At 68.3% G+C, this 57,671-nt stretch carries 47 protein-coding genes (1 of these 47 running past the window's edge); 13 read left to right on the forward strand and 34 right to left on the reverse strand.

Annotation, left to right across the window (positions count from 1 at the left end):
* From IT361_09470 to IT361_09495, 6 genes are all read right to left on the reverse strand, one after another.
* Positions 1–211: aminotransferase class III-fold pyridoxal phosphate-dependent enzyme (locus IT361_09470; GenBank protein ID MCC6317906.1), on the reverse strand; the 211-nt coding region annotated here is incomplete at its 3' end.
* A gap of 83 nt (positions 212–294) precedes the next feature.
* Entirely contained in the window at positions 295–1,929 is a 1,635-nt protein-coding gene (locus IT361_09475) for an ABC-F family ATP-binding cassette domain-containing protein (protein MCC6317907.1), read from the reverse strand.
* Positions 1,930–2,163: 234 nt separating this feature from the next.
* Positions 2,164–2,817 (reverse strand): hypothetical protein, encoded by a 654-nt coding sequence (locus IT361_09480; GenBank protein ID MCC6317908.1) that lies wholly within the window; start codon positions 2,815–2,817, stop codon positions 2,164–2,166.
* Between the two features lie 60 nt (positions 2,818–2,877).
* Entirely contained in the window at positions 2,878–4,029 is a 1,152-nt protein-coding gene (locus IT361_09485) for a PQQ-binding-like beta-propeller repeat protein (GenBank protein ID MCC6317909.1), read from the reverse strand.
* Positions 4,026–5,135, reverse strand: coding sequence for an alpha/beta fold hydrolase (locus IT361_09490; GenBank protein ID MCC6317910.1), 1,110 nt, complete (start codon positions 5,133–5,135; stop codon positions 4,026–4,028). Before IT361_09490 ends, IT361_09485 begins: the two co-directional genes overlap by 4 nt.
* Positions 5,132–5,953, reverse strand: a complete 822-nt coding sequence (locus IT361_09495; protein MCC6317911.1) for a hypothetical protein — start codon at positions 5,951–5,953, stop codon at positions 5,132–5,134. Before IT361_09495 ends, IT361_09490 begins: the two co-directional genes overlap by 4 nt.
* A 674-nt stretch (positions 5,954–6,627) precedes the next feature.
* Here IT361_09495 and IT361_09500 point away from each other — a divergent pair.
* From IT361_09500 to IT361_09510, 3 genes are all read left to right on the forward strand, one after another.
* Positions 6,628–9,195 (forward strand): zinc-dependent metalloprotease, encoded by a 2,568-nt coding sequence (locus tag IT361_09500; protein ID MCC6317912.1) that lies wholly within the window; start codon positions 6,628–6,630, stop codon positions 9,193–9,195.
* 731 nt (positions 9,196–9,926) lie between these two features.
* Positions 9,927–10,580, forward strand: a complete 654-nt coding sequence (locus IT361_09505) for a thioredoxin domain-containing protein (GenBank protein MCC6317913.1) — start codon at positions 9,927–9,929, stop codon at positions 10,578–10,580.
* 554 nt (positions 10,581–11,134) lie between these two features.
* Positions 11,135–11,716, forward strand: a complete 582-nt coding sequence (locus IT361_09510; GenBank protein ID MCC6317914.1) for a hypothetical protein — start codon at positions 11,135–11,137, stop codon at positions 11,714–11,716.
* 82 nt (positions 11,717–11,798) lie between these two features.
* Here the strand turns inward: IT361_09510 and IT361_09515 are convergent, their stop codons facing one another.
* Together IT361_09515 and IT361_09520 are read right to left on the reverse strand one after the other, a co-directional pair.
* On the reverse strand, positions 11,799–12,608 hold the full coding sequence (locus tag IT361_09515) for a hypothetical protein (GenBank protein MCC6317915.1): 810 nt from the start codon (positions 12,606–12,608) through the stop codon (positions 11,799–11,801).
* Positions 12,609–12,692: 84 nt separating this feature from the next.
* Positions 12,693–13,313 (reverse strand): RNA polymerase sigma-70 factor, encoded by a 621-nt coding sequence (locus IT361_09520; protein ID MCC6317916.1) that lies wholly within the window; start codon positions 13,311–13,313, stop codon positions 12,693–12,695.
* 433 nt (positions 13,314–13,746) lie between these two features.
* On the opposite strand from IT361_09520, the gene IT361_09525 reads away from it, so the two are divergent.
* From IT361_09525 to IT361_09535, 3 genes are all read left to right on the forward strand, one after another.
* Complete coding sequence (locus tag IT361_09525) at positions 13,747–14,520, forward strand: FecR domain-containing protein (GenBank protein MCC6317917.1); 774 nt, start codon at positions 13,747–13,749, stop codon at positions 14,518–14,520.
* Complete coding sequence (locus tag IT361_09530; protein ID MCC6317918.1) at positions 14,520–17,006, forward strand: TonB-dependent receptor; 2,487 nt, start codon at positions 14,520–14,522, stop codon at positions 17,004–17,006. Before IT361_09525 ends, IT361_09530 begins: the two co-directional genes overlap by 1 nt.
* A gap of 161 nt (positions 17,007–17,167) precedes the next feature.
* Complete coding sequence (locus IT361_09535) at positions 17,168–18,382, forward strand: TCR/Tet family MFS transporter (protein MCC6317919.1); 1,215 nt, start codon at positions 17,168–17,170, stop codon at positions 18,380–18,382.
* 119 nt (positions 18,383–18,501) lie between these two features.
* Here the strand turns inward: IT361_09535 and IT361_09540 are convergent, their stop codons facing one another.
* From IT361_09540 to IT361_09555, 4 genes are read right to left on the reverse strand one after another with little or no spacing between them, the layout of a single operon-like run.
* On the reverse strand, positions 18,502–19,026 hold the full coding sequence (locus IT361_09540; protein ID MCC6317920.1) for a hypothetical protein: 525 nt from the start codon (positions 19,024–19,026) through the stop codon (positions 18,502–18,504).
* Positions 19,027–19,059: 33 nt separating this feature from the next.
* The gene (locus IT361_09545; GenBank protein ID MCC6317921.1) at positions 19,060–19,938 is read right to left on the reverse strand and encodes a DUF4097 family beta strand repeat protein; all 879 of its coding nucleotides are present in this window, start codon (positions 19,936–19,938) and stop codon (positions 19,060–19,062) included.
* Between the two features lie 7 nt (positions 19,939–19,945).
* Positions 19,946–20,740, reverse strand: coding sequence for a hypothetical protein (locus IT361_09550; protein MCC6317922.1), 795 nt, complete (start codon positions 20,738–20,740; stop codon positions 19,946–19,948).
* Positions 20,737–21,261 (reverse strand): sigma-70 family RNA polymerase sigma factor, encoded by a 525-nt coding sequence (locus IT361_09555; GenBank protein MCC6317923.1) that lies wholly within the window; start codon positions 21,259–21,261, stop codon positions 20,737–20,739. The genes IT361_09550 and IT361_09555 overlap by 4 nt, the downstream gene beginning before the upstream one ends.
* Positions 21,262–21,524: 263 nt before the next feature.
* Here IT361_09555 and IT361_09560 point away from each other — a divergent pair, with 263 nt between their 5' ends.
* Both IT361_09560 and IT361_09565 read left to right on the forward strand, forming a co-directional pair.
* Positions 21,525–22,562, forward strand: a complete 1,038-nt coding sequence (locus tag IT361_09560; protein ID MCC6317924.1) for a flippase-like domain-containing protein — start codon at positions 21,525–21,527, stop codon at positions 22,560–22,562.
* Positions 22,562–22,942 carry a TfoX/Sxy family protein gene (locus tag IT361_09565; GenBank protein ID MCC6317925.1) on the forward strand — a complete coding sequence of 127 codons (381 nt, stop codon included), beginning with the start codon at positions 22,562–22,564 and terminating at the stop codon, positions 22,940–22,942. Before IT361_09560 ends, IT361_09565 begins: the two co-directional genes overlap by 1 nt.
* 53 nt (positions 22,943–22,995) lie before the next feature.
* On the opposite strand, the gene IT361_09570 is transcribed toward IT361_09565, so the two are convergent.
* The 5 genes from IT361_09570 to IT361_09590 form a co-directional block, all read right to left on the reverse strand.
* Positions 22,996–24,198 (reverse strand): zf-HC2 domain-containing protein, encoded by a 1,203-nt coding sequence (locus IT361_09570; protein ID MCC6317926.1) that lies wholly within the window; start codon positions 24,196–24,198, stop codon positions 22,996–22,998.
* The gene (locus IT361_09575) at positions 24,185–24,712 is read right to left on the reverse strand and encodes a sigma-70 family RNA polymerase sigma factor (protein ID MCC6317927.1); all 528 of its coding nucleotides are present in this window, start codon (positions 24,710–24,712) and stop codon (positions 24,185–24,187) included. The genes IT361_09570 and IT361_09575 overlap by 14 nt, the downstream gene beginning before the upstream one ends.
* Positions 24,713–24,718: 6 nt before the next feature.
* Positions 24,719–27,019: a VWA domain-containing protein gene (locus IT361_09580; GenBank protein MCC6317928.1), complete on the reverse strand. Its 2,301-nt coding sequence runs from the start codon at positions 27,017–27,019 to the stop codon at positions 24,719–24,721.
* A 144-nt stretch (positions 27,020–27,163) separates the two neighbouring features.
* Positions 27,164–27,634: a hypothetical protein gene (locus IT361_09585; protein MCC6317929.1), complete on the reverse strand. Its 471-nt coding sequence runs from the start codon at positions 27,632–27,634 to the stop codon at positions 27,164–27,166.
* A 36-nt stretch (positions 27,635–27,670) separates the two neighbouring features.
* A complete protein-coding gene (locus IT361_09590; GenBank protein ID MCC6317930.1) occupies positions 27,671–29,122 on the reverse strand; it encodes a M20/M25/M40 family metallo-hydrolase in 1,452 nt (483 codons plus the stop codon).
* Between the two features lie 7 nt (positions 29,123–29,129).
* Between IT361_09590 and tkt the strand changes: the two genes are divergently transcribed.
* Entirely contained in the window at positions 29,130–31,280 is a 2,151-nt protein-coding gene (gene tkt, locus IT361_09595; GenBank protein ID MCC6317931.1) for a transketolase, read from the forward strand.
* Between the two features lie 115 nt (positions 31,281–31,395).
* Here tkt and IT361_09600 read toward each other — a convergent pair whose 3' ends face one another.
* Positions 31,396–32,862: an aminotransferase class I/II-fold pyridoxal phosphate-dependent enzyme gene (locus tag IT361_09600; GenBank protein MCC6317932.1), complete on the reverse strand. Its 1,467-nt coding sequence runs from the start codon at positions 32,860–32,862 to the stop codon at positions 31,396–31,398.
* Positions 32,863–33,098: 236 nt separating this feature from the next.
* Between IT361_09600 and IT361_09605 the strand changes: the two genes are divergently transcribed.
* Positions 33,099–34,649, forward strand: coding sequence for a DUF853 family protein (locus IT361_09605; GenBank protein MCC6317933.1), 1,551 nt, complete (start codon positions 33,099–33,101; stop codon positions 34,647–34,649).
* Entirely contained in the window at positions 34,646–35,230 is a 585-nt protein-coding gene (locus IT361_09610; GenBank protein ID MCC6317934.1) for an NUDIX hydrolase, read from the forward strand. The genes IT361_09605 and IT361_09610 overlap by 4 nt, the downstream gene beginning before the upstream one ends.
* Positions 35,231–35,248: 18 nt before the next feature.
* Here IT361_09610 and IT361_09615 read toward each other — a convergent pair whose 3' ends face one another.
* Positions 35,249–36,040 carry a TonB family protein gene (locus tag IT361_09615; GenBank protein ID MCC6317935.1) on the reverse strand — a complete coding sequence of 264 codons (792 nt, stop codon included), beginning with the start codon at positions 36,038–36,040 and terminating at the stop codon, positions 35,249–35,251.
* A 9-nt stretch (positions 36,041–36,049) separates the two neighbouring features.
* Between IT361_09615 and IT361_09620 the strand changes: the two genes are divergently transcribed.
* Positions 36,050–37,753: a carboxypeptidase regulatory-like domain-containing protein gene (locus tag IT361_09620; GenBank protein ID MCC6317936.1), complete on the forward strand. Its 1,704-nt coding sequence runs from the start codon at positions 36,050–36,052 to the stop codon at positions 37,751–37,753.
* Complete coding sequence (locus tag IT361_09625) at positions 37,750–38,841, forward strand: carboxypeptidase regulatory-like domain-containing protein (GenBank protein MCC6317937.1); 1,092 nt, start codon at positions 37,750–37,752, stop codon at positions 38,839–38,841. Before IT361_09620 ends, IT361_09625 begins: the two co-directional genes overlap by 4 nt.
* Positions 38,842–38,890: 49 nt before the next feature.
* Here the strand turns inward: IT361_09625 and IT361_09630 are convergent, their stop codons facing one another.
* The 15 genes from IT361_09630 to glgP form a co-directional block, all read right to left on the reverse strand.
* Positions 38,891–39,658, reverse strand: coding sequence for a hypothetical protein (locus IT361_09630; GenBank protein ID MCC6317938.1), 768 nt, complete (start codon positions 39,656–39,658; stop codon positions 38,891–38,893).
* A gap of 357 nt (positions 39,659–40,015) precedes the next feature.
* Complete coding sequence (locus IT361_09635) at positions 40,016–40,669, reverse strand: response regulator transcription factor (protein ID MCC6317939.1); 654 nt, start codon at positions 40,667–40,669, stop codon at positions 40,016–40,018.
* Positions 40,666–42,324 carry a GAF domain-containing sensor histidine kinase gene (locus IT361_09640; protein MCC6317940.1) on the reverse strand — a complete coding sequence of 553 codons (1,659 nt, stop codon included), beginning with the start codon at positions 42,322–42,324 and terminating at the stop codon, positions 40,666–40,668. The genes IT361_09635 and IT361_09640 overlap by 4 nt, the downstream gene beginning before the upstream one ends.
* A 202-nt stretch (positions 42,325–42,526) precedes the next feature.
* Positions 42,527–43,288: a gamma-glutamyl-gamma-aminobutyrate hydrolase family protein gene (locus tag IT361_09645; GenBank protein ID MCC6317941.1), complete on the reverse strand. Its 762-nt coding sequence runs from the start codon at positions 43,286–43,288 to the stop codon at positions 42,527–42,529.
* Between the two features lie 128 nt (positions 43,289–43,416).
* Positions 43,417–44,526, reverse strand: a complete 1,110-nt coding sequence (locus IT361_09650) for a carboxylate-amine ligase (GenBank protein ID MCC6317942.1) — start codon at positions 44,524–44,526, stop codon at positions 43,417–43,419.
* Between the two features lie 4 nt (positions 44,527–44,530).
* On the reverse strand, positions 44,531–45,877 hold the full coding sequence (locus tag IT361_09655; protein MCC6317943.1) for a hypothetical protein: 1,347 nt from the start codon (positions 45,875–45,877) through the stop codon (positions 44,531–44,533).
* 67 nt (positions 45,878–45,944) lie between these two features.
* A complete protein-coding gene (locus tag IT361_09660; GenBank protein ID MCC6317944.1) occupies positions 45,945–46,853 on the reverse strand; it encodes a hypothetical protein in 909 nt (302 codons plus the stop codon).
* 69 nt (positions 46,854–46,922) lie between these two features.
* Positions 46,923–47,651, reverse strand: a complete 729-nt coding sequence (locus tag IT361_09665) for an esterase (protein ID MCC6317945.1) — start codon at positions 47,649–47,651, stop codon at positions 46,923–46,925.
* On the reverse strand, positions 47,648–48,457 hold the full coding sequence (locus IT361_09670; protein MCC6317946.1) for an alpha/beta hydrolase: 810 nt from the start codon (positions 48,455–48,457) through the stop codon (positions 47,648–47,650). Before IT361_09670 ends, IT361_09665 begins: the two co-directional genes overlap by 4 nt.
* A 105-nt stretch (positions 48,458–48,562) precedes the next feature.
* On the reverse strand, positions 48,563–49,780 hold the full coding sequence (locus IT361_09675; GenBank protein MCC6317947.1) for an ATP-grasp domain-containing protein: 1,218 nt from the start codon (positions 49,778–49,780) through the stop codon (positions 48,563–48,565).
* 61 nt (positions 49,781–49,841) lie between these two features.
* Positions 49,842–51,053, reverse strand: coding sequence for an ATP-grasp domain-containing protein (locus IT361_09680; protein MCC6317948.1), 1,212 nt, complete (start codon positions 51,051–51,053; stop codon positions 49,842–49,844).
* 82 nt (positions 51,054–51,135) lie between these two features.
* The gene (locus IT361_09685; protein MCC6317949.1) at positions 51,136–53,160 is read right to left on the reverse strand and encodes a DUF3536 domain-containing protein; all 2,025 of its coding nucleotides are present in this window, start codon (positions 53,158–53,160) and stop codon (positions 51,136–51,138) included.
* On the reverse strand, positions 53,160–54,821 hold the full coding sequence (locus IT361_09690; GenBank protein MCC6317950.1) for a DUF1957 domain-containing protein: 1,662 nt from the start codon (positions 54,819–54,821) through the stop codon (positions 53,160–53,162). Before IT361_09690 ends, IT361_09685 begins: the two co-directional genes overlap by 1 nt.
* Positions 54,822–54,852: 31 nt before the next feature.
* Entirely contained in the window at positions 54,853–56,511 is a 1,659-nt protein-coding gene (locus IT361_09695; GenBank protein ID MCC6317951.1) for a glycogen synthase, read from the reverse strand.
* Positions 56,512–56,519: 8 nt separating this feature from the next.
* Positions 56,520–57,671: the 3' portion of an alpha-glucan family phosphorylase gene (glgP, locus tag IT361_09700; protein ID MCC6317952.1), read on the reverse strand. The gene runs 1,005 nt beyond the window's last position; 1,152 of the gene's 2,157 nt are visible here — the last part of the coding sequence; its start codon lies off the right edge, out of view; the stop codon is at positions 56,520–56,522.

The following is a 57,671-nucleotide window of genomic DNA, read 5'->3' on the forward strand; positions in this document are numbered from 1 at the left end:
CGTAGCCCGTGGACGCGACGGCGATGCCGGCCATGAAGTCGAGGTAACGGTTGCCGTCCACGTCCTCCACCATCACACCGGCGCCTCGCGCGATGGCGAGCGGGTACTCCTTGATGTAGCAGTGCGAAGTGTACTCCCGGTCGCGATCGACGATGGCGCGCGCGAGCGGCCCGGGTGGCGGCGTCACGATGTGCGGGTAGGGGCGCGTCATGGGGCGAAGGTGCGACGGTTTGCGCTCCCGGGTAAGGTCGGCGAAGGGGCCGGCGACCGGCGCGCCCCCGGATCAGTCCCGACTCACGCGCCTGACCCGACCGTGCGCCGCGCGCGGTGCGCTTCCTGAGGGTCCCACTCGACGAACGGCCCGTCGAAGTCGGTGAGGTGCGTACCGTCGAAGGCCCAGACGCGAGTCGCGACCGCGCGCAGGAACGCGCGATCGTGACTCACCAGCAGCACCGACCCTTCAGACTCGTCGAGCGCGTCCTCGAGGACCTCGATGTTCTCCACGTCGAGATGGTTGGTTGGCTCGTCGAGAATGAGCAGGTTCGCGTGGGAGAGTGTCATGAGCGCGAGCGCCATGCGGGCGCGCTCGCCACCGCTCAGCGTCCGGATCTCGCGAAAGATCTCCTCACCGCTGAACCCGAAGGCGCCGAGGCAGTTCTGCACCTGGCCGCGGTTCCAGAGTGGCCGCTTGTCCTGAATCGCGTCGGAGAGCGACTTGTCGAGCGGAAGGTCGGCCAGGTCCTGGCGGAACCACGCGGCCGTGATCGATCCGCCGATCCGCGCCTCGCCACCAGCGGGTGCCCGGTCTCCGATGATGGTCGAGATGAATGACGATTTACCGGCGCCATTGGGTCCGACGAGCGCGACGAAGTCGTTCCGTCGCAGCACCGCCGAGAAGTCTTTCACGAGCACTCGGCCGGGAACCTCCACCCGCAGATCCCTGATCGCGATCACCTGGTCGCCACCACGTTCGGCGGGCTCGAACTGCAGCGACATCGCTGCGGGGTCGCCGGGTGGAGGCGCGAGCCGCGGCAGGCGCTCCAGTCGCTTGCGCTTGCCCTTGGCCTGGAACGAGTTCACGCCGGCGATGTTGCGACGGATGTACTCCTCCTCCTTCTTCACGTACGCGCGCTGCCGCTCCAGCTCGCGCTCCCTCGTCAGGCGACGCTCGGCACGCTGTGGGACAAACTGGGAGTAGTTCCCCTTGTACCACTCGCTCGTTCGCCCTTCCACGTGCACGATGTGCGTGGCAATCGCGTCGAGGAACGCACGGTCATGCGAGACCACGATGACCGTTTCACTGGCGTCGAGCAGCCATTCCTGGAGCCACGTGGTCGTGTCCAGATCGAGGTGGTTCGTCGGTTCGTCGAGCAGCAGCAGGTCGGCCGGCGCGATGAGCTGGGCCGCGAGCCCGACGCGCCCGCGTTCGCCACCGGAGAGCGAAGCCACCGAGCGCACTTTCGATTCTTCGGCGTCGAAGCCCAGGCCCTGGAGCACCGCATCGACGCGCGCGTGGTAGATGTAGCCACCCAGATCGGCAAAGCGCTCCTGGTCATGGCCGAACCGCTCGAGCAACGCCTCGGTGACGCGATCGCCGAGTTCACCCATCGCGATCGCCTGCTCCGCGATGCGCGCCTCCAGCGCGATGACGTCCCGCCACGCCGCGGCGCCCGCGTCCCAGACCGTCGTCGCCCCCTCGAACGCGCGATGCTGGTCGAGCAACGCGTGCCGAAGGCCAGGCTTGCGCGCGACGCTGCCGGTCGTGGGCTTGAGTTCCCCGGTGATGAGCTTGAAGATCGACGACTTGCCCGCGCCGTTGCGGCCGATGACGCCCCACCGTTCGCCCTGGGCGACGGTGAATGTGACGTTCGTGAAGAGTTCCGTGGCGCCGAAGGAGACGCCGACGCCGGCCAGAGAGAGAAGGGTCACGCGAAATCCGAGGTGATTCAGGAGCCATGCAGGTCACGCACGCTCGAGGCCGAAGGCGCGCGGAAGCGGGAAAGGTAACCGCTCCATGTGCACCCTCTCGACTGTGAACGCCTGGGAGCGCTGGAGGCGGCGGGAGGGGCACGAGGCAGCTTTCCGGTCGAGGTGCGTCAACCGGCCAGGTCGGAGCCGGCACGATGGCGCTGGTCCGTCCCGGCGGCGGCTGGCATTTGACCGTTAGTCCTGGCGACCCCTCTCCTGCCGCCGGGCGATGGAGAGCGACGGCACCACGATGATCCGCCTGGAGTTGATTCCCAGCGCCGACCGATCGTAGAACACTCCCACCTCCGGCATGAAGGCATACGCCTCATTGCCGACCTTCGCCCCGAACGCCACGCCAATCGTCGGCCAGTCGGAGACCGCGCCCCGTCGTATGGGCACCACCTGGCTCATGCGCAGAGCCCCATACGGCGTGATCGGCTTCGGTACGAGCTCCGACGCCGACACGTGCAACATGAACTCCCCATACAGGTGGTCGCCGCCGTTCACGATCCCGCCGCCGAGGGTATAGGCTCGCCAGATGCTGCTTTCGTCGTCGAACTGACGCCGCTTCATGTTCACGATCAGGCCCGTCAGGCTCGGCACGCGGACGCCCACGTCCAGCGCCTCATCGACACCGTATCGGTACTCAAAGTCGACGCCCGCACGCGGAGCGTACTTGCGGCCCGAGTCGCTGCGCAGCTCGAATCCCTGCGGCACCAGGAAGGTGGACTGGGCGAACACCATGCTGCCTGGCTCCACGGTCTGTGCCGTCTGGCCCACGGCATACGGGATGCACGCGGTCAGGGCCAGGAGGCCCAGCATGGCAAGGCGAGGGGACCGTGTTGGCATCGCGCTAGTCGTTAGGCTTGTGGCATGCGACGGGTAGGCGGGACTCTGCACTTCGCCAGACTACTTCTTGATGGCGTAGGCGGCCTCCAGGCCGGCGTAGTACAGGCGGTCCATATCAACGGCGGCCGTGTAGTTGCAGAACCCTACTCTGTCGAGCGGGTTGCAAGCCCGCCACACGATTTCTCCGGTCTCGGCGCGGAGCGCGGCCAACTGCCCTCCCGCATGCGTAACAAATACGAGGCTATCGTCAGCCACGAGTGGTGCATCGGCGGAGCCTCGCTGCGTATCCGTGCGCCACCGTTCCGCACCGGTCGCGAGATCCAGCCCGACGACGGTGCCAGTCGACGACCCGACGACGAGCGTCCCTCCGACGATCACTCCAAAGCGCATGTCGCCTCCAGCTTGCGTTGCCGCAAGATTCGGCGCCGTCCATCGCTCAGCACCTGACTCTCGGTCCACCGCGTGGATGTAGCCATCGGTGAAGGACGTCACCACCACCAGATCGCGGCCAACCGCCGCCCAACCGATACAGCGCGACGACTGCAGCGGGCGCTGTTGCCGCAGCGGCGCCGCCCAGACGGTCCTTCCCGTCGCGCTCTCGAGGGCGACCAGGACGCCGGTCCGTGCGTTCGAGAGGCAGCCGTACAGGCGCCCACGGGCATACACTGGGTCATACGCGACGTTGGTATCGCCGAGGATGGGCTGGACCTTCCAGATGAGGCTCCCGCTCCGCGACTCGATGGCGACAAACTGTCCGTTGCTCGCCCCACCGAAGACTGTGTCCGCGTGGGCCGTCGGAATCGACTGGGCGAGCACGGCCCCTGGAATGCCGACTCGCCACGCCGGTGCGCCGGACCGCCGATCGAACGCGAACAGGTCGACGTCGGCGACGACGACATTGGGCCCGGCCACCACCGAGCCGAAGCCCAAGGTCGCGTCCCCCGGCGCGCCCGTCCGGCTCCGCCAGCGCTCGCGGCCGCTGCGTTTGTCAACCGCGAGCACGCTGTGGTCGCGACCGAGAAAGAACGCGGTCGAGTCATCGAACGACGCGAGGCCGCGACCGGGAAACGGGACGGTCCAGGTCACCTCCCCCGGCCTGAGTGCCGGGGTGCCATCCCCTCCAGTCGCCACACCGTCGTCGCGACAGCCGATGGCGAACATAAGGAACGGCAGCCAGGTCCACCCGATCCCGACGCGGACGCGACGCCTCACGGGATCGCAAGCGGAGCGCCGGCCCTAAAGAGCTCGGCAATGCGCTCGTGCACCTCGAGACTGGCCGTCTCGCCGAAGTGGTTCGGGCCGTTGTTGACCACACGCTGCGGCACGCCTGGATACATCGCCTTCTCCAGCCCCACCACCGAATCCCCGACACACGAGTACGGCACACCCGTGTACAGCCCGCAGTACACCTCGTCCAGGTGCCAGAGCGCCATCGTCCCGTACATCCACTCGAACGCGAAGTAGTGCGCCTGATACTCCATCGCCGCATTCTGCGGATTGCTGTAGAGCAGGTAGTACCAATACGTCGCCTCGTACAGGTCGGCCAGCGCATACTGCGCGTAGGCGCAGCTCGACTGGCTCGCCCACAACCCGCACAGGTACCCACCGATCTGCGGCACGACCGACATGATCCCGAACCGCCCCTGCGGCATCTCGGCGGCCTCGCGCGTCAGCGTCGTATCGTGATTGAGGTTCGCGTTGAAGGCCGACCCCGGAGCCATTTGCGTGCGGAGTTCCCCGCTCATCAGTCCGAGAAATCCATCCACCACAAAGCTCGTCGCCTGCGCCAACAAGCCGGTGTAGGTCAGCGCTTCGATCCACACCAGCGTCGTCTGGTTGTCCGCGCCACCCAGAATGGTATTGAAGTGGCTGATCGGATGGGCCAGCTCCACCCCCGTCTGCATCACGAGCCCGGCCACCGCACCCGCGTTGCCAAACAGCGGTGCCCCACCGTGCGGCGTGCCCACCGTTACGATACCCCGGTGCGTGGCCGGCGCGTACCGACTTGCCATGCGGCTCGCGATCCCGCCGTTGCTGTGCCCCACGAAGATGCCCCCGTTCGGCCACCCGGCGGTATTGTACGCCAGCACCACCCCCTGCGCCTCGTATGTCGAATTGTCCGGCAGGTTCGGCCGATACACCTGGATGCGCGAGCCAAACTCCTGCACCAGGCGCTGCTCGGTGAGTTGCCACGTGCTGCCTGACGAGTTGAACCCATGAATCAGGCCAATGCGCTGCTGCGCAAGGGCCGCCGTCGACGCCAGCATTGCCGTGAGTGCGCTCGTGACGCTGGCGCGCCACACGCTCCGAGTGGTCATTGGTAGTCTCCCGAGACGCGGCGAAGCACCGGGTTGATCAGGCGGATCTCGATGGTGCGTCGACCGGAACCTCCGCCGGGATCCGCGGTCTCGTGGCGGGAATACGTTCGCACGAGATCTCCGCCGCGAATCGTCTGATAGCCGTACTGCGTTCTGGCCACCAGCTTCTGCTGATCGATCAGGTTCTCCTCCACGACCATGCCGCTCCCGGGATCGATGGACACTTCCAGCAGGCGGGATGCCAGCGGCAACACGTAGCGGTCGTAGCCACCGCGCGCCGTGGCGCGCGAGGCGCCAGCAGCCAGCAGCGCCCGCGCCGACTCTCCCGATCCCGCTCGGTACACCAGACTGCCTAACCACGCATTGGGGTCGCCCGCTTTGCCCGACGGCGTGCGTGCGGCTGGCGATGTCCTGAAGACCGGGGGTATGTACTTCGTCGCGGAGGGGCTGGCGGCATCCATCGGCGTCTGCGACGATGCAGAGGGGAGGCTGAGCGCGTCGCCCTTGGCATTGCGCACCACCACGCCTCCGTGGAGATCGCTCAGTTCGATGCTTGCGGGCAACGAGTCCGACGTGGCAGTCACGGCCCACGTGGCCGACGCATGATGGATGACGGTCAGCCACCCGCCGCGAGGGTCGCGACGACGTGTCATCTTCAATCGTCGGGCCGGGCTCGAGTCGCTGCGCGCACCCAGGGTCCGGATCAGTCGCACTTCGTATTCCGTCGCAAACTCGAGGACGGAATCCGCACTCATCAAGACGGTCGCCGGATCAACGGCCAGCGGGCGCTGCTGCGCCACGTCGCCGACGCACGCCATCGCGCCGAGGAGCAGAAGGGGCCAATGGCGCTGCTCGCTGCCCCCCCCCAATGCCGAGTCCGCTCGCACCACTCTCGCGTCTTCATCTCTCCACCCTAACGAAGCGACGCGCCGAGTGTAGGCAGGAGGGCGCGATCTGTCAACGTTGATCTGTGGATGAGGGCGGCATGGATGTCAGGAGTCTTCTGACGGCTGGCTCGGGTCCCCACCGCGAGCCGGGCGCCGCCACACCATGTTCGGCGCGGGCGGCAGGATGCCTTCTCCGTGCAGCCGAGGTACCTGCTGCGCCCGCGCGCTGGTGCGTCCTCGGACGGTGAAGCGCGATCGCAGGGGAGCGTCGTGACCATCGACCCACCCGCGGCTAACGCTCAAGAGAGTCCGCACGCGTCGTGACCGAAGCCGCTGTGGCGGGCCAGCAACGGTACGACCGATGCCAGTGTTCTCTGCCGCGCAGAGAGTCCAACCGGGGATCCCAGGGGTCCGTGAGTCGCGAGGGCGCTACGACGGCCGCCGCTGCAAGTCCGGAACCTGTGCTGTCGCATCGACACGAGGTTCACCTTCCCGTCCTCGTGCGCTGCCTCGGCCAGGAGCGAGGAGCCCGGGATACCGTCCTCATGCACGTGAGGTACATTCTGCGCGATGCGCTCCGATCATTGCCCCGGCCTCAACCCACTATGACGCACCTTCGCACGGCCATCGTCCTCGCCACCTCAGCCCTGCTGATCGGCGGGTGCCGCGGCGCCCAAACACCTCCCACGCCAGCGCCGCGTCCGACAAACAACGCCGCGCCGCAACCCGGTGACAGCGCCGCGCGCGCCCAACAGGCCGGCCAGCCGCCCGCCGGAGCGCAGCAACAGGGAGCGGCACCAGGTGAACCGGCGCCCCGTCCCTACAATCGCGTCGTGACGCCAAATGCGAAGAGCCGCAATGGTCTCTTCCGCACGCACCAGGTCGGGAGCCGTCTTCTGTTCGAGATCCCGCGAGCGGCCCTCGACAAGGAGCTGCTCCTCGTGGTCCGGGGACGGGCGGTGCCTGTCAACGCGGGCTACGGCGGCCAGGAGATCGGCCAGCGTCGCGTGGTGAAGTGGGAGCGTCGCGACAATCGCATTCTCCTCCGTGGAATCTCGTACGCGACCGTGGCCGATTCGGCGCATCCCATGTCGGTCGCCGTACGCAACTCCAACAACAACGTCGTGCTCGCCGCGTTCAACGTCGACGCCTACGGCCCGGACAGCGCCGCCGTGATCGACGTGACGCGCCTCTACACGAACCCGCCCACGGAGATCGGGGGCGGCAACCAGTTCCGCGGGACGCCGGACCCGACGCGTTCGTTCATCGAGAAGGTGCTGTCGTTCCCCGAGAACGTCGAAGTCGAGGCGCTACTCACGCTGCCGCCGCCACCGGGCGCGGCACCGGCCGCGGCCAACCCGTTCCAGCAGGCGGCCACCGGCACGGCGTCGGTTGTGCTGCACTGGTCGATGGTCAAGCTGCCCGAGCGGCCGATGATGCCTCGGCTGGCCGACAAGCGCATCGGCTTCTTCTCGCTCTCACAGCTCGACTACAGCCGACCCGAGCAGCGGGCGCAGGAACGCGAGTACATCGTGCGCTGGCGCCTGGAGAAGAAGGATCCTAACGCCGCAAAGTCGGAGCCGATCAAGCCGATCACGTACTACGTGGACCCGGCCACGCCGGACTGGCTCAAGCCCTACGTGAAGAAGGGCATCGAAGCGTGGCAGCCGGCGTTCGAGGAAGCGGGCTTCATCCGCGGCATCGTGGCGGCCGACGCGCCGCGCAACGATCCGGACTGGGCGCCCGAAGACGCGCGCTACTCCGTCGTCCGCTGGCTCCCGTCCACGGTGGAGAACGCCCAGGGCCCCAACGTGAACGACCCGCGCACGGGCGAGATCCTGGAGTCGGACATCTACATGTACCACAACATCATGACGCTGCAGCGCTGGTGGTACTTCTCGCAGGTCGGACACCTCGACCCACGGGCGCGCATGTGGCCGTTCCCGGACTCGCTCATGGGTCGCCTCGTGGAGTTCGTCGTGGCGCACGAGGTGGGCCACACGCTCGGCTATCAGCACGACCAGAAGGGCAGCGCCACGTATCCGGTCGACTCGGTGCGGTCGCGCACGTGGGTGGCGCGCATGGGCCACTCGCCGTCGATCATGGACTACTCGCGGTTCAACTACACCGCCCAACCGAGCGACAACATCCCGCTCGAGGATCTGATCCCGCGCATCGGGCCATGGGACCGCTACATCACGCGCTGGGGCTACACGCCGATCCCCTCGGCGCGGTCCTCGGACGATGAGTGGGCAACGCTCGACCGGTGGTCGCGCGAGCAGGATGCCTCGCCCTGGCTGCGCTTCAACATGTCGGACTCACGCGGCGCCGATCCCGGTGATCACAGCGAGGCGGTGGGCGACGCCGATGCGGTGAAGGCCACCGGATGGGGTATCCAGAGCATCAAGCAGGTCGTCCCGCTGCTCGTCCCGGCCACCGTGCGCGACGGTCAGAACTACGACGACCTCACCGACGGGTACGGCCGCGTCATCGGACAGTGGGCCACCGAGCTGACGCACGTCGCCGACGTGATCGCGTCCACCGAGGCGCAGGAGAAGTATGCCGGACAGAGCGGGCCGCGGTACCGGCCGCTCTCGCGCACGCGCCAGGCCGACGCGGTGCGGTTCCTCAACGAACACGCGTTCGCCACACCGACGTATTTCCTGCTGCCGGACATCCTCCGGGTCATCGAGGTCGAGGGCGCCATTCGCCGCATCAACCAGGCGCAGAGCCGCGTGCTCAACTCCGTCTTCAACGACCGAAAGCTGGAGCGGCTCATCGAGTTCGAGGCCCTGGCCACCAACAAGGCCGATGCCTACGCGCTCACCGACCTCGTGCGTGACGTGCGGCGCGGCATCTTCTCCGAGCTCTCGCAGGGCAACGTGCAGATCGATGCCTATCGTCGTGAGCTGCAGCGTTCGCTCATCACCGCGATGGGCAACAAGGTGAACCCGCCGCCGGTCACGCTCCCGGCCGGACTGCCGGCGAACCTGGCGGCGAACTTCGGACCGGCGCGCGCCACGAGTGATATTCGTGCGGTCTTTCGCGCAGAGCTCGCCGCGCTCGACGCCGACCTGCGCGCGGCGTTGGGCCGTGCGCGCGACGCGATCACGCGTGCGCACATCGACGATGCGCGCAACCGCATTGCCCTGATCCTCGACCCGAACGGCTGAAATGCAGGTTTTCCCGTGCCGCTCGCCACAGTGAGAGCGAGCGGCGCGCGGGGCGGGCGTCCGTGCACAGGCGAGAACGCACGTTGGCATGTCTCGCAATTCAGGATGCTCCTGAGCGGAGCAACCCGCGCATTGGTGCCGCTCCCAAGCGGCAGGATCCGTGCCTGTTAGGCGATCCATGAGCGCTGCCATTGCCCGAACTGTTGCGGCTGGCGCATGGTCGCTTGCCTATTGACAAGATGATGGGGGGGGGGGGCAGGTTGCGTCCGCATTCGATTCTCTGCGGAGCCTACACATGAAGCGCAAGCGGATCTGGTGGCTGAATTTGCTAAGCGTCGGAGTTGTGCTCTCCCTCGCGTTGGTCGCCCCGGCGGGCGCCTGCTGCGTAGAGGATGACGACACATATTGCCCCGGCCAGGATGGCACGCCGCAATGCGGCGACCTCACGTTGACTGAGGAATGCAATGACATCGCCCCAAAGCCAGACTGCTGTATGAAGAGCGGCTCGCGGATCTGCCCTGGCATTTTCCTGCACTGCAGCTACTTCAGGAACGCTGGCGGGGGCGACTGCCCCGAGCAGCCTCCCCAATGAGAGGCGCCTCGGTGATCGACGATCCCCGCAGGTGTCCCGGCGCTGTTGGCGAGACTCGTCTGGCAGGACGCGCGGTTGGGAGCGTCTGTGCCGAACATGGTCGGTGCTTCCGGGCGAACTATAGCTGAGGAGACCCGCAATGCGGATCGTTGAATGGTCTGCCGCCGTTAGTGCGATCTGTGCCGTCCTTGTTACGGGACTGGTTGTAAGAGAGCGGTTGGCGGATCCGGAACCTCAGCGGCCTGAGACACAGGATCTGGAGATCTTGAGATCATGGGGCCAATACGCCGAAACGGGGCACTCCCGCGGGCCTCGTGCGGCGCCCGCAACACTCGTGGAGTTTTCGGACTTCGAATGTCCGTTCTGTCGCGAGCTCTCCGCGCTGGTGCGCGTGCTGGAGACGAGGGAGCCAGGACGGATCAGACGAGTATTCCGGCATTATCCGCTACGGACGCATCCTTACGCGCGCACCGCTGCGCTCGCATCCGAGTGCGCTGCCGAGGATGGGCGATTCTGGGAGTACCATGACTCCGTGTTCGCGAGCGCCGGCCCGCTTGATTTCGCTGCGCTCACCAGAATTGCGCGCGACATCGGAGTGAGGGATGTGCGCCTGTTCACGCAGTGCCTTCGCACACAGAAGCACGCCGGCCGAATCTCGCAGGACAGTGCGGCAGCGGCTACGCTGGCCATCACCGGGACGCCGCTGGTGATTGTGAATGGCCGAATCGTCCGCGGAGCTCCAAGCCTCCCCGTGCTGGACAGTTTGCTGCGCCTCGGCCCTCCCAGCCGGTGATCAACCGAGCGCCTCTCTTTTGGGGCCGACTCCTCACGCTGGCAGCATTGTGCTGTGTGACCGCTCAAGGCTGCAGCGGAAGAGAGCACGCACCAAGGTCGGCGCATGAACTCCCGGGTCTGTTGCTGGGGCCTGCCGCGTTTGTGTTCGAGACTTCGCCAACGACCGCGGGAAGTGTCGTCGAGATCGGCGAGGATGAGGTCCTGGTGAGTGACTGGGGCGAGAGATCCGTTCGCAGGTTCCGGCGCCGCGGCGCCGCGATCCAGGTGGGACGCATGGGGCGCGGGCCCGCCGAGTATCCCTGCAGGCCGGAGCTGCATGCGATCGCTCGTGACACGGCCCTGGCCGTGTGCTCCTCGGCGCGTCGATGGCTCGTCGTTAGTTCATCCGGGGTGGAACGCACCGTCGACCAACGGGATAGCGCCCTGCGCGCCGCGCGTGGGTTGGTTCACGGAACGGACTTTCGGGGCCACACCCTTGAGTTGCGAAAGCCACCTGGGAGCGCCGCTCACCCGGAGTCCCTCGAAGTACTGCTGACCGATCGTGGTTCAGGTGTGACGCGAGAGATCGCACGTATCAGCACGCGTCGTCAGATGGCCGTGGGTCCTTCGCGCGGGAGCAACGGCGCTGGCGCGGTCGAGCTTTCGAGAATCGTCGATCGCATGGGAGGGCGATCGGAGGCGGCCCGGCTGTTTCCCGACGGATGGGTAGCCGTCGTGAGACTGGACCCGCTGCGCGTCGTGTGGCGACAGCCGAGCGGCGAATGGGCAGGACCGTTCCCCCTACCGGAGGAACGCCGAAAAGTCGATCGGGCCGAGCGACTGTGGTACCTCAGGTTCCAGGGGGAGGATGCGATCGAGGCGGACCGGGGTGGCTGGCCGGACACGTATCCGGAAATGACCGGGACCGTCGCGGCATCCGACGGCCGACTCCTGATCGCACGACCGTACTCAGCGGGTCATCCCGAAGCTCGCTACCTCGTCGTGAGGCGCGACGGGACGGTGGACGGACACCTGTCGCTGGCGCCTGGCGAACGTATTGTCGCTTTCGGGCGCCGCAATGTGTACGTGCTCGCGAAGGATCGAGAAGACGTCGAGACAATTCGGGCGCATCGCTGGAACCCGACGACGCGCTGAGCCTCGATCCCGCAGCCGATTCTCGCTTCGGACGGGAGGATCGACGCAAGAAGCGCCCGTCTTCCGTGATGTACCCTAAGTCTCAGCAGCCGGTCGCCGAGTTCACCACCGCGCAACTGAACGTCAGTTTGTAGCCCGCGACCTTCTGGTCCCCCGGCCACCAGAAGCGACGCACTTCACCCCCGGCAATCACCTCGTAGGGCCGGCGCTGCACGGCCTGCATGGTGACGTCGAAGCGCACGTTGTATTGCGCCTGCTGGCACGTGATCCCCTTGAACGCGGCGGCTGACGAAGGCCGCGGACACGCCGCACCCGTCAGCACCTCGCGAATCATCACCACGCCCCGGGTCGCAAGAAAGAACACGTCCGACGACGCGCCGCTCGCCCCATTGTTGAGCTTGCGCCGCTCCTGGTAGAGCGCGCTGGCGCCAGCGAACGCCGCCGCGAGCGGGCCGGCGGGATTGAGCGACATGGGATTGAGCACGGCCGCCGAGTCGCTGGGCGTGGTCATGCTGAGGATCCGCGTGACCCCGTCGGGCGTCCGACGCCAGGCAGTCACCGACCGATGCGCGGGCACGCGGAGCGCAACGGCGCCGCTCACCTGCCAACTGATCGCGCTCACGAAGGCCTCATACGCCTCGACGCCACTGCCGGTGCGCACCTCGAAGCGCGACGGGGCGATACCGCTCCGCGCGGCAATCGCCGCGTAGGTGAAGCCCTCGGCACGACTGGCGTCGCCCGACGCGGCTGCCTGCTGTGCCAGTTCGTCGAACGTCAACGCGAGCGGGTCGCCGTTGTCAGCGGACGATGCAAAGCTTTCCGGCGAATCGACGCAGGCCGCCAGCGCCATCAGCGCGCAGCCCGCCGCGATCGCCCTCCAGGTAGTTGTCATCACGGTTCTGCCTCCTGCTCACTGGACACGTGCCGACCTCCCCCTACCCCGACAGCAACCCCGACAACGCCGATGTTACTTCGGCTATTCTGACCGGAACTGGCGCAGGGACAACCGGAGCGACTTGAGCGCGCGCCCCATCTGGGTCTCCACCGTCTTGACCGAAATCCCCAGCTCCGCGGCAATCTCCACGTAGGTCAGCCCCCCGTCGCGGCTCATGAGGAAGATCTCACGGCAGCGCGCGGGGAGCCGATCGATCGCCGCCCGAACCGCGTCCGCAAGCTCACCGGTGGTCGCCGAATCGTCCGTCGCATCCGTAGTGGCCGGCTCACCCTTGGCCGCCTCGCGCTCCTCATGCGCCTGCTCGAGCTTGAGCCGCCGGAGATGGTTGAGCGCCGTGTTGCGGGCCGCCCGGTAGAGATAGGTCTTGAGCGCATCGATCTCGGCGAGCTGCTCGCGCTTGGTCCACAGCTTGAAGAACACATCCTGGACCAGTTCCTCGGACACGTCCGGCGCAAACACGATGCGGCGGACCACCGCGACCATGGACGGGTAGTGGGCGCGAAACACCACCTCGAGCGCGCGCTCATCGCCCTGGCGCAGCCGACGGAGCAACTCCGCGTCTGCCGCCCGGTCAGCAGCAGCCGCTCCCTCGGTGAGGGGGGTGTCCGGCAGGCTCGGCGCTCCGTGAACGAGGGAATCCACCGCGCCCGGCTCCCGAACGCGGTGGGGGAGGTTAACATCGGTCGGTTTTGACGAGTAAGGGGGCGCCGCCACGTTGGTGTCTCTCGAATGAACCCCTGAATAGCGAACCGTGCAGTCTCCCGATCAGGACGACACCGCATTCGAGCGCATAGCCCGACACCTCGCAGGTGAGGCGACCGTGGAGGAACGTGCGTCGCTGTCGGGACTCCTGACCACACCCGGTGAGCGCGCCCGATATGAAGCGGCCCAGACCGTATGGGACGCGTCCGGGGCTCCCGCGGTAGACGTGGATGCTGCATGGAATGCGGTCCGAGCCCGACTGGACTCTGCGGCCGTCACACCCTTGACTGTCGGTCACATTGGGCCAGAGCAGGCTCATAAGTGGCGCCTGAGTGGTGGCTTACTGCGCGCTGCTGTTGTGGGCTTCGTGCTGGTGACTGGGTCGGTCATCTGGTCGACCGTTCGCGCGATCCGAGGAGCGGAACCGGCCGCGGGTACCGTCGCAAGCGTCGCTGCCAGGACAGGCATCGCGGAGCGAGCGGTCGTCAAGCTGCCGGACGGCTCCGAAGTTCAGCTCGGGCCAGCCAGTTCGCTCGAGACTCGCTCAGGGTTCGGACAGGGCGCCCGCGACGTCGAGCTCACCGGCGAAGCGGTCTTCACGGTCACGCACGACGCCTCCCGACCGTTCCGGGTGCACTCGGGCGAGGCGGTGATCGAGGACCTCGGAACCCGGTTCGTGGTACGAGCCGTGATGGATGAGCCACTCCGCGTCGCGGTGAGCGAGGGATCGGTTTCGATTGGTCGAGCCGATTCGCCCAGGGCCCGCCACGCGGTGCTGAATCCCCGTGACGTCGCGGTGCTCGGTAGCACGGGCGACGCGGTGGTCACGCGCGGCGTCGACGTCGAGCGATACAGCACATGGGCCGGCGAGCGCGCCGAGTTGGTCTTTGACAACGTGCCGTTGCGCGCGGTGTTCAGGGAGCTGGAGCGGTGGTACGACGTGCGGTTCGACGTCACCGACGCGTCGGTACTCGACCGGACGTTTACTGCACCGGTCACGGGACTCTCGATCGACGCCGTCCTGCAGGTGATGAGCACGGCGCTCGCGCTTCCGTTCGAGCGAGAGGGCAAGGTCGTGCGTCTCTCGCCGCCGGTGCGTACGGGCCTGGCGGTGCAGGAAGGTGCGCAGGTCGGGGGCGGTGCGTGATGACGCGCCCTGGCGCGCTCGCCGCGGCGCGCGCGCTGGCGGGCCGGCTGCTCGTGGCGTGGGTCGCCACGGCGACGACGCTGGGAGCCCAGGAACGCCAGGTCGTTTCCACCGATAGCCTGCCGCGCGCCGCCGCGCACAGCGGCATCCTCTCGCGCGTGATCAGCGTGCGCGTGAGCGACGCCACGGTCGAACAGGCCCTCCGGTTGGTTGCCGCCGCGGGCTCGGCGCGCCTTGCCTACTCCAGTGACATCCTGCCGGGGCACGTGCGTGTGAGTTTCGAGCGCGAACGCGTCGCCATGGGCGAAGCCTTCCACGAGGTGCTCCGCGAGACGGACCTCGATGTGGTGGTGAGTCCCTCGGGGTACGTGATCGTGGTGCGCGCACCCATCCAGCGCTCGCCCGCCGCGTCAGGGCTCGACAGTGTCACCATCCTTCGGCCCCCGCTGCGCACGAGCCGCGCACAGGTGATGGATCGGATCCTCGTCATGGGGACACCGGCGGCTGGCGCCTCCGAGCGTTCGCTCGCCAGTGCCGTGAGCGTGCGCACCCAGGGTCAGCTCACGCAGCTCGGCCTCACGAGCATGAGCCAGGTCTTTCGCACGGGCATTCCGGGCATCGTCGCGTGGGATCTCGGGATCGCGGGCCCGCTGGCGCAGATCGGATCGGTGCGCGGATCGAGTTCCTTCACCTCGAACTATCTCAAGACGTACGTCGACGGAGTGGAGCTCGCGAGTCCGTACCTGTTGTTCGCCATCGATCCGTTCAGCATCGACCGTGTAGAGGTGATTCGCGGGCCGCAGGGCTCGGCCATGTATGGCTCCGATGCGATCAGCGGCGTGGTGCAGGTCGTCACGCGCAAGGGCACGCCGTCCGCCCAGTGGCGCCCACAGGTCGACGCGGTCGCGTCGCTCGGACGCCAGGAGAGCCGTTTCACAGCCAACCCGTCGGCGACGCAGCGGCACTCGGCGATGGGGTTCACGGGTGGCGGCACCACGTCATTTGGGTTTGGGGGCACGTACGAAGACCTGGGCCCCGTAGTGACCGGTGGCTCGTCGGGCACGCGCGGCGCATACGGGGGCGCGCGCACGATGCTGGGTGCGCTTCGGCTCGACGCTACCGCGCGCTACGCCGACATCCGCTTCACCGCGCCGGACAACCCGCTGCTGCGCAACGTCGTCAACACGTCGACCGCCGAAGTGCGGCCGCTGCTCCGGCAGCAGCGCATCGAGAATGAGACGTACGGCGTCACGGCCGATTTCCAGCCGCGGGAATGGTGGCGGCAGACGTTGGTGGTGGGGATCGACCGCCACTCGGGATCGATTCCCGCGCAGCGCGAACCCGCGACCGTCGCCGACGCGTTGCTCGGCGCCACGCAGGAGGCCGCGAGCAAGGCGTCGCTGCGCTACAGCATGGCCGCCCGTGTGATCGCATCGCCGCACGGCTCAGCCACACTCACACTGGGCGCCGAGCGCGCGGACCTCGACCGCGAGCGGCTGGGGAATCGATCCGACCTGGTGGGCAACGGTCCGGGCCTCACGTCACTCTATCGGGAACGCGTCCGCAACACCGGCGTCTTTGGCCAGCTCAAGGTCGACGTCGCGAACACGCTGTTCCTGAGTGCCGGGTTGCGCGGTGAGCGGAACTCGAACTTCGGCCAGAACGTGAGCACGGCATATTCGCCCATGGTGGGTCTCGCGCTCACTCGCGACGTGGGCGAGGCGACGGTCAAGGTGCGCACGGCATACGGCAAGGGCATTCGCCCCCCAGCTCCGTCGATGCGGCGGGCGATTCGCACGTTGGGCTTCCGCCAGCAGGCCAACCCGGAACTCGAGCCCGAAGTCCAGTCGGGGACCGAAGGCGGCATCGAGATCTACGCCGGTGATCGACTCAACCTCTCGCTCACCCTGTATGCGCAGGACGCCGACGGATTGATCCAGCAGGTTGTACCGAATCCGCTGGAGCGCGCACGCACGATCCAGTACCAGAACGTGGGTCGGATCCACAACAGCGGGGTCGAGATCGAAGGCAGCGCGCGCGCGGGCATGGTGCGTGGCGATGTGGTCTACTCGTTCACCAACAGCCGGGTGCGCCGCCTGTCGCCGACGTACACGGGCGACCTGGCCGTCGGTGATCGGGTTCCCGAGGTGCCGAGGGCGTCCGGGCTCGCGTCTCTCACCCTTGAACGCGGTCGTGGCCGGGCGACGCTGGGCGCGAGCTACGTGGGATCGTGGATGGGCTACGACTGGCTGGACTACTACGCCGGCGAGCTGGGGACGGCGCAGAGCAAGCCGCTGCTGCGGAACTACTGGGTGGAATATCCGTCGCTCACCAAGCCGTTCGCGGGGCTCGCGTGGACGTTCGGGCGGAGCGCGGAGTGGTACGTGCGGGTCGACAACCTGTCGAACGTGCAGCGGAACGAGCGCGACGATGTGCAGGTGACGGCGGGTCGCACGGCGATCATGGGGTTCCGCATCGCGCGCTGAGGCGGGAAGGCAGCGACCCACTGCCGGTGGACGAGGCCGTGCGCCTGGTGCAGGAGGTCGCGGCGTTGCGGGCGTTGCGCGCCTCTGGACGCATTGCGCAGGTACGCACTCGGCCGGGTTCGAGGGCGCGCAGTGCGCGGCCGAATTACCTTTCGCCCCCCATGCGCCACCGTGCCCCCGCTCTCGGCTTCATCCTCGTCACGCTCCTGATCGACGTCGCGGGGCTTGGCATCATCATCCCGGTGATGCCACGGCTGATTACCGGCCTCACCGGCCAGCCGATCAGCGACGCAGCCCGCTGGGGCGGGTGGATGACGTTTGCGTATGCGGCAATGCAGTTCCTGTGCGCACCGATCATGGGCGGGCTGAGTGACCGCTTTGGCCGGCGTCCCGTACTCCTCGCATCGCTGTTCGGGTTTGGCATCGACTACCTGTTCATGGCCTTTGCGCCAACGATCTGGTGGCTGTTCCTGAGCCGGGTGATCGCGGGCGCCATGGGTGCGAGCTTCACCACGGCCGCGGCCTACATTGCCGATGTATCACCACCGGAGAAGCGGGCGCAGAACTTCGGGATGATCGGCGCGGTCTTCGGGCTTGGCTTCATCCTCGGGCCCTTGCTTGGCGGCATGCTGGGCGGACTTGGGCCACGCGTTCCCTTCATGGCGTCCGCCGGCCTGACGCTGGTGAACTGGCTGTTCGGTTACTTCGTGCTGCCAGAGTCGCTCAAGCCCGAGCACCGGCGCGCCTTTGACTGGTCGCGCGCCAACCCGCTGGGTTCGCTCATGGGGATCAAGCGGCATCCCGTGGTCGTGGGCCTGGTGGGATCGCTGGTCCTCGTGCAGATCGCCGCACATGCGGTGCAGAGCAACTGGTCGTATTACACCATCGAGAAGTTTCACTGGAGTGAGCGGACCATTGGCGCGTCGCTGGCCGTGGTTGGGCTCGGGATCGGGCTCGTGCAGGGTGGGCTGATTCGCGTGATCATCCCGAGGCTTGGCCAGCGACGCAGCGTGTACGTCGGCCTCGCGCTCTACTCCATCGGCTTCTTCCTGTATGCGGCGGCGACGTCCACCTGGCAGATGTTTGCCTTCACGTTCGTCTACTGCCTCGGTGGCATCGCGGGCCCGGCGATCCAGGGTCTGATCTCCGGCACGGTGCCACCGAGCGAGCAGGGCGAGTTGCAGGGTGCGCTGACGAGCATCATGAGCCTGACGACGATCGCGGGGCCGCTCATCATGGCCAACACGTTTGCCTGGTTCACGCGGCCGGGCGCCCCCGTGTACTTCCCAGGAGCCGCGATGACGTTAGGCGGCGTGCTGGCGCTGGTCAGCGCGGTGCTGGCCCGCAACGGGCTCAAGGCAACGACGACGCACTAGAGCCGTTCACATGGGAGACGGGTCCGCGACGCATGCTTCGCCGCCTGGTACGATGAGACCGGTGCTCCGCACTGCCAGGCGCGCCTGAGCGAGGCGAGTGCGGAGCCCCGGGTGAGCGATCAGCGCGCTGCGTACTTCGCCGCCCGCTGGTGGAGCGATGCCTCGATCTCGCTCATCGAGACTCTGGCCGGGACGGTCCAGCGATCCTGCTGTCGCGTCGGCACGTGGACGCGGGCGACGTCCCCCGCGCCATCGAGGTCGACGACCGCACTCACGGCGTCTTCGGGCCCCTGCGCGACCGTGATCACGAGCGACCACGTGCCCTCCGACGGCCACTGCTTCGTCAGGGCATAGGCTCCGGTGCGGGACGTGGTCCTGAAGTCCAGCTTCAGCGTGCGACGCTGCCCGTTCACCAGGCCCTCGGCCGTGCCGCTCACCGGAAAGGCGGTGAGTGTGCCGTGATGAAAGGCGTGCACCACGAGAAACGCGCCACGGGTGGTCTGGTCGTACGGGTTCACCGGGTGCTCGATGCTGATCCACGGCGGGCCAAGTGGAACGGCGGGGCTGACGACGACAGGAGCGAGTCGGACGGGCGCCGGGGCGGCAAGGGCGGCCGCAAGCGCCCCGAGGATGAATCGGGTCATGGTGTCTCCGGATGGCAATGGGCGAGCACGGACCTAACGATTGAGCCGGATGTTCCCCTTGAAGGAACGCAGCGTGGCGCGGGCGTCGCCAACGCCCAGGGCCAGGGTCAGCTCTTCCCCCCGCCCTTCCCGTCCCGGCGTGGGACGGCGCGCGGACACGCTGTTGATGATGGTCCCGGCGATGGTCGTCGCATCGATGTCGATCGACGGCGTGGCGCCGAGTTGCAGGCTGATGGTGCCGCTGTGCGAGTCGATGGTGAGGTTGCCGCCGTGGCGCATCGTTCCGCCAAACATCACGTCGCCGGTGACAGCTTCGATGCGCACGCGTTCCCACGTGCCGTCGCGCAGGGTGACGCCCCCGCCAACGGTCGTGATGCCCACGTCGGACGACGAACCCCGGACGGTCACCTCACCGGTTGCGGTCTTCACCCGCAACCAGCCCGGTGACCCGGTGATGTCCACCGAACCGTCCATCGACTCGACGTTGAGCTCGCGCGGCGCACCATTCACGGCGATCGCGCCGCCCACGAGGTTGAGGTCCAGGCTGCCCGTGATGCCGCTCACGTCGAAACGCGCGTTGCCGGCCTTGGCCCATACGGTCGCGCCGACGGGCACGAACAGCTCGAGCGTGCCCGACGCGCCGCCCTCGGTCGGCGGCTCGATGTAGAACTTTGCACCCTTCCTCGGCCCGTCGGCCGGCGCACCGAGTGCGGTCTCGACGCGCGTGCCTCGAGGCAGCGTTCCGGTGAGCACGAGGGAGTCCTTTTGCCAGCCAACGATCCGGAGCGCCGCGTATGCGCCGTTGATGCGGACGTACACGTCGCGCGTTACCGCGTAGCGCGCGTCCACTTTCTGCTGCGCGGCCAGGGGCGCGGCAGCGAGCATCAGAACGGCGAGCGAACGAACACGCATGATGGGCTCAGGTGGTGGCATCGAGCAGGGTCGCTCGACGCAGCAGTTCGACTTTCTGTCGGTAGTTGGATGCCAGCAGCTCGGCCAGTGCTGCACTCGCCGGATCGCGCAGCAGCGCCTCGCGCGCCTCCGCGATCGCGGCGTCGATCGTGACCAGGGAGCGCTCCACGGCCGCCGCCGTGGCCGGATCGAGGCCGGCGCGTTGAGTGTCGAGCTGCGCTCGCAGCTCGACGACGCTGGCCTGGTACCCGCGCTCCGCCGCCTGCCATTGCGCCGGCAGCATGCTCGCGCCAGCGTCGGCCCGCGTCACGGTCACACGCGCCGCCGAGCCTCGCACGATGAGCAGGGTGAGTCCCGAGGACACGCTCACGAGCGCAACGGCGGCAGCCGCAAGCCAGCGCGGCGACATCCACCACGTGACCCTGGACCGCGCCGGCGACACCGTGAACGCGTCCGTGTTCGCCGACGCTGGCGCGTCCGTATCGGTCGATGCCCGGGAGACGCCAGCGTTCATCGCGGCCCCGAGCACCTCGGCGTTCGTCCCGGCGATGGACGCGTCAGCGCCCGCGACGATCGGCGTCACCTTGCGCGCTTCGATCGCATGGCGAACATCGTCCCAGAGACCGATCGGAGGTGCGGCCTCACGGGGCAGCGCCGCGGCTGCGCCCAGCGTGGCGCGCAGGGCCGTCAACACGTCGTGGCACTCACCGCAATCGCGAACGTGCGCCTCGACCCGCGCGCTCGCGCGCGCGCGATCCTCGGCGATGTCATTCAGCTGGTCCCAGCCCGGGTGGTCGATCATCGGTGCAGCTTCCTCATGAGCAGTTGACGGGCGCGGTGCAGATGCGCACGCACCGTACCGGCGGCGAGGTGCATACGCTCGGCGATTTCGTCGTGCCGGAACCCTTCGACGTCGTGAAGCACGAAGACGGCGCGCGCGTTCGGAGGCAATGCGGCGATCGCGCGTTCGAGGTCGATGCGCTCGAGCACGTCGTCGGGACCATGTGCCCCCGCCACGTCCCCCGTGGTCGCGGTCCCCTCGTCGTCGGCCAGGGCCACCCGGGCCTCGCGCCGGCGGTCGCTCCTGGCCTGCTCCAGCACGACGTTGACGGTCAGCCGGTGCATCCAGGTGTCGAAGTGCGACTCTCCACGAAAGCCGGGCAGCCGCTCCCACGCCCGCACGAACGCGTCATGCGAGAGCTCACGCGCCCGCTGGGCATCGGCCGTCATCCGCAGGCAGAGCCCGAAAACCCGCGAGGCACTGCGCTCGTAGAGCCGCTGGAACGCGGCCACGTCTCCGGCAGACGCACGGGCGACCCACATTCCCACGTCGTCGGTCGAGCCGACCGGAGACGCGTCGTTCATGCGCGGGGCGGGTGCGAGGGCACGAGGGCTCGTCGGAGGCATCCGGGTAATAGATGCCGATCGGCGTCGGGGCGTTTAGGGAGACCGCGCCCTGGATAGGGGATGGGCTGCCGGCCCGCCCCGCGCAAGAGGTGCCACCGGGGTCCGGTCGGCGCAGATTCTTCCTCGGCGGTCCCGCAGGGGACCGCTCGCCCGACGCTCAGCAAACCCTCGCCTTTCGAATGCCACCACTCCGCTGGTTTCTCACCTTCCTGTCGTTCGCCACGGCGATCGGCGTGTCGGTGTACGTGATCGCGTCGAGCTGGCCGGCAGCGGGGGGAGCGCCGCTCGGGCTGCCCTGGTGGACGCACCTGTTGCTGCTCGGCGCCGTAGGGTTCGAGATCCTGTGTCGAGTGCTCAAGATCGTGTTCAGCGCACGGGCGATCGGCGTACACACACCGTTCGGCGTGGCGGCGCGCACCATCCTCGGTGGTGACTTTGCGGCCTCGATCACGCCCTCGCGCTCGGGCGCCGAACCGGCGCGCTTTCTCGTGCTCAGCGAGGCAGGAACGGCCGTCGCGAACGTCTTGCTGATCCTCTTTCTGGAGCTTTTTCTCGAGATGATTTCGCTCGCGGTCATCGCCGTGGGCTTTGGCGTCGTGTGGCGCGAGGAGTCGGGGATGATCCGCGGACTCCTGGCCACGGTGGCGCTGTATGCGATCGGCGTGCTCGGTGCGGGGGCGGCCTGCTACGTGATTGCGCGGCGTGGGGCCAACGGGCCTCCGCCTGCGCTCGTGCGCGTGCTTGGCATCAACGCCGGCATCTGGCGCCGGGTGCAGCTCGCGCTCCGCAGCCTTCGATCGAGCATCGGCTCGCTCCGCACGGCGCGTCCTGGGCTCATGGCCACGGCCCTGGCGTTTTCGATCCTGCACGTGCTGGCGCGACTGCTGGCGTTGCCGATCATCGTCTACACCTACGGCGAACGCGCACCGCTTTCGGCGCTCGTGTTGTGGCCCATGGCGCTGCTCTACGGGGCGGCGGTCGCACCAGCGCCGGGCGGCGGCGGCGTGGTGGAGATCGCCTTCAAGGCGGCGCTGGACGGCGTCCTGCCCGGACGCCTCATGGCGGCCTCGCTGATCTGGTGGCGCGTCTACTCGTTCTACATCTACATCCTGATCGGCGCGGTCGCGGCCGGCCGCACCGTCATGCGTGCGTTGCGCACCCGCGACGACGGCACCAGCGCCGCGACGGCTGGCTCGGTGGCCACACCCACCGCCTGATGACCTGGGACGCTGGTCTTGCCGAACGCATGCGCGACGTGCTGCCGCGGCTCGCCGGCGGCGCCGCGTTGATCCGCGAGAAGAATGTCTTTGGAGGCCGCGGGTTCCTGCTCGGCAAGAGCGCGTTCCTCATCGTGTGGGGGCCGGGAGTGCTCGTGAAGTGCCCGTCGGCCGAATACAACGCGGCCCTCGCGACCCGCGGGGTGACGCCGTTTGCGCCTATGGGCGGACGAGCGATGGGCACGTGGGTGGTCGTCACCGCGGACGAGGTCGCAGACGATCCGGAACTGCTCGAGTGGACCGAGCGCGGACTGCGCGGCGTGCGCGACGTACCAGACAAACCACGAAAAGCTCCACGGCCGCGCGGCCGGTCGCGCTGACCACGCGCGACCCCTGGGGGCGGGCCGCGCGGCACGAAACGACGGATGCGCGCTCAGGGCACCGTACAGGGCACACGGGTTGCCCGTACCGCGGCACGGTCGCCGGTTGGTGAGATCGTGACCGGCTGGCGTGGGCTGGCCGGCGTCCCATCTGCGCGCGCGAGCTGAACGAGGTCGCCCTCGCCGGGTGCCCAGATCCACGCGTTCACCACGTTCGAGCCCGGGTCGCGTGCGGCATACCAGGCACGATCGCCGGCGATGGGCGCGCGTTGCGGCAGCAGCACGATGCGCTCCGGAACGCCGAGCTGCTGAGTGAGCGGCGTGCGCGCCAACTCGTAGCACAGGGGGGCGCGGGACGCGTCGACCTCGGCGCGCCGCCGTTCCACGGACGATGCCGCGCCGGTGGCGGCGACCTGCATCGGCTGAAGGTTTGCCTTGCGCTCGCCCTCGAGGCGCCTTGCTTCGGCGGCCACGACCGAATCCGCCCTGGGAGCGGCGCGGGGCACGGGAGCCGCCGCGATGGTCGTCGGCGCAGGTGGCGTCGAGTCCGCCGTGGTTCGCGCGAGGCGATCCACCTTCGCTTCCGCGGCCACCGCCTCCTGCGCGATCTCCCTTCTCGGAGCGTCCGCGGCGAGTGTGCGGATGGCGCCCACGGTGCCCGCCGCGTCCACGCCACTTGATGCGCTGGCCTCGCCGCGCCTGGCGCCGCCTTCCGGACCTGCATCCCGCAGCGAACGCTTTTCAGATGCCGGTGTTGCCGTGACGGCGACGGATTTCGGTGATGCAGGCACGCCGGCCGCCACGGCTCCGGTCCCGACCTCGGGGCCGGCCGGCGCTGGAGGCGGCGCCGTCCCCAGTGCCGCCGAGTCCATGCGTTGGGCCGCGACCGGCGCGGGCGCCTCGCTCACCGCGCCGGGGCTCCGGCGCAACACGGTCATCGTACCCACGGCAAGCACCGCGACCGCCGCCGCGGCGGCAAACTGTGGATGGCGGTAGAACGGCCGACGCCGGCGCAGCCCCGCGTTCGTCGGCCTGGGCGAACGCGTCGCTCTGCGCGAGGTCGGGCTGACGTCGCGGGGCACGTCGTCCAGCGCGTTGAGGATGCGAGCCGACGCGGCCACGAGTCCGCGGGCCTCGGCGACCGTCGCCGCGCAGGTCGCACACTCGGCGACGTGCGCCGCGAGCGCCGCGGCCTCGTCGGGCGCAAGCTCCCCGTCGAGCCAGGCGTGGATGGTGCCTTCGTCAGGATGCCGCATGACTTCCTCCACCGCCCGAGTCGGCGGCCTGCAGGGCTTCGTACGACTCGGCGAGACGGCGTCGCGCCCGCGCGAGCGTCGTCCCGATCGAACCGACGCTCATGCCTAACGCTTCGGCAATCTCACCGTAGTTCAGGCCTTCCTCCTTCATCAGCAGGGCGAGGCGATCGCGCTCGGCGAGGCCGTCCACCGCGCGGCGCGCGAGGGCCTGCTCGCGCGCGCGGTCCGCATCGGGCACCACCGGCTCCACGACGCGGTCCCGCTCCTCCTCGGCCAGCAACTGCAGGTGACGACGCCGTCGCTCGTCCTTCCGTGCCTCGTCCCGCACGAGGTTGGTCGCGACCGCAAACAGCCACGACCGCTCACTCGTCAGGCGCTCCTGGCGAAGGGCGCGCAGGAAGGTCTCCTGCGCGACCTCTTCGGCCCAGTCGCGGTCACCCAGCCGTCGCGTGAGATACCGCACGAGCGGAGTGTGGTAGAGGTGAAAGAGTCGTTCGAGCTCGTCGTCGCGCATCCGCCGCTACCAGTCGCGCATCACGGTCGCCAGTTCGGCCGCCGTGAGGCGCTCCACCCCGGTCGGCGCGAGGGCGACCGCCACCGCGCGGCCAGCAACCACCACGCGCTCGCCGAGCGCAAAGGGGGCGGCCAGCTGGTCGAGGCGTTGCAGCAACGCGAAGTACGCGGGAGAGAAGGGCTTGACGGTCACGGTGCGCAGGCTCGCGACGAAACGTGTATCGGTCCATACACCGTTGGCGAGGGTGAAGAGCCGCCCACCGGCCCGGCGCGGACCCGCCGTGCCCGCGACCTCATCCAGCTCGGCCGTCGATTTCGCTTCTCGCTGCCTCGCGGCGGCGCGCGCTTCCTCGAACCGGCGCTCGCTGGCGCTGGGCGCCGCGGGCATCGCGCCCGCGCCGCTCGCGGCCTGGGCGGTGGGGACGGCGTTGCCCAGCGACGCGCGGTCGCGACGCAGCCCGGCGTCCCGCGGGAGACTGGCCGGCCCGTCACGCATCGCGGCGACCGTCGTGCCCGGCTCCACGACCAGGTACGACGTGAACTCGGTCGGGATGCCGTACCGCTCGCCTAACGAACGGATCTCGGCGTCCATCTCCTGGCTGGCGCCGCCTCGGCGCTTCTCGGCGGCCAGCCAGCCGATGCGCTGGGCCGCCCAGAGGCGCGCGACGAACGGGTTGTCGCGGTCGTGGTCCGCGAAGCGGGCGCGCGTTGACCACGTCACCGGGCCGTCCACCGACTCTCCCTCGAGGCGCACGCTCGCGTCGCCGTGGCCCTCGTAGCGGGCGAGCACCACCATGTCCTGGCCCGCGAACAGGTCGATCGGTCCCGACGGCAGCACCTGGTGGAGCCGCACACCGTCCACCCGCAGCCGCACGTTGGTCAGCACCGGCGCGGTGAGGCGCGAGGCGAGGAGCGACACCGTGCGCTCCACGGATTCGCTGTCCCTCACGAAGTGCGCCGTGCCGCGGCCTTCGATGGCCAGTTGTTCGATGAGGCCGGCGTTCACGTCGGCACTCACGCCGATGGCAAAGAGCCGCGCCTTTCCCCGCTGGCGCGCCGCCATCGCCGCGATGCGATCCGGATTGCGTTCACCGATGGTCGGTTCGCCGTCCGTCATGAAGACCACGAGCGGCAACCGCTCGCCGTCGCTCCGCGCCTCGAGCGCGGCCTCGAGCGCCCCGGAGATGTTGGTCGAGCCGTCGGCCTGCAACGCGTCGAGGTAGCGACCCGCCTCGCGCACGTTGTCGCGCGTGGCCGAGGTAAAGCCGTCGCGGAAGCTGCGGACGTCGGTGGAGAAGTCCACGATGCGGAAACGATCCTCGGCGCGGAGTGACGCAAGGAGCACGTGGCCCGCCTCGCGCGCCTGTTCCATCTTGCGACCGCGCATCGAACCCGATACGTCGATCACGAGCGTCACGTCCCGCGGCAACGTGCGCTGCGCCGTCGCCGGCGGACTAATGGTAAAAAGCGCGAACCCGGCGTCGTCGTCAGGGTCGTGAGTGAGGACGCTGATCGCCGCGGTGTTGGGTCGCCGAAGCGGGAGGAGGATCGTCACGTCCGCGGCGCTGCCCCGCGCCTCCACGACGTGTTCGCGACCGGCGTCGCGCTCGCGCAGGGTGTGGGTCGGCGAATACGGATCGCCGTAGGCATTGCCCGGCTGGTACCGCAGCGTGAACGCCGTCCAGCCGCCAGTTTCCGCGGCCAATCCGCGCGGTTCCACCGCAGGTCGGACGAGCGCGGGCGCGCCGGACGCGTTGGGATCGCTGCCGCGTCGGTAGTCCACGCGGAGCGCGTCGCCTTCGCGGGATGCAACCGCCTGAAAGCGGACGACGACCTTCTTCTCCTCACCCGGTGCAATCGGAAAGATCCGCGTCCGCAACATCCCGCTTCCCATCCACTCGACCAGGGCCGGATCGCGCTGACGCCGCACGATCTCTTCGTAGATGCTGCGCGCCCGATCCGCCGTCATGGTTTCGCCAGCGACCAATTCCCCGTTGATCGACAGTTTGAGGTCCTCGAACGCGGCCCCGGCCGGCAGGGGAAAGATGTAGTCGGCCTCGGCCACACTTCGGCCTCGATTCACGAACGTCTCCGTGACCTCATAGCGCAGCACGCGGTCGGTGAGCGCGACCTGCACCGTGCTTCCCGACCGAACGAGCGTCGGGCCGCAGTCGGTCACGGCGACTCGCCCGCATTCCGCATCTGGCCGGCATGCCGGTGGTGGAGCGCAGCGGGAGATCAGGCGGCCCTGTGCCAACGCAAGGGTGGGTGACAGGGCAAGGAGCAGCGGGACGAGTCGGCGGTGCATGGCGGTCTCCGGGGAGGTTCACCGGGGAGACGTCGGCGGTCCGAAAACTTGCACACGAGGGGGCTACCCTCCCCCCAGGACCCTGAGCCACCGCTCGGCGAGGGCCGACGCGCGCGTGGCGCGCTATGGGACCCCGAACCGTGTCTACCTCGCCACGCGAAACCCCTTCCGCACCGTGGCAAGGGCCACGCGCAGCGAGTCAAAGGCGCGGAAGTCGCGGCTCCCTTCGGCGAATGGGTTGCCTGGCGCCACCGAGGCCGCGAACACCTGGCCACCGGCACTCGCAAGAGAGTCCAGCCCGGGGACGCGCTCACCGACCGCCGCCGCCGACCATGCGGCGGAGTCAAAGACGAAGATGCCAAGCAGCGGCTGTCGTCCCGTGCCTGAATCGCGCGGTGTGTAGATGAACGTTCGCGCCGAGCGGGTACCTGGGACAGACCCGGAGTCCTCGAGCGTCACGCGATCATCCCACGTTGCCGGCGCATCGAACGCCCAGCCGATGGGCGCCGGCGGCAGCGTTATCGACGTCGTGTCGGACTCGGGCGCGGGGCGCGCGTCGCACGCGGCGAGCAGGATCGGAACGACAAGGAGGGTGAACAGGATCTGACGGAGCATGCGAGGATCGCGGATGGTGGACGTGCCCGGAGCGGACTACATCGTGCGTGCCTGCCCCGAGGTGAGGGCCTTCACGAGTTCGTACCAGTACTCCCGCGCGCGGTAGAGGGCCTGCACGGGCACGGTTTCGTCCAGGCCGTGCGAGCGATCGCGCGCGGGGTCCATGAGGATGGCACCTGCCCCATACACCGGCACGCCCGCATTCCTGAGGTAGAGGCCATCCGTGGCGCCTGCCGACATCCCCGGCACGACCACCGCGCCCGGCCAGAAGCGCTCGGCCATCGCTTCGATCGTCGGCAGCACGTCAGCGCGGAGCGGCGACGCCGGGCTCGGCGTGGGCGGGGCGGTGAGACGTACGGTGACGCTGGTGTCCGCGACGAGGTCCGCGAGCGTGCGCTCGACCTCCGCGATCGGCACCCCTGGCATGACGCGGCAGTTCACTGTGGCCGTGGCTGACTGAGCGAGCGCGTTTTCGGCGTGCCCGCCACTCAGCATCGTCGCGACGCAGGTGGTGTGGAGCTGGTTCGCGAGCACCGGGTTCTGCAGCAGTCGATCGATCGCCGCTCCCGTCGTTTCGCCGCGACCGGCCGCTCGCATGTCCTCGGCGAGCTGGCCCGTCTCCAGGTCGGCGCCACGCGTGAATGCCCCGCGCGTGACGTCGTTGTAGAGGATGGGAAAGCGGTGGTTCGCCAGGCGCGTGAGGGCAGCGGCCAGGGCGTAGACGGCGTTGTCCGGACGCGGAACCGAAGAATGTCCGCCCGGATTGCGCGCGACAAACTCGAACGTGGCGTACATCTTCTCCGCCGCCGGCAGGTCGAAGGCGACGCGGCCACTCTGCGAATCGCTGGCCCCGCCGGCGTCGGTGTTGAGCGCGTAGTCGGCGGCGCGCAGTCGCGGCTCGTGCTCGAGGAGCCAGCCAATGCCACCGGCGGCAGTGGTCTCTTCGTCGCAGGTCAGCACCATGATGACGTCGCGCTGTGGTACAAAGCGCTCCCGCTTCCATCGGATCATGTTCGCGACCAGCACGGACGCACCGGCCTTGTTGTCCATGACGCCGCGTCCGTAGAACCAGCCGTCGGCCTCCCGGAGCACATAGGGATCGTGCGTCCAGTCGGCGCGTCGCGCACCGACCACGTCCAGATGGGCCATGAGCAGCAACGGCCTGGCTGTCGCATCGCGGCCGCGCAGGGTGGCCACCACGTTGAGGCAGCTCGGCGCGCCACCCACCACGCGCGCGTCACGCGCGGAGTAGCCCGCCCCCAGCAGCCGTCGCTGCACGGCACGTGAGGCGCGACTCACGTTGCCTCCGAGCGGTGAGGTGTTGATCTCCACCAGTTCGCGGAAGATGGCGCGGTGCAGCGAGTCTTCGCGCGGTGTGGGCGCCTGCGCCGCTGCGGCGACGCTGCCCAGGGCCACGATCGCCACGGCGCGCCACAGGCGCCGGAGGGCAGCAACGGAGCGTCGTCTGGCTGGAACGGGTCGGGTCATCTGCGGAATGTGCTGTCAGTCGCGTGAAATCTCGACCTGCCCCCTCGATGTCTGCGCTCATACCTCCACCTCGTCGGGAGCGATCACTAACTTTGACAAGGAACGAGGCGCGACCCCCACAGGAGCTCTGCCGTTGACCCCCTCCGCCGACGCGACGACGACGTCGCTCGACGCGCTGTGCATCAATACCGTGCGCACGCTGGCCATGGACGCCGTCCAGCAGGCCGACAGCGGCCACCCGGGCGCCCCGATGGGGCTCGCGCCCCTCGCCTACGCCCTGTTCACCCGACACCTGCGCCACAATCCGGCGGATCCGGCCTGGCCCAATCGCGACCGCTTCGTGCTGTCCAACGGTCACGCGTCGATGCTCCTGTACGCGTCGCTGTTCATGAGCGGTTACGACGTGACCCTCGACGACCTCAAGCAGTTCCGTCAGTGGGGGAGCCGCACTCCCGGGCACCCGGAACACGGTCACACGCCCGGCGTCGAGACGACCACCGGCCCGCTCGGCCAGGGGCTGGCCAATGCCGTCGGGATGGCGGTGGCTGAGGCGCACCTCGCCGCCGAGTTCAATCGCGATGGTCACGCCATCGTCGATCACCACACCTGGTTCATCGTCGGCGACGGATGCCTGATGGAGGGTATCTCGCACGAAGCCGCCTCGTTTGCGGGCCACTTTGGTCTCGGCAAGCTGATCGGCTTCTACGACGACAATCGCATCTCGATCGACGGCAGCACCGACCTGACGTTCACCGACGACACGCAGCGACGTTTCGAAGCCTACGGGTGGCAGGTGCTGCGCATCGAGGACGTGAACGACCTCGACGCCATCGATCGCGCGGTCGGGGCGGCGAAGGCCGACCCCACGCGCCCCACGCTCATCATCACCCGCACCCATATCGGCTACGGGTCGCCCAATCGGCAGGACAGCGCCAAGGCGCACGGCGAACCGTTAGGCGCCGCCGAGATCGCGCTCACGAAGCAGTCCTATGGCTGGGAGTACCCGGAACCCTTCACCGTGCCCGACGAGGCCCGCGCCCACTGGCAGAGCCTCACGGCGCGTGGGGCATCCGGGCACGACGCCTGGCGCAGGCAGGTGATCGCGTACACAAAGGCGTTCCCCGCCGAGGCGATGGAGTTCGGCCGTCGGACGCAGGGTGACCTGCCCGGTGGATGGGCGCAGGCGATCCCGACATTCACCGCGGAGAACGGCAACGTCGCAAGCCGTGCGGCCTCGGGCGTCGTGCTCAACGCACTGGCGGGCAAGGTTCCCGAGCTGTTCGGCGGATCGGCGGACCTGAGCGGCTCCAACCTGACGACGATCAAGGACGCGCCGTTGCTCGGCGCGCACGCGTTCGCCGGCCGCAACGTGCCGTTTGGGGTCCGTGAGCACGGCATGGCGGCCATGATGAACGGCATGGCGCTCCACGGCGGAGTCATTCCATACGGCGGCACGTTCCTGGTGTTCTCGGACTACATGCGCCCGGCCGTTCGACTGGCCGCGCTCATGTGCCAGCGCGTGATCTACGTGTTCACGCACGACTCGATCGGCCTTGGCGAAGACGGCCCGACGCACCAGCCTGTCGAGCATCTCTCCGCGCTTCGCTGCATTCCGAACCTGGTGGTGCTTCGTCCCGCCGATGCGCACGAGGTGGCCGAGTCGTGGAAGTTCGCCCTCACGCACCGCACCGGGCCGACGGCCCTGGTGCTCACGCGCCAGAAGCTGCCTCTCATCGACCGCGCCCTGCCCGGCCGCGGGGCCGCAAGCGGGCTGGCCCGCGGTGGATACGTGATCTCCGAGAGCGCGGGCGGGCCGGCGCAGCTCGTCGTGATGTCCAGCGGATCCGAGGTTTCGCTGGCGCTCGAGGCGCAAACCACGCTCGCCGCGAAGGGTGTGCGCACCCGCGTGGTGAGCGTGCCGAGCATGGAGCTGTTCGCGCAGCAGGACGCGGCGTGGCGAGCGTCCGTGCTGCCGCCCGGCGTGCCGCGCATCGCGATCGAGGCCGCGCATCCCATGCCCTGGTACCGACTGGTCGGAGACCACGGCACCGTGATCGGCATCGAGAAGTTTGGTGCGAGCGCGCCGTACCAGCGGATCTACCAGGAGTACGGCATCACGGCCGAGCACATCGTGCGCGCCGCAGCAGCACTCGTGTAGGACGGGGCCGCGCGAGTTCAGCAGTGGATATCACACCCGGCGTTCGCGCTGTCCGGTGAAGCGCCGACCTGTCCTGAACGGGGCCTCCGGTAAGTTCGTGAACGTCAGCCGGCGCTTACGCGCCGGCTGACGACCCCACGGCCAAAGCCGCCGCCTCAGAGAACACGCTCAAGCGACGCACGGTCTCGCGAATTTCACCCGCGTTCGTGCCGGGGTGGATCGGGCAGAGGCGCAGCGCAGCCCGCCCACGGAGCGACGTCGACATGACGAGGGCGTACCCGTCGTGGCGCATGGCGTCGACCGAGCGCGCCGTGATGGCCTCGATCTCCTCCGCCGTGTGCGTGCCATCACCGCGCCATCGGAACGACACGACCCCCATCTGCGGTGGCGTCACCACCTCCCAGCGTCCGTCCTCGTCCAGCGCGCGCGCCGCCTCCTCGGCCATGTCGAAGCCAACGTCGATGGCGCGACGGAATGCATCCAGGCCAAAGGTCCGCAGCGAGAGCCAGAGCTTGAGCGCCTTGAACGATCGCGTGAGCTGCGGCCCCATCTCGTAGAAGTTGACCTCCGACTCGACGTGTCGCGTGACGTCGGCGAGGTAGTCGGCGTGGTCGTCGTGCTCGAGCGCGAAGGCGTCGCGCAAGCGGCGCGCGTCCCGCACGAGCAGACAGCCCAGCTCGTACGGCTGAAACAGCCACTTGTGCGGATCGAGCGTGATGGAGTCGGCGAGCCCGAGCCCGTCGAGGGCGACGCGTCCGCGTTCGGTGATGACCGCTGCCGCACCGTACGCGCCGTCGACGTGGAGCCACAGGCCCTCGCGGGCGCAGAGTGCGGCGAGTTCGCGCAACGGGTCCACCGCGCCGGTGTTGGTCGTGCCGCCGTTTGCCACGACACAGAATGGCCGTCGACCGGCCGCGCGATCCTCGGCAATCATGCGCTCGAGCGCGGGGACCGAGAGGCGCAGCTGATCGTCGGTGGGCACGGTGCGACGCTGCTCGCGCCGAAAGCCGATCAGACGTACACCCTTGGCGAGCGATGAGTGCGTCTGGTCCGAGCAGTAGAGCGTCCCACGGTCGTCCGGTCCGCGGAGGATCGCCTCGCGCGCCGTGGCCACCGCGCACAGGTTGGCCATGGAGCCGCCGCTCACCATGATCCCGCCGCCCTCCGCCGGCAGCCCGCACAGCTCCCTCAGCCAGTCGACCACGATCAGCTCGATCTGCGACGCCGTGCTCGAGGCCATCCAATGGCCCATGAACACGTTGTGGGCGCTCGTGAGCAGGTCGGCCGCGGCGCTCACGAAGTTCGACGGACTCGGAACGAAGGCGTAGAAGCGCGGATGGTCGCTGTGGAGCGGCGGGCCAAAGACATGGTCCGCGAGCCATTGCACCAGCGCGTGCGGGTCTTCGCCGTGCTGCGGAATAGGCGTGCGCAGCAGGGCCTCGGTGGTGGCACGCGACAGCATCGGCGTGGAGACGGGCCGATCGCGCAGCGTCTCGAAGTGACGAACCGAGACCTCGACGACCTGCGCGCCTAACGCACGCATGGCGTCGCCGGAGAGTTCCAGCGGATGACGGGGTGACATGAGGTACGGGGAAGACGGGTGCGGATCGCAGACACCTACCTCGATCCCGGCACCGCAGGGAGCGGCAAGATAACGTGCGCGGCAGGGTCCGATCAGGCGCCGTACCGCCACGGGCGGGGCCCGGGCTCATCCCACGCACCGCGACGCGCGCGGTGCAAGTTCGCCGGCATGGCGGCGCCAGCGCCCGATGCGCCAACTTATGGGCCGTTTCCAACGCTCCACCGGCCGGTATGCCCATGAATCCCGACGTCATCGCTTCCGCTGCCTCTGCCTTTGGCAGCTCTGGCCCCTCGATCACCCTTGGCGCCGTGGTGCACGAAGGGGAGTGCCACCCGTCGCCCACCGTCCGCATCCCGCTCGCCATGATGAATCGCCACGGCCTCATCGCCGGCGCGACGGGAACGGGAAAGACCAAGTCGCTGCAACTCATCGCCGAGCAACTTTCGGCACAGGGAGTCCCTGTTTTTCTGGCCGACATCAAGGGTGACGTCGCGGGCATCGCGGTTCCGGGCGAAGCGTCGGCCAAGGTCACCGCGCGAGCGACGGACACGGGGTACGCCTGGCACGCTCAGGGCTTCCCCGTGGAGTTCCTGAGCCTGAGTGGCACGCGGGGCGCCCAGCTCCGGGCCACCGTGTCGAGCTTCGGACCGTTGCTGCTGAGCAAGGCGCTCGGCCTCAACGAGACTCAGGCCAGCGTGCTGGCGATGGTGTTCAAGTACTGCGACGACAAGAGCCTGCTCCTGCTCGACCTGAGTGACCTGCGGGCCGCCTTGCAGTACCTGAGCGACGAGGGTGCCGACGAACTGCGTGAGTACGGCGGGATGTCGAAGGCCACCGTGGGCGTGCTCCTGCGCGAAATGGTGGAGCTGGAGCAGCAGGGCGCCGGGAGCTTCTTCGGTGAGCCGGCCTTCGAGCTCGACGATCTGCTCGCGGTCGAGCGCGACGGGCGAGGCCTGGTGAGCGTACTCGCCCTGCAGGACGCCCAGCAGAAGCCCGCCCTGTTCTCCACGTTCATGTTGTGGATGCTGGCCAGCTTGTTCAACGAGATGCCCGAGATCGGCGATGTCGACAAGCCCAGGCTCGTGTTCTTCTTCGACGAAGCCCACCTGCTGTTCAAGGACGCATCCCCCGCGCTGCTGGCGCAGATCGAGCAGACGGTGCGCCTGATCCGTTCCAAGGGCGTGGGCGTGTTCTTCATCACGCAGAGTCCGAAAGACATCCCCGAGACCGTGCTCGCGCAGCTCGGCAACCGCGTGCAGCATGCCCTGCGCGCCTTCACTCCCGACGACGAGAAGGACCTGCGCGCCGCGGCGCGGACCTTTCCGAAGACCACGTTCTATGACATCCCGGCCACACTCACCTCGTTAGGTATCGGCGAAGCGCTCGTGGTGTCCCTGCAACCGAGCGGCGCGCCGACGCCGCCGTTTGCCGCACGCATGATCCCGCCGCAGTCGCGGATGGGGCCGCTCACCGACGCCGAACTGGCACAACGGATCCAGACGCCGCAGGTGAAGCGCTACGCCCAGGCGATCGACCGGGAGAGCGCGAGAGAGATGCTGGCCGCGCGCCATGCCGCCGAAGCGACCGCGCCGACCGCCGAGGACGAGGCCCCGAGGAGGCGAGGATCGGCCGCATCGTCGGAAGCGCCGGGCGGCGTGCTGGGCCAGATCCTTGGCAGCAGCGTGGGCAAGAGTGTGCTGCGCACTGCCGCCGTCGCCGTGACCGGAACGTTGGTGCGCGGTGTGCTCGGCGCACTGGTCGGGTCGTCGCGCCGCCGCCGGCGATGACCGTCCGCGTGCTCACCGCGGACCCTCGCGGGATGCGGACGCTGGAACTCCTCGACGACTTCCCCCTGGCCGATGCGCGCGACGCGCGAGACCACGCGCGCATGATCGAACTGCTTGCCACAACGACGGACCCGTTCTCGCGCGAGCAGTTCATTCCGGGGCATTTTACCGCCAGCGCGTTCGTGGTCTCGCGCACGCACGATCGGGTGCTGCTCATTGCCCACCCTACGCTCTCGCTGTGGCTTCAGCCCGGTGGCCACATCGAGCCCGAAGACGTCGAGCCCGTGGCCGCGGCTCGGCGCGAGGTCCGTGAGGAGACGGGCCTCGACGCCGCGATGTCCGACGCGCTGTTCGACCTCGACATCCATAAGATTCCAGCGCGCGGGAGTGCGCCACCACATCAGCACTTCGACCTCAGATTTCTCGCTGAAGTCGATGGACTTCCGCAACCAGGGAGCACGGAACTGGTCGACGCGCGATGGCTCACGCCCGAGGCCGCGCTCGCGCTCAGCTTGGACGCCAGCGTGCATCGCATGGTGTCCCTGTGGCGGAGGCGAGCGCGGAGCGGCACGGTTGATTGAATCACCCGGCGCGGGCTTTCACCGCTTGAGCGCAAACGAGAAGGCCTGTTCCACCAGTTGGCGCACGCGGTGCTCGCCGACTTCGGCCGGTCGATAGCGCGAACGCACGAGAACGTCGCGAACGGCGCGCTCGAACAGAACGTGATCGCTCTTTGGGAACCGGATCGATGCGGGCTCCACGCGGCCCATCGTATCGACGACGAACTGCGCGTAGACCACGCCTTCGATGCCGGTGTTGGCCAGCAGTGACGGGTAGCGCGGCACGGGGTTCCCGCCGAGGGGTTGGACGACGCGTTCGACCATCGTCTCGGTGAGCGGCTGGTCCGAGGGAGGCATGGCTGGGCCCACAGGCGTCGAGTCACGCGGCACCCGGCGAAAGAGCGCTTCGCTGATCGTCCCGATGGTCGAGGTCGTGGCCGGGAGCGAGGGCGGGACCACGGAGAGATCGATCGTGCGCGGCACCGCCGGAACCACCGGCTCGAGGTTGGTGGGGATCCGCGGCGTCGACGACTCCGGGGGCCTGGCCGCGGTGACGCGATCCGGTGGCGGTGCGACGTATACCACGCGACTCGGCGTCTCGGGTTCACGCTGGCGCTGCACTTCGGCGCCGGTGGCGACCACGGTGCCGCCCACGACAACGGCGTGGACGAGCGTACTGAGCAGAGTGCCACCGAACGAGCGCTTGCGATTCCGTGCGGACTCGGGGAGCTTGACGTACATGGTCGCCTCCGGCGGGAACGGGTGGGTGTCGCTTCGCCTAACGTCGGCGTGCCAGATGACGAGGCCGTGATGGACGGATTGCGCGCGCATTACGCTCTGGTGAGGGTTCGATGGGTGCTCGCCGCGGTCGCTGGGCTGCTGGGCATCCCGCTCGGCGCTCAGGTCGTGCGTGGTGTGGTGCGGGACACGCGCTCCGGCGCCCCGATTCCCGGGGTCCTCGTTTCGCTGGAGGTCGTGGCGGACACCGCTGCCGGCGACGCTGAAGGCCAGGCCTCGCTGGCGCGTTCCGTCCTGAGCGACGATCACGGGGAGTACACGGTGCGAGCCGGAACGGCCGGTCGCTGGATCGTAAGCGCCAGACGCGTGGGACTGCGGCGATGGGTGTCTGCGCCGTTTGACCTTGGCACGGGCGAAACGCGCCGACTGGACATCACCCTCGCGGCGATCGACTTCACGGCCACGCTGCCGGTGGTCGCGGTCAGCGGCGTCACGGCCTGCGATGTCGAGCCGGGCGACCGTGAGCGTATCGCCGCGCTTTGGGACGAAGCGCGCACCGCGCTCGTCTCCGCACAATTGGCGCTGCGCGATCGGCGTTTCACGGCGTCGGTCGTGCGCTACACGCGGGAGCTTGCGCCGGTGAGCCTGCGCGTGCTGCGCGAGGAGTTGGCCACCCGACGTGGCGTCGCGGAGCGCGCGTTTGTGTCAGAGTCAACCTCGCTGCTGTCGTCCGACGGGTATGTTCGACCGGACGACGACGGCGGCTACACCTTCAGCGCGCCCGACGCCGAGGTGCTCACGTCGACCGCGTTCGTGCGCGAGCACTGCTTTGGCCTCGGCCCGCGGACCCGGGCGCGGCCCGGGCTGTCAGGACTGGCGTTCAGGCCCACCCGCGAGCGGCGCGCGCCCGACATCGAGGGCACCGTCTGGCTTGACTCTGCCACCCATGCCCTGCGCCTGGTCGAGTTCCGATATGTGAACCTTCCGGAGGAACTTCGCGAGGGCTTCGCCAACGGCGAGGTGCAGTTTGGTCACCTCGACAATGGCACGTGGTACGTCTCGAAGTGGTACATCCGCACGCCGGTGTGGCGCGCGCCGGTCGCCACGAGCCGGATGCCGGTGAACACGCGCCCCGAGCTGGCGTACTTCCGCGAACACGGCGGCGATGTCGCGCTGGCCGGCCGCGCGGCGGCGACGCCGGTCGCCAAACTGGCCGGCGTGGCTATGGACAGCACGGGCCGGGTGGCGCTGCGAGGCGCAACGGTGCGGTTGGCCGGGATCTCGCATCGCGCTCCCGTGCGCCCCGACGGGACGTTTACGCTCGACTCCCTGCGCGCCGGCGCTTACACGCTTGAGTTGGTGCATCCCGACTATGATGCTCTCGGCGTTCTCGCGGCCGAACAGGATCTCGACGTGTCGGAGGGTCGGGCCGCCAGGACGGCCGTGCAGGCGCTGGGCACGCGTCAGGTGCTGCGAGTGTTATGTGGCTTTGGCGAGTTTGGTGACCGTGATGTTGCCGCCATTCGCGTGCGGGTCACCGACAGCACGAACACGGCGGTCCCAGGCGCCATGGTGCACGTTCGCTACACCAGCTTCGACGTCGTGCGCACCTCGGGCGCCGCGCTCGTCCAGCGTCCCATCCTGGTGAAGCTGGCCGCCGACGCCAACGGCGTTGCGCTCTTCTGCGATGTGCCCGCTCGGCAGCCGGTGCGCATCGAGGTGCTCGGCGTCGACGACAAGGTGGCGACGCGACACACGCTGACCCTGCCAAGACACGCCCTGGTCCCACTGATGCTGCGTCGATGAACGTGCGCCGGGCTCTTCTCGCTGCGATCCTGCTGTGCCTCGCCGCGCCGCTGCGCTCCCAGGTCGTCCGGGGCCGCGTGAACGAACGTGCGACCGGCGCCGCGCTCGCGGGCGTTCTCGTCGAGCTGACCGACAGCGCGAGTGCGGATGGACTGGCTTCTGCGTTGACGGACGCGGACGGGACGTACGCGATGCGTGCGCCGCGAGCCGGGCGCTTCGTGGTTTCGGCCAAGCGCACTGGCATGCGACGGTATGTCTCGCCCGCGTTGCAGATCGAAGCGTCCGAGACTGTCGTACATGACCTCGTGCTCGACCGCACGGCCGTCATGCTCCCCGAGGTCGCGGTCACGATGGTGCGTCTCTGCGACGTATCGCCCCGCAGCGCGCGCGTGCCGGCACTCTGGGAGGAGGCACGCACGGCGCTCCTCGCCGCGCAGATTTCGCTCCGCGACCGACGCTACTCGGCGACCGTCGTGCGCTACGTGCGCGAGCTCGACCCGCGGACTCGCCGCGTGCGGAGCGAAACGCGGTCCCAGGCCGTTGGCGTCGTTTCGCGACCCTTCACCGCGATTGATCCGGAGTCGCTCTCCGTCAATGGATACCGGGCGCCGAGGTCGGATGGGGGCGTCATCTACCATGGGCTCGACGCCGAGGTTCTGCTCTCGGACGCCTTCGTGAGGGATCATTGCTTTGAAGAGGTAAGCGGCCGTCGCGATCGGCGTGGCCTGGCGGGCATCGGGTTCCGTCCGGTTGCCTCGCGGTCCCTCCCTGATGTGGCCGGCACGCTGTGGCTCGACGCGGCAACGATGGAGCTGCGTTTCGTCGAGTTTGCGTGGTCGCGCATGGCCACCGGCGCCGACTCGGCTGGCGTGGGGGGCGAGGTGCACTTCGCCAGGTTGGACGACGGCGCGTGGTTCGTGCGGCGATGGTTCGTCAGACTGCCTGTCGTAGGTCGCGTGGGCGCTCCGGTGGCGACCGACGCCACGAGCGCTCCATGGGTGCTCGTGCGTCCGGGCGACCTGCGATTGCGCGAGGAGGGTGGCGAGGTCACCGGCGTGAAGCGGTCCACCGGGCGGCCGGACGCGTAGCCGGACCAGCGCCGGGTCGGGGGAACGGTCCCCGGCCCGGCACCGATGGTCATGGCTTGACCGGCTCGCTGAAGAAGAAGTCGTCGGCCACGACCAGGTCCACGGTACTCCCGTCGCTCACGTCTTTCGCCGCACCTAACGACCCCAGGCCAGCGATGATACGGATGCGCGCGATGATGGGATCGGTGAAGGCGATGCTCACGAGCGAGTGACCCTTGGCGTCACTGCGGATGGGCGCGGCCACCTTGCCGATGAGACGGTTCGTCGCGTCGTAGGCCTCGATGAATGAGGTGTTGGCCACGTCGACGTCGCTCAGGATCACGCCGAACGCGCGGACGGTGGCCACCTGCGTGGTATCGCCGGCCACGCGAAAGGTCAGGTTGATGGCGTTGCTGCCGATGGCCATGAACGTCTTGGCCGGACTGAAGTCCTCGAAGGCGGCATCGTACGTGGGATTGACATCGTTGAAGTCGTTGTCGCTCACCCGGAGTCCGGTGCCTGGCGTCGTCATCATCAGCCCGCGGCCACGAAAGCCGTCGCCGGGAAAGGCGTTGGTGTTGGTGTTGGCGGCGCCCACCGCGTCCCAGTTGACCTCGCGCCGGCCCGACGGCTGCTGGCCGGCCGTCACGCCATTGTTGGGCTCCCCGAGTCGCGAGCGCAGCTCGACGAGTTTCGCCGAGAGATCGCCGGAGGCGGTGATCGCGGTGAACGTGGGCAGGTTCTGTCCGGGACTGTCGTTTCCATAGGCGTCGTCGCACGCGGCGGCGAGCGGGAGAAGCAGGATGCCGGCGGTACGGCGGAAGAGCGTGGCGTACATGGAGTGATCTCCGGGTCTCGTCAGGTGTCGGCCGCGATGGCCGTCGCTGTTGGCTGAGGCGCCCAGTGGAGGCGCACACCGTCGTTGACGGCGTGACACCAATTAGGTGGAACAGCCGCGCCGCATCGAGCTGACGTTATGGGGGGATCGCGTGGTCCTTTCGCAGGCCGCGTCGTCATGCCGGGCGGCGGGATGGGGCTACCCCCGGTTGGGAGGCTGCCGACGTCAGGTGTCAGGCGCCAACGCGCAGCGACCTGCCTTGCCGTGCGCAACACATCGGCATCGTGTGCGATGGGTTCCACGGTGCGCCCCCGTGATGGCCAACGCGGCCGCGGCCGGCGCGCCCGGGGTGAGTCGCTACGCGTCGGGCCAGGCGTCGAGCCCGTGCCGCACGGCGAGCAGGGCCGCCTGCGTGCGATCACCGACCCCCAGCTTCTCGAAGATCTCGCTCACATAGCCTTTGACCGTCCCGGCGCTGAGCGAAAGCCGGCCGGCAATCTGCTTGTTGCCGAGCCCGGCGACGATCAGACGCAGCACGTCGCGTTCGCGTGGCGTGAGCACCTCGAGCGGCGAACGCTCGACCGGTGTTGCGACCTCGAGCATGAGCTGACGCTGCGCGTACGGGTGCAGTGTCGGGATCCCGGCGGCCGCGTTGCGGATCGCCGCGATCAGCTCCGCCGACAGCACGTCCTTCATCAGATAGCCCATCACGCCGGCACGCACCGCATCGCCGATCCCCTGGCCGTCCGTGGCGCTCGTCAGGATCAGGATCCTGGCCGGACTGCCCGCGGCCGCCAGCGCCCTGGCGGCCCCCACACCGTCGAGCTTTGGCATCATCAGGTCCATCAACACGACGTCCGGCTTCACCTGTTGAACCACGCGAACGGCCTCCTCGCCGTCACGCGCCTCGCCGACGACGTGTATGCCGTCCGCTTCGGCGAGGATGAGGCGCAGGCCTTCACGCACCACGTTGTGATCGTCGGCAATGACGACGCGCAGCCTCCCGGTCATGTCGGCGGGGTTCGAAGGGGAATGCGGGCCAGCACGCGCGTACCACGCGAGACACCGCGGATGAGTTCGAGCGATCCGCCGAGCACTTCGGCGCGCTCCTTCATGAAGGCGACGCCCATCCCGCCCCGCTTCCCCGACGTCCGGATCGCCTTCACCACACCAATGCCGTCGTCATCCACCAGCAATCGCACCTCGTCGGCCATGCACTCGAGTACGATTCGCACCCGCGTGGCTCTTGCGTGTTTGGCCACGTTGTTCAGGGCCTCCTGTGCAATGCGGTAGACCGCGTCGGCCACGCGCGCCTCCACCGGCTCGGTGCCGCTCGTGCGGATACGCACGCCGAGCCCCTCGCCACCGATCGCCCGGGCCAGCGCTCGCAACGCCGCAAACAGGCCCTGGTCGCGGACCTGCGGAATGCGACGCGCCGCCTCGGCGGGCGAGATGCGGCTCGTCGCGTCTTCGGCCGACCGCAGCTCGACCAGCAGCGCCCGCATCTCGGCGAGCGCTTGCTGGCTCAGCTCAAGGAGTCGATGACCGCGTCGAGCGCCCTCGTCGGGATCGCGTCGCCAGGCCGGCTCGAGCGACTGTGCGACCAGCGTCATGCTGAAGAGGATCTGCGTGACAGAGTCGTGCAGGTCCCGCGCCAGGTGATGCCGCTCCTCCACCGCGGCGATGTTGCGCGCCGACGCGTGGAGTCGCGCGTTCTCGATCGCGATCGCAAGCTGGTCGGCCACGATGCGCAGCACGTCCACGTCGTTCTGCGTGAACCGGTTGTCGCTCTCGACGTTGAGCACGCCGAGGCAGCGGTCGCCGAGCAGGATGGGCACCGCCAGCTCGGCCACGATGCCCTGTGACCCCGGCACGACGATATAGCGTGGGTCGCTCGCCACGTCGTTCACGAGCACAGGGCGCTGATCAACGGCAGCCGCGCCCATGATGCCCGTGTGGATGGATTGCCGGTGCTCACCGCGCACGATGCCCTTGTAGCTCCCGCCGGTCACCCGCAGTCTGAGCACCTCGGGATCGGCCGGTTCGATCAGCGGGATCGCCGTGTTCGGATAGCCGAGGATCTCGTGCACCGCGTCGGCCGCACGCTGGAGGAGTTCTTCGAGGTTGAGGTCCGCCGTCACGATGCGGCCGACGCGCGTGACCAGCGCAAACCGCTCCGCGCGTTCCTGCTCGGCCCGGTATTGTCGTGCCGACGTGATGGCGATCGCGGCGTAGCGTGCAAACGTCCGCAGCGTGGTGAAGTCGGCCCGCGTGAACACTGGGGCGGCGCGCCCTTTTCGTGGCGCGCGACCGATCCCGAATACGCCGATCAACCCCTGATGCCACACGATGGGCATACCCACGACGGCGTGATCGAGCATATCCGGCTGCGTAGGCGTAGGCACGTCGCCGTACCGCGCGAAGGCCAGCGCACGTCCTGTGCGCAGCACCTCGCCTGCGATCCCGACGCCCACCGCCATCTCCGCACCGACCTCCGAGGCCGGCATGTTGTGCCCCGCCCGGGTGCGAACGACGCCGGCCTCTTCGTCCAGCAGGCCGATGGTCCCGTGATCCGCATCGAGGAGCTGGCACGCGGCGCGGACGATGCGGTCGAGCAGCGGAGCCAGCTCCGTCTCCGCGCCGAGCGCGGCGAGGACGGTGCGCACCGCGCGATTCTCCCGGTCGGCCCTGCTGACCTCCCGGGAGCGACGACGATGATGCGCGGTGGGCGGGATCATGGAGGAGTACGATAGCCTCCTCATGGTGCCAACGCGGCCGGTCGCTGGGCCGGAATCAGGCCCGCCGGATGGCAGGGTCAGCGGTGCGCCGGGTTGCCCTCACCGGGCGCCGGCGCGTCCTGCGGGCCGGCTACTTACCGCCGAAGCGGGCCGACGACTCGATGAACTCCCGGAAGACGTGCCGCGTGTGCGGGTCGGTCATCTCGAAGACCTCTGGGTGCCATTGTACGCCGAGGCAGAACTGGTCCGCGTCCAGCTCGGCGGCTTCGATCAGGCCATCCGGCGCGACCGCGCACGGCGCGAGACCCTGCGCCAGCACCTTGATCCCCTGGTGGTGCATGCTGTTCACCGGGATGCGCTCGAGTTCCATCATGCTGCGCAACTTTGATCCGCGTGTGAGGACGACCTCGTGCGCGAGGTGATCGCGCTCGAACCCGAAGTTGGGGAAGTAGTCGTGCTTGATCGCGCCCGCGTACTGATCTTCGAGATCCTGCCAGAGCGTGCCGCCCAGCGCGACGTTGATGACCTGCAGGCCTCGGCAGAGGCCGAGCAGCGGCTTTCGGTCTTCGACGGACCAACGCGCGAGCTGCAGCTCAACGCGATCGCGTGCGCCGTCGGTGCGGCCGAGTCGCGGATGCGGATCCTCGTTGAAGTACCTGGGGTCGATGTCGACGCCGCCGGGGATGAGCACGCCATCACAGGCCTCATAGGCGCCACGCAGCGCGTCGGGCTCATCATCGAGCAGCGGCACCAGGACCGGCGCACCTCCGGCGAGGGCGACGGCGATGTAGTACCGCTGGTTCATCACGTCCGACGTGGGCAGCCCCGACGGGATGCCGTCGATGGCCTGCAACGTCTGCGTGGTGACACCGATGATGGGGCGTTTGGACATTGGAGTCTGGTAAGGCAGTAGAACGAAAGGAGTTACAGCGCGCTAACGAACAACGAGCAAGGCGACGTAGAGGTCACGGCGCCCTGAACGGTACTCGGCGACACGTCCGGTGGGAACGGCCAGGACGTCTACAGAACCCCTTCTTCGGTCTCCCGAATCAGCAGGTCGACCACGGCCTTTGTGTCCTTGCCGGCGGCGTGGTAGGCGCGGATCTGCCGGTCGGCGCTCGAGCCTTCGGCGAGGATCCGGAAGGCGTATTCGACTTCCTTGCGCGTGCCCAGCTCATCGAGGACGTCATCGAGGAACCATTCGATGAGTTCGCGAATCAGCACGGGGGCGGGGAGTTCGGTGGCCTTGCCAAAATCGATGAGGTTGCCGTCGAGTCCGTAGCGCACCGCACGCCACTTGTTCTCATCGATCAACTCGGAGCCGTAGATGCGGAACGTGGTGTTGTCGCGGCGCATCTTGTACAGCTTGAACACGATCGCCTGCAGGATCGCAGCGATGCAGACGGCTTCGTCGACGCGGGTGCACACATCGCAGATGCGGAACTCCAGCGTCGGGAACGTGTGGTGCGGCCGGACGTCCCACCAGATCTTGGATCCGTTCGGGATGCAGCCGGTCGCGACGAGCGTCCTGAGGTAGTTCTCGTATTCGGCCCACGACGCAATGAAGCGAGGCACGCCGGTCCTCGGGAACGCGCGGAACACCGCGCTGCGATACGACTTGAGCCCCGTGAGGCGACCGATCCAGAACGGCGAACTGGTCGACAGGCAGAGGATGTGGGGCAGGAAGTAGCGCGACACGTTGCATGCATCGATGAGGAAATCGCGGTCCTCGATCCCGATGTGCACGTGTGTGCCAAAGATGAGCAGCTGTTGGGCAAGCTGCTGCATCGCTTCCTTGGTGCCGATGTAGCGATCGAGCTGCGTGATCTCCTGGTCGGCCCAGTGCGAGAAGGGGTGGGTACCGGCCGCGGCGATCTTGAAGCCGCGTCGTGCCGCCAGCTCCATCACGCCGCGTCGAAGCTCGACGAGCTGCGCCCTCACCTCCTGGGGCGTCCGGCACACCGTCGTGCCGACTTCGACGATGCTCTGGTGCAGCTCCGGCTTCACCTGCCCGAGGATCAGGTGGTCGGCCTCGAGGATCTGCGTGATGTACGACGTGAGCGCACGCGTCGAGGGGTCGATGATCTGGTACTCCTCTTCGACGCCGATCGTGAGGCTCGGAGCTTTCATGTCGTCAGTTTCTCGGTTGCACCACGAACGTCGGCACCGTGCTGCCACCGCCAGCGGTGACATTGAGCAGGGCGGCCGTCGAGAGGCGCGTGAGGATGCCTTCCATGTAGTCGCCGTTGGTCACGAACGGCGCCGTGTCGATCATGCGATCCGCGAACACCACCGTCCCGTCCGCCCAGCTGGGATACGACTCCTTCGGGATCTCCACCTTTTCCTGGACGATGTGTGGTGCGGCGAGCGCCACCTTCACCGCCGCATCCCACGCTGCCGAGTCCACGGTCCAGCCGAGGACGATGCCCTTGCCTCCGTACTCATCGTTCGGTTTGAGCACCAGTCGGTCCTTGGCCTCGTGCATGAACGGGATGAGGTCCACCGGGCGCCCGCGGTAGGACGTCGAGCGCTCGGCGACCACGCGGGTCCACGGAATGCAGTCGTGAATGGCGGTGAGGTCGTCGGTGTCGAACGTGTCGGCGTTGGCCTCATCGCTCAGCACGGCGAGGGACGCCTTCTTGTGCAGGATCTTGGAGTGGAAGCCGTTGACCATGCACACCGCGCCATCGCGGACGGCGCGCACCACGTCATGCTCCACGCCGCACGTCTCGATCAGCTCGCTGATGAGCACGCGCTTGTAGATCACGTCGATCGGCTTGCCGCCCGAATACAGCTTGCCGCCACGGTACTCGCACTGCCGCGGATCGTCGATGATGGCGTCGATGTTGAGCTGGGCGAACTGCTGCCGGAACAGTTCGAACTCCGTGCGCGTGGGCACATCGTTCCAGTCGAGGATGCCGATGCGTGGTGCGCGCGACGATCGGCTGAACTCCCGCCACGCGTCGAGGATCGCGCCAATGACGCCGTGCCGCGCAGGGAGGGCGAACACCTCGTGGTGTCGCGAGAACTCCCGCATGGCACGCGTATCCAGAAAGGACTCGCTCAGCGCATCGTTGTAGCCCGGGCCCGCCGGCGTCTCGCCGTTGTATTCCGTGAGGCCGAGCGCCCCGGAGTGCGGCACGTAGAAGAAGTCGAGCCGCGACGTCGGGCTCACGTGGCGATAGCGGAGCGGTGAGGCGAGGAGCGATTCCTCCCAGTCGAGCAGGCCGAACTGCGCGCGAAAGGCGGAGTCACGAACGGCGCGATCGTAGGCTTTCCCGAACGCCCGCAGGAGCGGACGGATGCGCCGCTGCAGCATCGCCACTTCGGCCGGCGTCGTGAGACGCGGGCGCAGCACGGTGCACAGGGCCCGCCCGCCAAAGACGAGCCCGCGCTGCGCGAGCTGCGACTCGAGGTGCGCGTGCGTCTCGGCCGCCACGTCCGGCGTGAGGACGTCGTTCCAGGCGTCGATCAGCGTCATGTCGTGCTCCGGTGTGCTGGAACCCGCGCGCGAATATCGGGTGCCCACGACTGCCAGGGGGACGACGTCATCGACTGGCAGCGAAGAGGGCACTCCACCTGGCCTCGACGACCGTCTTGCGTGGCTGCTTCGCGAACCGGATCGCCATGTCTGCCATGTGCGTCACCGCCCACTCGAAGTAGGTGGGCGTGAGCGAATAGATGTCCATGTCGGGCGCGCAGTTCATGAAGTCGATCGCGTAGGGCACGCCGCCCGTGATGCAGAACTCGAGTGAGTTCATGTCGTAGCCCAGGGCGCCGCACAACGTCCGACAGTCGCGGACCACGCGATCCCTGAGCGTGGGCGTCAGGTAGTCGGGATCGACGATGTACTTCCGCGCCTTGGGGTCGTAGTGCATCACCAGCACCTCGTCCTGCCCCAGGCAGAGGCAGCGCACGAACTGCTCCCATTGCACCATCTCCTGCACGATCATGGTGAGGAGGCCCGACTGGTCGTAGTTGCGGATCAGCTCTTCCACCGTGTGGCAGACGTAGACCTCCTTCCAGCCGCCGCCGTGTGCGTCCTTGAGGATGCAGGGCAGCCCCACGTGCCTGGCGATGCCCTCCCAGTCGAGCGGGAATCGCAGGTTGCGCAACGATTCGCCGGGGACGATCCCGGGGACGTAGTCCTTGTTGGGCAGGAGCACGGTCTTGGGCGACACCACGCCGAGTTTCGCGGCAAGCGTGGCCCCGAAGAACTTGTCGTCGGCGGTCCACATGAACGGGTTGTTGATCACCGTCTTGCCTTCGAGCACCGCCTTCTTGAGCCACGAGCGGTACATCGGCACCTCGTGGGAGATGCGATCGATGAGGACGTCATACGGCACCGGCCCATCGTGCGGCTCACCGCCAATGACCGCGTACTCGGCGACCACGCCGACGTCGCGCTTGTTGACCTCCTCGATGAATGCCGGCGGCCAGCTCCATTCCCGGCCCACCACGAGACCCACGCGTTTCGTCATGTCTGCTCCGTACAGTTGGACCCGGGCAGCCCGGGCGTCGTCGTGTCAGTCGTGCCCCGGCAGGTAGCGAACGATCCAGTCCTCCCAGTACGGCCAGTCGTGCGCGTGGCCGTTCCAGACCCGGAGGGCGTTGCCGATTCCCCGCTCCCACAGCACCCCCGAGAACTCGCGATTCTGCTCGTAGTGCGGGTCGCCGTCGCCGACGACCATGATGATGTCTTGTCTCCGGAACGCCTCCAGGCGCGCGGGGTCGTGCTCGAAGCGCATGAAGTCGAACGGGTTCGCCGCATGCACGTTGCCGTCGGAGTATCCGCCGGTCATGCCCCGGATGTCATACGTCCCGCTCATGCCGATGAGGCGATGAAAGCGGTCAGGGTGCCGGAGCCCGATGCTCATGGCGTGAAACGCCCCGAAGCTCGCGCCGGTGCCGATCACGAAGCCGTTGCCGTTCACGTGCTGCGTGAAGGGCAGCAGCTCGTCGATCACGTAACGATCGTATTGCAGGTGCCTCCACGCGCGCGCGCCGGGATGGGCGGTCTTGTCGTACCAGCTCGCATCGTGGTTGTGGTCGAGGCACCAGAGCTGGATCCAGCCGCGCTCGATCTGGTGTCGCAAGACGTCCGGCATGCGACGGTTTGGCCACTCGTTGTGGTTGCCCATCGTCGTGGGGAACGCGAGCACGCGGGCGCCGCCCCGACCGAACCAGCGCACGTGCATCTGCCGTCCCACCGCGGGACTGTACCAGGAGTGATGATGCCCGTGAACCCGTGTCATTCCGTTCCGTCGTCGAGCAGAAAGGGCAGGGCCTTGCGCAGCCGCCGCCCCCACGCTGCCTCGTTATGCATGCCCTGCCGGTCCTCCACCCACATCAGGTCCCGGCCCGGCCGGTAGCCCTTGCGCTCGAGCAGGTCGCGCATGGCCCGTGCGTTGGCCAGCGTCCCCTCCCCTTCACGCATCCCCACGTCCAGGTAGATCCGCCCGCCTACGTTGGCTGCGGCCTCGATGCATGGGAAGATCCCCCCGTGCGCGAACCAGAGCGCCGGGCTCATCGCGCCGACGAACCCGAAATGCGACGGCTGCCGGAAAAACCCGTACAACGAGATCAGCGCGCCGAGCGACGAACCGAGCAGCCCGGTCGACTCGCGCTCCGGCCGTGTGCGAAAGCGCGCGTCGATCATCGGCTTGAGCGTATTGATCAGAAAGTCGAGGTAGGCGTCCCCGCCCCCGCCCCCGTGCCGGGCGTCGACGAACGGGGAGTACTCCTTCATCCGGTCGATCCCCATGTTGGGAATGCCCACCACGATCGCCCGACGCCCGCGCCGCGGAGCCCGTGCCATCGAGGCGTCGACCCCCCACTCCCCGGCAAAGCTCGTCATCGGGTCGAACAGGTTCTGCCCGTCGTGCATGTAGAGCACCGGGAACGGGCGGTCCGACTTCTCGTAACTCGACGGCAGGTACACGAGAATGTCGCGCCGATTCCCCAGTTCGGGGCTGTGCACGTCGTGGATGATCTCGAGCGTGCCCGGCGGACTGCGGTGGCGGGCCATCCACTTCTGGTAGAAACCGCTGCTGATCGTCATGCGGGACGGGAGCTTAGCGGCGCCCGCACTCCGCCGAAAGCGGCGCCACACGCGCGGCCGGGCCCAGGGCGACCGGGCCGCGCGACCCAGGTGGACCCGCGCAGACTACTGCGCGAAGAGGCGCAGGTCCGTCCCGAACGCATCCGCGATATCGAAACACGCCTGCTGATCGGGATGGCGCACGGTCACGTAGCCGTCGGACACCAGCGTCAGGATCCAGTTGCGACGCTCGGCGCCCACGGGGAGCAGGTCCACGTGGACCACGTGTTCGCCGTACCGCTCGAGCAGGCGCTGCAGTCCCTCGATGCGCGTGATGCGTCCGCGACCTTCGGCTCGCTTGAAAACGTTCGCGACGTTGTACTTGCGATCCGTCGACGCCGAGAATGTGCCCTTGAGTTCGGCTTCCGCCGCGCCGGTGAACAGGTCCACGTCGCCGACGTAGTTCATCAGGTCCACGGTGTGCGCACCGGGAGGCCGCGCGGCTATCTCGCCGAAGATCGGTTCGCCCCTGGCCGTATAGAACCACTCCATGTGCGTCATGCCGGTCTGGAACCCCATCGCCTTGAGCACCTCGTGCCCCTGCTGCACGCCCTTGGCAACGATCGGCGTGTCGAGGTCGCGCAGGGCAATCGTCTGCGGCGAAATCCATTCGGTGGAGCGCGCCACCAGCGGGTTCGGCCGATAGTAGCACACGTTTTCGTACACGATCTTTCCGTCGATGCAGATCGTGTCATAGGTGTATTCATCGCCCTCGATGAACTCCTCGACGTTCACCTCGTCGTAGCTCGTCACACGCGAGAGCGCGGCGTCGAGCTCCTGCATCGACGCGGCGCGGATGGTGTCCATCGAGCCCGCGCCGGCGATGGGCTTCACGATCACGGGGAATCCGATCTTCTCCGTTGCTTCGCGTACCTGCGCGATCGACGTCGCCGAGGCGTGCCGTGCGGTGCGAATGCCCGCCTGGTTGATGACCTGCTTCATCAGGTCCTTGTTGCGGAACGTCTCCGCCTGCGCCACGCGCATCCCGGGCACGTCGAGTGCTTCGCGGATCTTTGCGGCGAGCACCACGCCAGGCTCCCAGTAGCAGGCCACGCGATCGATGGTGTTTCGACCGACCGCCGCCACCACCTGCTTCACCACCGCCTCTTCGTCGGTGAAGTTGGGCACGCGCAGGTAGCCGCTGAGGTGCTGACGGGTGAGTGCCGGCAGGTCCTTCTCCGGCACATCGCTCAGGCCGTAGACCTTGCCGCCCATGAGCGACAGGCCGCGGCAGAAATAGGGCATCTCACCGGGATATCCCGGCGCGAGCATGATGACGTTCATGGCATCACGAACGTGAAGGGTGGACGGACACGAACACGGCGAAGCTGGCGCAGGATCATGTTCACCCCAGCTCCACGCGTACAGTGCTGATGATCTTCATCACGGCGTCCTCGACGCGGCTCGTGGTGGGATGCCTGACAATGATGAAGCCGTCGCCCTCGTAGCTGGTCGACGGAGTCGCCCCGATGCCCGGCATTTTGAAGTCCACCACCAGGTCGCCGAGTTGGCGCTGAATGGCCTCGAGGCCGTGGATTGCCGTGATGCGTCCTTCGCCCTGGCCACGGAGGTAGGCCGCGCCGACGGCGTACTTTCGTTCGGGCACGGTGAACTCGCCCACGATCATCGCGCGCGACCACTCCCTCAGCAGGTCGAAGTCGTGCGCCCGCGACATGAGCGTCGTGATCTGCGCGCCGGGCGGGCGCGCGGCGACCTCGGAGATCGCGATCGTGCCATCGGCGCGACGGAACCACTCCATGTGCGAGATGCCGGTCGACATGCCAAGCACGTCGAGGGCCTTCCGGGCCGCCGTGCGAATGTCGTCGTAACGCGCGTCGTCGACCTCGCGCGGCAGGACGACGCTCCACTGGATCCACTTGTTCTCGACCACCGTGAGCGGCGTCGGGTAGTAGTGCGTCAGCGAATGCCACACGTGGCGGCCGTCGAGCGTGATGGTCTCGAACGAGTGCTCCTCCCCCACCACGAACTCCTCGAGCAGCACCGGCGCCCGTGGCGTGGGCGGTGAGCCCGCGAGTGCGCCCAGGAGCTGCGCCATGTTGTCCACGCGATACGTGGACACCGCACCGGCCCCGGTCGGTGGCTTGACCACGAGCGGGAACCCGGAGTGCTCGGCGAACGCGACGGCATCATCGGCGCTGCCGGCGAGGCGATGACGCGCGCACGGCAGCCCCGCACCGCGCAACAGCGTCTTCATCCGCGCCTTGTCCCGGAAGTTCGTGGCCGCCTCGCGGCTCAGCCCGGGGATGCCTAACGTGGTACGCACCGACGCCAGCGGCTCCTGCAGCTGTTCGTACGCGCCGTACAGTCGATGGATCGCGCCGTGGTGCTCCTGCAGCCCGCGCGCCGCCCAGAGGAGCTGCGACTCATCCAGGATGTTTGTCACCTTCCAGTGCGCGGCGTGGCCGTGCAGATGCCTCAGCTTCTCCGGTCCATCGTGCGTGATCACACCAAGATGCACACCGGGCAGCGACGCGGCCGCCTGGATCATGCCGAACGCGTTGTCAGACAGGAGCGGCGCAGCGAAGACGACAAACATCGGACGAAGGGAGGGGACCGAAGAGCAGACGAGGGTCAGCGGGCGAGTCTCATGCGAAGCTGTCACCCCGGCGCGAGGTTCGCTACGGGAGGACGCCCTCGGCAAATCCAAGCCGACGGCCAAGGTCGCGCAGGGGCTCCCGTTCGGCGGGCGCCAGCGCGGAGGCCACCTCCCACCACGCGGTCTGGGCATCGAACGGCACGCTGACCTCCAGTTGCTCAAACAAGTCCAGCGTTCCGTGCGCGAGGTCTCTGGCCGCCTGGCCCTGATCGGCCGCGAGGTGACGAATGGCGCGCGTGAGGGCCACCGCCACCAGCCCGCGCAGGCTCGCCTCTCCCGAGGCCAGGTGCTCGAGCTCGGTGGGCGTGAGAAACCGCGGGAGCAGGGCCTGACGCAGCGCCGTTCGCACGCCGTGGCGAGCGCGCTCGGGAAACGCGCTGAGCGGGACCGCGTGCCCTGTCGACGACGCCGCCGACCCGCGGACCATGTACGAGAGGTCGGACGGCGTGCGCTGCTGGAGCGCGACCACGAATCGGTGCCGTCGCCCCGTCGCTCGAACCGCCACCTCGACGGCGTCGTCCTCGACCGTGGCCGCCATGCCCGACGGAAGGTGAGGCGCGGGGTCGAGGTTCAGGTCATGCAGGGCCTTCGCCGCAGCCGCCACGCGCTCCGCTGCGGTGGCCGGGTGTTGCAGCGAGCGCCACACGTCGGCCCCGGTGCCCACCGATGCGTGGTTGCTGCGTGCATTGCCTAACGTGCGCGAGAGCGCGCGTTCGAGCCGGCCCGTGTCGCCCGACAGCGCCAGCGCCCGCGCCGCATAGCGCAGCACCTGGCGGACTTCGAGACCACCGATGTCGTCAAAGAACCAGGCGCACGACGTCACCGCACGCATGGCATCGCGCTCCATTTCCAGCAGCTCGAGGGCGCGGGACACGCCCGCGGCGTTGGCGCCGGGCCTCAGCCACGTCGCGACGTGTCGCTCGCGCTCCACCGCATCCGCTGACGCCACCACCTCGCCCCAGGCGTCGCGCGCGCCCCAGGAGTCGGTGAACAGCGACGCACCCTCGCGCTGGAACACAGCGTGGATCCCCGCCTGCAATCCGGTCATCGCGTTCCGAAGGGGCGTGCGCCAGGCCTGGTTCGGGTTCGACTGACCATCGATCCGGCAGCCGCAGTTCGATCGCCACCGTTCCACGCCATGCGCGCAGCTCCACGCCGACGGCGCGACGAGTTCCACGTCGTGGGTGGCCGGGTGCCGTGCCAGGAAACTCGCGTGGTTCTCCACCGTCATCCCGCCCTCGCGTGCGCGCTCGAGCACGCGCGCCAGCGCCATCTCGGCAAACTTGTGGTGATGCCCGTAGGTCTCGCCGTCGGTCGCCGCGCTCACGAGCATCGGGAGCGCCGGATCTGTCTGTGGCACGCTGCCCAGCGCGCGCGCCCACGCATCGGCATCGCGCACGAACCCACCGAAGGCGATCCCGTGCGAGATGTCGCCGTGATACGGCACAACGGCGATCGCGCGCCCTGCATTCGTCACGTAGCGACCCGGGAGCCCATTGGGCGGCGCGCCGACGACCTGGTACGGCGCGAGTACGGTGAAGCGCATGCCTTCCTGCGCCAGCACGTCGAGCGTCTCGTCATCCACCGCGGTTTCCGGCAACCACATGCCCTCGGGGTCGCGCCCGTACCGTCGGCGAAAATCGGCGATGCCCCAGCGCACCTCGCTCACCTTGTCGCGACGCGAGGCGAGCGGAAGGATCACGTGATGGTACGGCTGGGCCATCGCGTTGCCGTGGCCGAGTCGCGCCACGCTGGCCCGGTCCGCCGCGAGGAAGGCCTGGTAGGTGGCCGGGGCCTCGACCTCCATCCACTCGAACAGCGTCGCGCCCACGTTGTATGAGATCCACTCCAGCGTGTTCACGAGCCGCAGGATACGACCGCGGTCTCCGGTGACCCGCGCCGCCACGACCGTGCGATAGCACTCGCGTTCGATGCGCTGGTTCCAGTCATGGAAGGGTGCCGCACCCGCCTCGGCGTCCACATCACCAAAGAACGGATCTTCGCGCGGCGGCTGGTAGAAATGCGCGTGCAGGATGAGACTGCGCATCAGACGAAGGGAAGGTCCAGTGTTTCGGCGATCGCCGGCCGAACGGTGCGAAAGACGTCATCGCGACGCTGCATTTGCTCCGCGATCGCCGCGCCACGCTCGACGCCTTCGCCGCGTGCAGCACGATCGAGGATGCCGATCAGCTCGCGACAGTCGCGCGCATGTCCGTGAAAGCGCTGCGCAGCGTAGTCCTCCACCTCACCGGTGGTCATGATGAACGCCCAGTCGGACGCCTGCAGGAGCAACAGCTCGCGCGCCGCCTGATCGAGCACGGGACCCAGCTCCCGGCGCCCGAGCGCATCGGGCGCCAGATCCCAGAACCGGTGCTCGAGTTCCCACACGATCGGCCACGTCCACGACGATCGATCGCTCAGCCACATGCCGAAGTCACCGTCGCGGCCCCACGAGCCTTCGAGCAGGTCGATCGTGGCCGGCGCTCCGTGGCTATCGATGTGCTCGCTGGCGGTCACGGCGCGGAGCCCGCGGTGCAACGGAAACGTCGCGTACACGTCGCGCAGAAAGTCGGTGCCTTCGAACCACCAGTGCCCAAACAGTTCGGTGTAGGGCGCGGCGATCACGGTGGGGAGCGCACCGGATGGCTCCCTCGTACGCGCCAGTGTGCCGACGAACTCGCGCGCATGGCGCCTGGCCGTGCGCCGCGCAGCGAGCGGATCGTAGGGCAGCTTGCTCCCGAGGTCTCCGGTGCGCGAGGTGACGCGCCAGAGCCGGAGCCCGCCGGGCCAGCGCTGTTTGTGGAACTCGAGGTAGTCGTCGTGCCCGGGGTAGCCGGCGTGCCGATTCCACACCCTGGCCGACGCCACGGGATCGCGCACGAACGCAGCGAGCGATGCTGATGACTCGTCCGTGCCGACACGCCAGGCCCGGTACGGCGATCCCTCGCCGGTCAGGCGCGTCGGGCGCGGCAGCACCGCATGTTCGGGCTCGCCGCCGAACATGGTGCCGTACACGCCGAGTGGTTCTCCGGCTTTCGCCATGTGGGCATCGACGAACACGTAGCGATAGCCCGTGTACGCGACATGGGCTTCGATCCCGCGGCGCCAGCCCGCGCCTCGCGAATCGCGCAGGGGGTTCCACGGCCCGGCCGGTCGGTAGGCGCACTCCGGCAGCCAGCACCCCTCGGCGTCGCGACCAAACAGACGCCGATGCTCGGAGCGCCCAACGAGCAACTGCAGGCGAATACTCTCGTCGCGGCCGAGCAGCGGCAGGATCGCATGTGTGGCGGCGGACGACGTGAGCTCGAGTCGCTCGCGATCCTGCAGCGCGCGCAGCTGACCCAGGATGTCGCCGCCAATGTCGTGAAAGAGGGCGTGCAGCCGCCGCAGGCGTCGTTGCCAGCCACGGACGAGCGGAATGAGCGGCGCATCGGCGCTCCCGCGCATCGCACCGAGCGAGGTGTGGCAGTCGGCAAAGCGCTGGTCGACCCAGGTTTCCACCTCGGCGGCGAAATCCGCGTGGTCGAGCATGGCGGCCAGCACCGGGGTGACGCCGAGGGTGACCGGGGCGGCGACATTCGCGCGATCGAGGGCACGCAACGCCTCGAGCAGCGGGAGGTAGGTGTCGAACGCCGCCTCGCAGAGCCAGTCGGAGCCGTGCGGCCACCGGCCGTGGTGCAACACGTACGGCAGGTGGCTGTGGAGCATCAGGACCACGTCGGTCTGGTGCACCGCCGCGCTACCGCCTCCACCGTGGCGACGCGATGGCCCGGCGGTACAGCTCGCGATATCGCGCTTCCGATCGGTGCCACCCGAAGTCCCGGGCCATCGCTTCCCTCACCATCGCGGTCCACACCTGCGGATGCCGGTAGTGGTCGATGGCGCGGGCACAGGCGGCGATGAACGCAGCCTGCGTGTAGTCATCGAACAGGAAGCCGGTGACGTTGTCCTCGATCGTGTCGGCGAGCCCGCCCACGCGGCGCGCGACCGGCAGCGTCCCGTAGCGCTGCGCGCGCATCTGGGTCAGGCCACACGGTTCGTATTGCGACGGCATGACGATCATGTCCGCGCCGGCCAGTAGCCGGTGCTCCTGCTCCACCGTGAAGTTGGTCTGCACGCCGATGCGACCCGGGGCGATCGCCGCGAGATCGCGGAGGATGTCGACGTAGCGCTTCTCTCCCTGACCAAGGAAGACGAACTGCGCATCCAGTGACAGGAACGCCGGCGAGCCAAGGATCAGGTCCAGCCCCTTCTGCGCCACCATGCGGGCGCTCATGCCGATGATCGGCGTGCCCGATCGCTGCGGCAGACCAAAGAGATTCTGCAGGGCGGTCTTGTTCTTTCGCTTGTTGCCGAGGGCGGCCAGCGAATAGGTGTGCGCGATGTGACTGTCGGTGGCCGGATCCCAGTCGGCGTTGTCGATGCCGTTCAGCACGCCGACGAAGCGCTCGCGCATCGTGACGAACACGTCGTGCAGGCCAAAGCCTCCGGCCGGCGTGCGCAGCTCGAGGGCGTGAGTGGGACTCACGGTGGTGGCCACGTCCGCGCAGGCAAGGCCGCCCTTGAGCAGGTTCACGCGCCCGTACCACTCGAACATGTGATGGTTGTAGAACTCCCACGGCAGCCCGATTTCGGGGATGGTCGACGTGGGGAAGTGGCCCTGGAACCCGGCATTGTGCACGGTGAGCGTGGACCACGTCTTCCGGTAGAACGGGCGCCCCACGTCGCGGGCGCGCAGGTACGCCGGCGCGAGCGCCGCGTGCCAGTCGTGAACGTGCATCATCACCGGCGCCGTGGCGATCGCCGGCAGCGCCGACAGCGCGGCAAGCGCAAAGAAGGCCCAGCGCTGCGCGTTGTCGCCGTAGTCGCCGTACCGATCGCCGTAGATGCCGTCGCGATCGAAGTAGTGCGCGTTGGCAATGAAGTATACGCGCGGCTTGCCCTCCGCCTGGCGGGCGCGCAGCGACGCCGACTCGTACAGCTGCGCCTCCTCGCGCCGTGGTCCCACCTGCACCGGAAACGGATCGCCCACCGCCACGAAGTCGCTGACCACGTCGTGCACCTGGCGATACAGCGGCATGATGATCGCGACCGTGAGACCGGCGCGGATCTGCTCGAGCGCGAGGTTGGCCACGGCCTCGCCCAGGCCACCGGTGCGGGCAAACGGTGCCAACTCTGCTGCGATGTGCACTACGGTGACCGGTTCGCCGGACGGCGTGGTCAGCGGATACGGGGCCGGTGGTGCTGCGGCTACGGGTGTGGCCGCGCGCGCGACGCGCGGCTTGCGAGGACGACGAACCTTGGGCGCCTTCGCCGCATCAGCGGCCGGCTGGAGCGGCGTGGCCTCAGCCCCCACGGTGTCCGATGACCCTGTCGCCGTACGCTTGCGCGCGGCCATGCCTCACCTCATGCCGTTGGCGGATCGTCCGGCTGCGGGTTCCCGCTCATCGCCGGGACGTAGTAGGAGCGGCTGTACGTCTGGAGCATGCGCCGCGAGGTGAACTGTTGTCCAGCCACGCGGATCGCGTGTTTCATCTTCAGGATCCACGCGCGCGGCAGGCCGCGGTCATCTCGGCCATAGTAGAGCGGCACCACCTGTTCCTCGAGCAGACGATACAGCTGTTCGGCATCCCATTCGTCCGGGGTTGCCCGCGAGGAAGCAGGGGGAATCGCCCACCCATTGAGTCCGTCATACCCCTCATGCCACCAACCGTCGAGGGTCGAGAGCTGCGGCACTCCATTGAGGGCGGCCTTCATGCCGCTGGTGCCGCTCGCCTCCAGCGGCACGCGCGGAAGGTTCATCCACAGGTCGACACCCTGCACCAGCCGGTGCGCCAGGTGCAGTTCGTAGTCCTCGATGAACGCCACGCGACCCTCGAAGCGCGAGTCCCGCGTGAACGCGTACACGCTCCGCAGCACTTCCTTGCCGGGATTGTCCGCCGGGTGCGCCTTGCCGGCAAAAATGATCTGAACCGGTCGTGCCGCGTCCACCAGCAGCGCGCGCAACCGCTCGGCGTCCTGGAAGATCAGGTTGGCGCGCTTGTACGTGGCAAATCGACGTGCGAACCCGATGGTCAGGGCCGTCGGATTGAGCAAGGTGCCCGCGCCAACCACGTGTGAAGCCTCTTTCCAGTGGCGCGCCCACCGGCGTCGTGCTTCCTCGCGAATGAAGTTCATCATCCCCGTCTTCAGCTCGACGTGGATGTCCCAGATCCTTGCATCGTCGATATCGAGCACGCGCTCCCAGAACGCCGGGTCGCTCACCTGGTTCGGCCATTCGTGCCCGAACTCGTGGTCGAAGAGGTCCATCAGCTCGCGCGCCATCCACGTCGCCTTGTGCACGCCGTTCGTGACGTGACCGATCGGCACCCTGGGACTGTCGCGGTCCGGCCAGAGCGGTGCCCAGATCTGCCGCGACACTTCGCCGTGCTTGCGGGCCACGCCGTTCACGTATCGCGAAAGGCGCAGCGCACACACGGTCATGTGGAACTGGCCGCGGTTCTCCGTGGGATGCCGGCCAATTTCGAGAAACGCGTCCCTGGTGATGCCCATCTCCTC

The organism is Gemmatimonadaceae bacterium (assembly GCA_020846935.1).
Classification (GTDB): domain Bacteria; phylum Gemmatimonadota; class Gemmatimonadetes; order Gemmatimonadales; family Gemmatimonadaceae; genus RBC101.

Bases quoted from the DNA above. Each gene is read 5' to 3' on its own strand.
- IT361_09590 (MCC6317930.1), bottom strand. From the start codon at position 29,122: ATGACCCGACCCGTTCCAGCCAGACGACGCTCCGTTGCTGCCCTCCGG.
- IT361_09610 (MCC6317934.1), top strand. From the start codon at position 34,646: ATGACCGTCCGCGTGCTCACCGCGGACCCTCGCGGGATGCGGACGCTG.
- IT361_09635 (MCC6317939.1), bottom strand. From the start codon at position 40,669: ATGACCGGGAGGCTGCGCGTCGTCATTGCCGACGATCACAACGTGGTG.
- tkt (MCC6317931.1), top strand. From the start codon at position 29,130: ATGTGCTGTCAGTCGCGTGAAATCTCGACCTGCCCCCTCGATGTCTGC.
- IT361_09555 (MCC6317923.1), bottom strand. From the start codon at position 21,261: ATGTGGGTCGCCCGTGCGTCTGCCGGAGACGTGGCCGCGTTCCAGCGG.
- IT361_09500 (MCC6317912.1), top strand. From the start codon at position 6,628: ATGACGCACCTTCGCACGGCCATCGTCCTCGCCACCTCAGCCCTGCTG.
- IT361_09480 (MCC6317908.1), bottom strand. From the start codon at position 2,817: ATGCCAACACGGTCCCCTCGCCTTGCCATGCTGGGCCTCCTGGCCCTG.
- IT361_09535 (MCC6317919.1), top strand. From the start codon at position 17,168: ATGCGCCACCGTGCCCCCGCTCTCGGCTTCATCCTCGTCACGCTCCTG.
- IT361_09655 (MCC6317943.1), bottom strand. From the start codon at position 45,877: ATGACGCTGATCGACGCCTGGAACGACGTCCTCACGCCGGACGTGGCG.
- IT361_09580 (MCC6317928.1), bottom strand. From the start codon at position 27,019: ATGCACCGCCGACTCGTCCCGCTGCTCCTTGCCCTGTCACCCACCCTT.
- IT361_09550 (MCC6317922.1), bottom strand. From the start codon at position 20,740: ATGATCGACCACCCGGGCTGGGACCAGCTGAATGACATCGCCGAGGAT.
- IT361_09665 (MCC6317945.1), bottom strand. From the start codon at position 47,651: ATGACACGGGTTCACGGGCATCATCACTCCTGGTACAGTCCCGCGGTG.
- IT361_09615 (MCC6317935.1), bottom strand. From the start codon at position 36,040: ATGCGCGCGCAATCCGTCCATCACGGCCTCGTCATCTGGCACGCCGAC.
- IT361_09585 (MCC6317929.1), bottom strand. From the start codon at position 27,634: ATGCTCCGTCAGATCCTGTTCACCCTCCTTGTCGTTCCGATCCTGCTC.
- IT361_09670 (MCC6317946.1), bottom strand. From the start codon at position 48,457: ATGACGATCAGCAGCGGTTTCTACCAGAAGTGGATGGCCCGCCACCGC.
- IT361_09690 (MCC6317950.1), bottom strand. From the start codon at position 54,821: ATGCTCCACAGCCACCTGCCGTACGTGTTGCACCACGGCCGGTGGCCG.
- IT361_09565 (MCC6317925.1), top strand. From the start codon at position 22,562: ATGACCTGGGACGCTGGTCTTGCCGAACGCATGCGCGACGTGCTGCCG.
- IT361_09680 (MCC6317948.1), bottom strand. From the start codon at position 51,053: ATGTTTGTCGTCTTCGCTGCGCCGCTCCTGTCTGACAACGCGTTCGGC.
- IT361_09685 (MCC6317949.1), bottom strand. From the start codon at position 53,160: ATGCGCAGTCTCATCCTGCACGCGCATTTCTACCAGCCGCCGCGCGAA.
- IT361_09495 (MCC6317911.1), bottom strand. From the start codon at position 5,953: ATGGCGTGCGTCGGCGACGTGGCGCAGCAGCGCCCGCTGGCCGTTGAT.
- IT361_09695 (MCC6317951.1), bottom strand. From the start codon at position 56,511: ATGGCCGCGCGCAAGCGTACGGCGACAGGGTCATCGGACACCGTGGGG.
- IT361_09515 (MCC6317915.1), bottom strand. From the start codon at position 12,608: ATGACAACTACCTGGAGGGCGATCGCGGCGGGCTGCGCGCTGATGGCG.
- IT361_09600 (MCC6317932.1), bottom strand. From the start codon at position 32,862: ATGTCACCCCGTCATCCGCTGGAACTCTCCGGCGACGCCATGCGTGCG.
- IT361_09570 (MCC6317926.1), bottom strand. From the start codon at position 24,198: ATGCGGCATCCTGACGAAGGCACCATCCACGCCTGGCTCGACGGGGAG.
- IT361_09490 (MCC6317910.1), bottom strand. From the start codon at position 5,135: ATGACCACTCGGAGCGTGTGGCGCGCCAGCGTCACGAGCGCACTCACG.
- IT361_09645 (MCC6317941.1), bottom strand. From the start codon at position 43,288: ATGTCCAAACGCCCCATCATCGGTGTCACCACGCAGACGTTGCAGGCC.
- IT361_09675 (MCC6317947.1), bottom strand. From the start codon at position 49,780: ATGAACGTCATCATGCTCGCGCCGGGATATCCCGGTGAGATGCCCTAT.
- IT361_09650 (MCC6317942.1), bottom strand. From the start codon at position 44,526: ATGAAAGCTCCGAGCCTCACGATCGGCGTCGAAGAGGAGTACCAGATC.
- IT361_09605 (MCC6317933.1), top strand. From the start codon at position 33,099: ATGAATCCCGACGTCATCGCTTCCGCTGCCTCTGCCTTTGGCAGCTCT.
- IT361_09560 (MCC6317924.1), top strand. From the start codon at position 21,525: ATGCCACCACTCCGCTGGTTTCTCACCTTCCTGTCGTTCGCCACGGCG.
- IT361_09575 (MCC6317927.1), bottom strand. From the start codon at position 24,712: ATGCGCGACGACGAGCTCGAACGACTCTTTCACCTCTACCACACTCCG.
- IT361_09505 (MCC6317913.1), top strand. From the start codon at position 9,927: ATGCGGATCGTTGAATGGTCTGCCGCCGTTAGTGCGATCTGTGCCGTC.
- IT361_09530 (MCC6317918.1), top strand. From the start codon at position 14,520: ATGACGCGCCCTGGCGCGCTCGCCGCGGCGCGCGCGCTGGCGGGCCGG.
- IT361_09545 (MCC6317921.1), bottom strand. From the start codon at position 19,938: ATGCGTGTTCGTTCGCTCGCCGTTCTGATGCTCGCTGCCGCGCCCCTG.
- IT361_09625 (MCC6317937.1), top strand. From the start codon at position 37,750: ATGAACGTGCGCCGGGCTCTTCTCGCTGCGATCCTGCTGTGCCTCGCC.
- IT361_09630 (MCC6317938.1), bottom strand. From the start codon at position 39,658: ATGTACGCCACGCTCTTCCGCCGTACCGCCGGCATCCTGCTTCTCCCG.
- IT361_09540 (MCC6317920.1), bottom strand. From the start codon at position 19,026: ATGACCCGATTCATCCTCGGGGCGCTTGCGGCCGCCCTTGCCGCCCCG.